Annotated in this window: 46 protein-coding genes and 1 pseudogene; 21 read left to right on the forward strand and 26 right to left on the reverse strand. The window is 67.6% G+C overall.

Features of this window, described 5'->3' with window-relative positions; translation table 11 throughout:
• Nucleotides 1-628: 628 nt before the first annotated feature.
• Nucleotides 629-1,117, forward strand: coding sequence for a molybdopterin-dependent oxidoreductase (locus tag O4G76_RS17410; RefSeq protein ID WP_269398516.1), 489 nt, complete (start codon nt 629-631; stop codon nt 1,115-1,117).
• Between the two features lie 11 nt (nt 1,118-1,128).
• Here O4G76_RS17410 and O4G76_RS17415 read toward each other — a convergent pair whose 3' ends face one another.
• Entirely contained in the window at nt 1,129-1,539 is a 411-nt protein-coding gene (locus tag O4G76_RS17415) for a hypothetical protein (RefSeq protein ID WP_269398517.1), read from the reverse strand.
• 253 nt (nt 1,540-1,792) lie between these two features.
• Here O4G76_RS17415 and O4G76_RS17420 point away from each other — a divergent pair, with 253 nt between their 5' ends.
• Nucleotides 1,793-2,182: a hypothetical protein gene (locus tag O4G76_RS17420; RefSeq protein WP_269398518.1), complete on the forward strand. Its 390-nt coding sequence runs from the start codon at nt 1,793-1,795 to the stop codon at nt 2,180-2,182.
• A gap of 6 nt (nt 2,183-2,188) precedes the next feature.
• On the opposite strand, the gene O4G76_RS17425 is transcribed toward O4G76_RS17420, so the two are convergent.
• A complete protein-coding gene (locus O4G76_RS17425) occupies nt 2,189-3,340 on the reverse strand; it encodes a class I SAM-dependent RNA methyltransferase (RefSeq protein WP_269398519.1) in 1,152 nt (383 codons plus the stop codon).
• 352 nt (nt 3,341-3,692) lie between these two features.
• Between O4G76_RS17425 and O4G76_RS17430 the strand changes: the two genes are divergently transcribed.
• The gene (locus O4G76_RS17430) at nt 3,693-4,064 is read left to right on the forward strand and encodes a rhodanese-like domain-containing protein (protein ID WP_269398520.1); all 372 of its coding nucleotides are present in this window, start codon (nt 3,693-3,695) and stop codon (nt 4,062-4,064) included.
• 56 nt (nt 4,065-4,120) lie between these two features.
• On the opposite strand, the gene O4G76_RS17435 is transcribed toward O4G76_RS17430, so the two are convergent.
• A complete protein-coding gene (locus tag O4G76_RS17435) occupies nt 4,121-4,915 on the reverse strand; it encodes an SDR family NAD(P)-dependent oxidoreductase (RefSeq protein ID WP_269398521.1) in 795 nt (264 codons plus the stop codon).
• A 152-nt stretch (nt 4,916-5,067) separates the two neighbouring features.
• On the opposite strand from O4G76_RS17435, the gene treZ reads away from it, so the two are divergent.
• The 3 genes from treZ to glgX all read left to right on the forward strand — a co-directional run bounded on the left by treZ (nt 5,068) and on the right by glgX (nt 11,573).
• Nucleotides 5,068-6,831, forward strand: coding sequence for a malto-oligosyltrehalose trehalohydrolase (gene treZ, locus O4G76_RS17440; protein ID WP_269398522.1), 1,764 nt, complete (start codon nt 5,068-5,070; stop codon nt 6,829-6,831).
• Complete coding sequence (treY, locus tag O4G76_RS17445) at nt 6,828-9,236, forward strand: malto-oligosyltrehalose synthase (protein WP_269398523.1); 2,409 nt, start codon at nt 6,828-6,830, stop codon at nt 9,234-9,236. The genes treZ and treY overlap by 4 nt, the downstream gene beginning before the upstream one ends.
• A 177-nt stretch (nt 9,237-9,413) precedes the next feature.
• Nucleotides 9,414-11,573 (forward strand): glycogen debranching protein GlgX, encoded by a 2,160-nt coding sequence (glgX, locus tag O4G76_RS17450; RefSeq protein ID WP_269398524.1) that lies wholly within the window; start codon nt 9,414-9,416, stop codon nt 11,571-11,573.
• A gap of 81 nt (nt 11,574-11,654) precedes the next feature.
• Here the strand turns inward: glgX and O4G76_RS17455 are convergent, their stop codons facing one another.
• A complete protein-coding gene (locus O4G76_RS17455; protein ID WP_269398525.1) occupies nt 11,655-12,959 on the reverse strand; it encodes an NAD(P)/FAD-dependent oxidoreductase in 1,305 nt (434 codons plus the stop codon).
• 190 nt (nt 12,960-13,149) lie between these two features.
• Here O4G76_RS17455 and O4G76_RS17460 point away from each other — a divergent pair, with 190 nt between their 5' ends.
• Nucleotides 13,150-14,004, forward strand: coding sequence for an SDR family oxidoreductase (locus O4G76_RS17460; protein ID WP_269398526.1), 855 nt, complete (start codon nt 13,150-13,152; stop codon nt 14,002-14,004).
• 45 nt (nt 14,005-14,049) lie between these two features.
• Here the strand turns inward: O4G76_RS17460 and O4G76_RS17465 are convergent, their stop codons facing one another.
• Both O4G76_RS17465 and O4G76_RS17470 read right to left on the reverse strand, forming a co-directional pair.
• Entirely contained in the window at nt 14,050-14,550 is a 501-nt protein-coding gene (locus O4G76_RS17465; protein WP_269398527.1) for a GNAT family N-acetyltransferase, read from the reverse strand.
• Complete coding sequence (locus O4G76_RS17470; RefSeq protein ID WP_269398528.1) at nt 14,550-15,359, reverse strand: division plane positioning ATPase MipZ; 810 nt, start codon at nt 15,357-15,359, stop codon at nt 14,550-14,552. Before O4G76_RS17470 ends, O4G76_RS17465 begins: the two co-directional genes overlap by 1 nt.
• Before the next feature lie 373 nt (nt 15,360-15,732).
• On the opposite strand from O4G76_RS17470, the gene O4G76_RS17475 reads away from it, so the two are divergent.
• Nucleotides 15,733-17,007 carry a DEAD/DEAH box helicase gene (locus tag O4G76_RS17475; RefSeq protein ID WP_269398554.1) on the forward strand — a complete coding sequence of 425 codons (1,275 nt, stop codon included), beginning with the start codon at nt 15,733-15,735 and terminating at the stop codon, nt 17,005-17,007.
• 59 nt (nt 17,008-17,066) lie between these two features.
• On the opposite strand, the gene O4G76_RS17480 is transcribed toward O4G76_RS17475, so the two are convergent.
• The 11 genes from O4G76_RS17480 to ffh all read right to left on the reverse strand — a co-directional run bounded on the left by O4G76_RS17480 (nt 17,067) and on the right by ffh (nt 23,580).
• Nucleotides 17,067-17,579, reverse strand: a complete 513-nt coding sequence (locus tag O4G76_RS17480; RefSeq protein ID WP_269398529.1) for a hypothetical protein — start codon at nt 17,577-17,579, stop codon at nt 17,067-17,069.
• 247 nt (nt 17,580-17,826) lie between these two features.
• A complete protein-coding gene (rpmE, locus tag O4G76_RS17485; protein ID WP_269398530.1) occupies nt 17,827-18,048 on the reverse strand; it encodes a 50S ribosomal protein L31 in 222 nt (73 codons plus the stop codon).
• 11 nt (nt 18,049-18,059) lie between these two features.
• Complete coding sequence (rplS, locus tag O4G76_RS17490; protein ID WP_183473305.1) at nt 18,060-18,452, reverse strand: 50S ribosomal protein L19; 393 nt, start codon at nt 18,450-18,452, stop codon at nt 18,060-18,062.
• Nucleotides 18,453-18,504: 52 nt separating this feature from the next.
• Nucleotides 18,505-19,335 (reverse strand): tRNA (guanosine(37)-N1)-methyltransferase TrmD, encoded by an 831-nt coding sequence (gene trmD / locus O4G76_RS17495; RefSeq protein ID WP_269398531.1) that lies wholly within the window; start codon nt 19,333-19,335, stop codon nt 18,505-18,507.
• Between the two features lie 66 nt (nt 19,336-19,401).
• Complete coding sequence (locus O4G76_RS17500) at nt 19,402-19,566, reverse strand: DUF1328 family protein (RefSeq protein ID WP_017929173.1); 165 nt, start codon at nt 19,564-19,566, stop codon at nt 19,402-19,404.
• 83 nt (nt 19,567-19,649) lie between these two features.
• Nucleotides 19,650-20,159, reverse strand: coding sequence for a ribosome maturation factor RimM (gene rimM, locus O4G76_RS17505; RefSeq protein ID WP_269398532.1), 510 nt, complete (start codon nt 20,157-20,159; stop codon nt 19,650-19,652).
• Between the two features lie 61 nt (nt 20,160-20,220).
• The gene (gene bluB / locus O4G76_RS17510) at nt 20,221-20,871 is read right to left on the reverse strand and encodes a 5,6-dimethylbenzimidazole synthase (RefSeq protein ID WP_269398555.1); all 651 of its coding nucleotides are present in this window, start codon (nt 20,869-20,871) and stop codon (nt 20,221-20,223) included.
• Nucleotides 20,871-21,233, reverse strand: a complete 363-nt coding sequence (gene rpsP / locus O4G76_RS17515; RefSeq protein ID WP_269398533.1) for a 30S ribosomal protein S16 — start codon at nt 21,231-21,233, stop codon at nt 20,871-20,873. Before rpsP ends, bluB begins: the two co-directional genes overlap by 1 nt.
• Nucleotides 21,234-21,275: 42 nt before the next feature.
• Nucleotides 21,276-21,572 carry a chorismate mutase gene (locus tag O4G76_RS17520; RefSeq protein ID WP_085896745.1) on the reverse strand — a complete coding sequence of 99 codons (297 nt, stop codon included), beginning with the start codon at nt 21,570-21,572 and terminating at the stop codon, nt 21,276-21,278.
• Nucleotides 21,569-22,087, reverse strand: coding sequence for a GNAT family N-acetyltransferase (locus O4G76_RS17525; protein ID WP_269398534.1), 519 nt, complete (start codon nt 22,085-22,087; stop codon nt 21,569-21,571). Before O4G76_RS17525 ends, O4G76_RS17520 begins: the two co-directional genes overlap by 4 nt.
• Nucleotides 22,084-23,580: a signal recognition particle protein gene (gene ffh / locus O4G76_RS17530; protein WP_269398535.1), complete on the reverse strand. Its 1,497-nt coding sequence runs from the start codon at nt 23,578-23,580 to the stop codon at nt 22,084-22,086. The genes O4G76_RS17525 and ffh overlap by 4 nt, the downstream gene beginning before the upstream one ends.
• Before the next feature lie 234 nt (nt 23,581-23,814).
• Between ffh and O4G76_RS17535 the strand changes: the two genes are divergently transcribed.
• Nucleotides 23,815-24,690 carry a LysR family transcriptional regulator gene (locus O4G76_RS17535; RefSeq protein WP_269398536.1) on the forward strand — a complete coding sequence of 292 codons (876 nt, stop codon included), beginning with the start codon at nt 23,815-23,817 and terminating at the stop codon, nt 24,688-24,690.
• 148 nt (nt 24,691-24,838) lie between these two features.
• On the opposite strand, the gene O4G76_RS17540 is transcribed toward O4G76_RS17535, so the two are convergent.
• Nucleotides 24,839-25,204 (reverse strand): metalloregulator ArsR/SmtB family transcription factor, encoded by a 366-nt coding sequence (locus O4G76_RS17540; RefSeq protein WP_269398537.1) that lies wholly within the window; start codon nt 25,202-25,204, stop codon nt 24,839-24,841.
• Between the two features lie 220 nt (nt 25,205-25,424).
• On the opposite strand from O4G76_RS17540, the gene O4G76_RS17545 reads away from it, so the two are divergent.
• The 5 genes from O4G76_RS17545 to O4G76_RS17565 all read left to right on the forward strand — a co-directional run bounded on the left by O4G76_RS17545 (nt 25,425) and on the right by O4G76_RS17565 (nt 28,043).
• A complete protein-coding gene (locus O4G76_RS17545) occupies nt 25,425-25,763 on the forward strand; it encodes an AtpZ/AtpI family protein (RefSeq protein ID WP_269398538.1) in 339 nt (112 codons plus the stop codon).
• Nucleotides 25,764-25,767: 4 nt separating this feature from the next.
• The gene (locus O4G76_RS17550) at nt 25,768-26,544 is read left to right on the forward strand and encodes a F0F1 ATP synthase subunit A (RefSeq protein ID WP_085896751.1); all 777 of its coding nucleotides are present in this window, start codon (nt 25,768-25,770) and stop codon (nt 26,542-26,544) included.
• Between the two features lie 71 nt (nt 26,545-26,615).
• On the forward strand, nt 26,616-26,852 hold the full coding sequence (locus O4G76_RS17555; RefSeq protein ID WP_085896752.1) for a F0F1 ATP synthase subunit C: 237 nt from the start codon (nt 26,616-26,618) through the stop codon (nt 26,850-26,852).
• A gap of 76 nt (nt 26,853-26,928) precedes the next feature.
• The gene (locus O4G76_RS17560; protein ID WP_269398539.1) at nt 26,929-27,486 is read left to right on the forward strand and encodes a F0F1 ATP synthase subunit B'; all 558 of its coding nucleotides are present in this window, start codon (nt 26,929-26,931) and stop codon (nt 27,484-27,486) included.
• Nucleotides 27,483-28,043, forward strand: coding sequence for a F0F1 ATP synthase subunit B (locus O4G76_RS17565; RefSeq protein WP_085896754.1), 561 nt, complete (start codon nt 27,483-27,485; stop codon nt 28,041-28,043). The genes O4G76_RS17560 and O4G76_RS17565 overlap by 4 nt, the downstream gene beginning before the upstream one ends.
• 74 nt (nt 28,044-28,117) lie before the next feature.
• Here the strand turns inward: O4G76_RS17565 and O4G76_RS17570 are convergent, their stop codons facing one another.
• From O4G76_RS17570 to O4G76_RS17585, 4 genes are all read right to left on the reverse strand, one after another.
• The gene (locus tag O4G76_RS17570) at nt 28,118-28,357 is read right to left on the reverse strand and encodes a hypothetical protein (protein WP_269398540.1); all 240 of its coding nucleotides are present in this window, start codon (nt 28,355-28,357) and stop codon (nt 28,118-28,120) included.
• Between the two features lie 60 nt (nt 28,358-28,417).
• Nucleotides 28,418-29,191, reverse strand: coding sequence for a FadR/GntR family transcriptional regulator (locus tag O4G76_RS17575; protein WP_269398541.1), 774 nt, complete (start codon nt 29,189-29,191; stop codon nt 28,418-28,420).
• A 111-nt stretch (nt 29,192-29,302) separates the two neighbouring features.
• Nucleotides 29,303-29,962: an OmpA family protein gene (locus O4G76_RS17580; protein WP_269398542.1), complete on the reverse strand. Its 660-nt coding sequence runs from the start codon at nt 29,960-29,962 to the stop codon at nt 29,303-29,305.
• A 152-nt stretch (nt 29,963-30,114) separates the two neighbouring features.
• Nucleotides 30,115-30,945, reverse strand: a complete 831-nt coding sequence (locus O4G76_RS17585) for a bifunctional helix-turn-helix domain-containing protein/methylated-DNA--[protein]-cysteine S-methyltransferase (protein WP_269398543.1) — start codon at nt 30,943-30,945, stop codon at nt 30,115-30,117.
• Nucleotides 30,946-31,166: 221 nt separating this feature from the next.
• Here O4G76_RS17585 and nth point away from each other — a divergent pair, with 221 nt between their 5' ends.
• Nucleotides 31,167-31,811 carry an endonuclease III gene (nth, locus tag O4G76_RS17590; protein WP_269398544.1) on the forward strand — a complete coding sequence of 215 codons (645 nt, stop codon included), beginning with the start codon at nt 31,167-31,169 and terminating at the stop codon, nt 31,809-31,811.
• Nucleotides 31,808-32,791 (forward strand): adenosine kinase, encoded by a 984-nt coding sequence (locus O4G76_RS17595; RefSeq protein WP_269398545.1) that lies wholly within the window; start codon nt 31,808-31,810, stop codon nt 32,789-32,791. Before nth ends, O4G76_RS17595 begins: the two co-directional genes overlap by 4 nt.
• Here the strand turns inward: O4G76_RS17595 and O4G76_RS17600 are convergent.
• Nucleotides 32,788-33,513 (reverse strand): phosphatase PAP2 family protein, encoded by a 726-nt coding sequence (locus O4G76_RS17600; protein WP_269398546.1) that lies wholly within the window; start codon nt 33,511-33,513, stop codon nt 32,788-32,790. The two genes, O4G76_RS17595 and O4G76_RS17600, sit on opposite strands and share 4 nt — an antisense overlap.
• A gap of 45 nt (nt 33,514-33,558) precedes the next feature.
• Nucleotides 33,559-34,377: a sulfotransferase family protein gene (locus tag O4G76_RS17605; RefSeq protein WP_269398547.1), complete on the reverse strand. Its 819-nt coding sequence runs from the start codon at nt 34,375-34,377 to the stop codon at nt 33,559-33,561.
• A 142-nt stretch (nt 34,378-34,519) separates the two neighbouring features.
• Between O4G76_RS17605 and O4G76_RS17610 the strand changes: the two genes are divergently transcribed.
• On the forward strand, nt 34,520-36,091 hold the full coding sequence (locus O4G76_RS17610; RefSeq protein ID WP_269398548.1) for a DUF5928 domain-containing protein: 1,572 nt from the start codon (nt 34,520-34,522) through the stop codon (nt 36,089-36,091).
• 10 nt (nt 36,092-36,101) lie between these two features.
• Nucleotides 36,102-36,467 (forward strand): HIT domain-containing protein, encoded by a 366-nt coding sequence (locus tag O4G76_RS17615; RefSeq protein WP_269398549.1) that lies wholly within the window; start codon nt 36,102-36,104, stop codon nt 36,465-36,467.
• Nucleotides 36,468-36,515: 48 nt separating this feature from the next.
• On the opposite strand, the gene O4G76_RS17620 is transcribed toward O4G76_RS17615, so the two are convergent.
• Both O4G76_RS17620 and O4G76_RS17625 read right to left on the reverse strand, forming a co-directional pair.
• Nucleotides 36,516-37,523 carry a mechanosensitive ion channel family protein gene (locus O4G76_RS17620; protein ID WP_269398550.1) on the reverse strand — a complete coding sequence of 336 codons (1,008 nt, stop codon included), beginning with the start codon at nt 37,521-37,523 and terminating at the stop codon, nt 36,516-36,518.
• Nucleotides 37,524-37,553: 30 nt separating this feature from the next.
• Nucleotides 37,554-38,504, reverse strand: a complete 951-nt coding sequence (locus O4G76_RS17625; RefSeq protein WP_269398551.1) for an ABC transporter ATP-binding protein — start codon at nt 38,502-38,504, stop codon at nt 37,554-37,556.
• Nucleotides 38,505-38,612: 108 nt separating this feature from the next.
• On the opposite strand from O4G76_RS17625, the pseudogene O4G76_RS17630 reads away from it, so the two are divergent.
• The 3 genes and pseudogenes from O4G76_RS17630 to O4G76_RS17640 form a co-directional block, all read left to right on the forward strand.
• Nucleotides 38,613-38,786, forward strand: a pseudogene (locus tag O4G76_RS17630) (zinc-finger domain-containing protein); the annotation flags it as partial.
• 167 nt (nt 38,787-38,953) lie between these two features.
• Nucleotides 38,954-41,749 (forward strand): DNA polymerase I, encoded by a 2,796-nt coding sequence (gene polA, locus O4G76_RS17635; protein WP_269398552.1) that lies wholly within the window; start codon nt 38,954-38,956, stop codon nt 41,747-41,749.
• A gap of 84 nt (nt 41,750-41,833) precedes the next feature.
• Entirely contained in the window at nt 41,834-42,325 is a 492-nt protein-coding gene (locus tag O4G76_RS17640) for a pyridoxamine 5'-phosphate oxidase family protein (RefSeq protein ID WP_269398553.1), read from the forward strand.
• The last annotated feature ends 139 nt before the right edge of the window (nt 42,326-42,464 follow it).

The raw sequence follows: 42,464 nt of genomic DNA on the forward strand, positions 1-42,464 counted from the left end.
CGCCGATCCTCCCATCCCCTATGGGAATTGAATCAGCCACGGGCACCCCGATCAAGATCGAGTTTTTCAACGGAATACGCCCATCCTGTCGAAGCCATATAGATCCGGCGCAAACACTGTGATGCCGTACCGGTTGGAGGGAAAGTACGCGTCGAGGACTTGGGTAACTGGAGGCATTTCAGTTCGTTTGTCCTGCAAGAGAGATTTCGGTGGCATCCTGCTCCCGCAACCAACTTCAGCGAACACGCCGCAGCCTTTCAGCTCGCGGCGTTTTTGCTGTCCGCAGCACTCAGCATCAAGATAAGCTTGCCCTGAAGCTCGACCGTGTGGCCGGCACTTGGAACTTGTTTGTCGAGGGTGACCTGCCAACTCGACGACTTCCCGGCATGCCTTGAGCCGCGACACTGCTAGCTGGGCAAGGCCGTTGGTAGCAGGCCGGAGAGTCCGGCGCAGCTGCGTGAGCCAACCATATGCCCTGCGGCAGCGGGCCCTGCCGACTGCACGCGTTGGGGTTGAGGCTCGGCTGACACGATCGGGATAAAACTGCGGGCCGAGGCGGCGAAAGTTTGGCGGCGTCTGGCGTCTGATGTTCAATCCGCTCAGAAAATTCCAACCTTGAAGGTTTCCCATGATCCGATCGCATCTGCTCACCGCGCTGTGCCTGTCGCTGGCGCTCGCGACCCCCGGCTTGGCTCAAGAAACACCCGAAGTCGCCGATGAGCTGGTATTGCAGGCCGAGGGTGGGGAACCCGCGACCTTCGATCTCGAGGCGCTCAAGGCGATGCCGGTGACCGAATTCGAGACCAGCACCGTCTGGACCGATGGTGTGATCCGCTTCACCGGCGTGGCACTCGCCGACCTGCTGGAGGATGCCGATGCCGAAGGCACGGTGATCCGCGCGATGGCCCGCGACGGCTATGCGGTCGAGATTCCCGTGACCGACGCCGTGCCGGGCGGCCCGATCGTCGCCTACCAGATGGATGGCGAGCCCTTGGACGTCGATATGATGGGGCCCTACTGGATCATCTATCCCTATGACAGCGACGAGGCCTACAAGGCCAAGGAGTTCGAGGATCGCAGCATCTGGCAGCTGAAATCCCTGACCCTAACCGACTGAACCCTCCAGGCTCAGTCTGGCGAAAGGCCGAGTTTCTCGACGAAGCGCATCTCGGCCGCGACGTCGGCCAGCGCATTTATCGCCATCATGGCCGCCATGAAGGCGGCCATGCAGACGGCATGGTTAACCCCGGTCTGGATCAGCCGCTTTCGACGTGTATCGGTGCGGGCAAAGATCGGGATTTCGGGGCGCAGCAGGAAGATCGAGGCAAGATAGGCGAAGAGAAGCGCCGACAGGGCCCAGTGCAGCGCCTTGAAACCCCATAGCCCGGTCTCCAGCGCGATCAGTCGCGCCAATCCGACGAGAAGCCCCCAGCGCAGCACGGTGAAGGTCTCGGTGGCGGCGGTCTCCAGTCGGTCGCCGACGAAACGGCGCCACCGGTCATCGGAGAGCCGGTCCAGCCAGTTTCGCAGGCGGCCCATCATCGCCTCCCTCGGAAAGGGGCGCTCTCATTGAACACCGTCAAAGGCCCGCTGCATAGGCTGCCGGCCCGCTTGGCTCGCGGGCATTAACCGAAACTCAACAAATGTAGGGACTGGATCTCCCTTGCGGGCGATCTGATCGTCCACGGGCCAAGCGAGCGGCCGCACGCAGCCAAGGGTTGTTGTCTGTACGGTTTTCTCTCTTTTCACGGTGCGCTTGCCCGCTATCTCCGCCCGCAGGGAGGCACATGTCATGACGGTGAACACGGGGAGTTTTCCTGCGGGGATCGAGATGCTCGACGCGGGCGAAGTGGCGGCGCGGCTCGGCCGGTGGGTTCCGCTCGGCGCAAGCCTAGCGCGGTCCTGGGCCGAAGCCGGGCGGATCGTCGGGGTGACGCAGGGCGCGAGGCGGCTCTACCCGGCCTGCCAGTTCGATGCGGTGGGTCTGCCTCTGCCGGTGATGCGCGAGTTGATCCTGGTGCTGCGCCCGGGCATGTCGGATGCGGATGTCCTGCGCTGGCTCGGCACGGCTTGCCCGGCATTGCAGGAGGCACGACCCGCCGAGCTGCTGCCGCTCCGGCCCGATGCGGTTTTGGAGGCGGCGCGTCTCATGGTGACAGGGCGGGCGCCCGCCGCCGCCTGATCGGCTTCAGGTGATCGGCGGCGCGGTGAAGAGCGTGATCTTCAACCCGCCATGCGGCACAGGCGGTCCCCACGGGGTCACCGAAAGGCCCGTGGCACGGGCGAGCCCGGCCTCGCTGGTGACGATGCCGACGCGCCAGCCTTTGAAATTGCGGCGCAGCGTTTCGCCCAGCGCGCCATGCAGCCCGTACAGCAGCTTCTTGTTGCCGATCCGCCCGCCATAGGGTGGGTTGACGATCACGAGGCCCGGCGGCCCCTCGGGCGGTGTGGCGTCGCTCACCGCCGCGTGGTGGAACGTGGCCAAATCGCCGAGCCCGGCCCGAGCGGCATTGGCATTGGCGCCCGCGACCGCGCCGGCGTCGCGGTCCGAACCAGCAAAGCGCAGCTCCGGCGTAGTGGAGCCGCCCGCGGCGTCGCGAAGGGCCTGCCAGCGCGTCGCATCGAAGCTTGCCAGCCGCTCGAAGGCGAAGCCGCGCGACAGGCCGGAGGCGCGCCCAGTGGCGATCGACGCCGCCTCGAGCACGAATGTGCCCGAGCCGCACATCGGGTCATAGACCGGCTCGCGGCCGTCATAGCCACAGGCGCGCAGGAACAGCGCTGCCAAGGTCTCGCGCATTGGCGCCTTGCCGACGAACTGCTTGGTGCCGCGCCGGTGCAGCGGTGCGCCGGAACTGTCGAGGCTGAAGATCACCTCGTTGTCCTCGATCCGCACCTTGAGCGTCAGCGCCTCGATCCCGGCCTCGGCGTCGCTCTCATCGTCCTGCACCGTGTCGCCGGCGATCCGCGCGCCGAAGGCTTCGAGCGCCGTTTCGATCCGCTGCTTCGCGGCCCCCGCGTGGTAGATCTTGGAGCGGCGGCAGCTCACATCGACGCGCACCCTCTCGCCGGGGCGCAGCAGTCCGGCCCAGGGAAACTTGCGTGCCCGCTTGTCGAGTTGCGCGAGGTGGAAGGCCATGAAGGAGCCGATCCGCACCAGCACCCGGCCCGCGCCGCGCAGTTCGAGATTGGCGCGCCAGACATCCTCCCAGCCGCCACGTGTCACCACGCCGCCGGGCACCGCCTCGGGCATGGCAAAGCCCTTTTCCCGCGCCTCTTCGGCAAGCAGCGGCTCCAGCCCGGGCGGAGCCTGCAGGAAGATTTCGAATGTATCATCGCTCATGCGGCTCCCATAGCCGCATCGCTGGGCTACCGCGATGGATTTCTCGTCCCTGCGGGATGGCGGGCGGAATTCCTTCCATGTCGGCACCGGCCCATCCGCCGCGAGGCGCAGGAAGCTCGAATGTCCCGCGCGATGCGGCGAACGGCACCGAGTGGCCGCGATCGCCGGGTGCCCGCCCGCCGCCTCGGCGACTGTCGTGGCCGGGCCTCCATGGTGACCGTGGAATGGAGGCCTCCGCCGCGAAGGGCAGGCGTGGTCTGCGCCACCGCCTCTTGAGCGCGCTCCACCCGAAGCTAGATGTCGCGGCGCGGCCTTGATCGAAGGCCGCGCCATTTCAGTTCAGGGGGCATCCATGAAGACCGCGAAGAACTATCTCGACGAGGCCAATGCGCAGGTCACGCGCATTCCGGCCAAGGACGCCATCGGCAAGCACGGCGGCGACGCGCTTTTCGTCGATGTGCGCGACTCGGCGGCGATCGCCAAGACCGGCACCATCCAGGGCGCGCTGCGGGCGCCGCGTGGCTTCATCGAGTTCATGGCCGACGAGAACAGCCAGTTCCACGAGCCGAAATTTCGCAAGGATGCCGACATCCATCTTGTCTGTGGTGCCGGCGGGCAGGCGGCGCTGGCGGGCAAGACGCTCAGGGAGATGGGCTTCGAGAAGGTCACCAATATCGGCGGCATCGGCGACTGGAAGGAAGCCGGCGGCCCGATGGAGGACTGAACCTCTTCTCGGTCGAGAGACAGGGGCCGCGCCGAATCCGCGGCCCCTTTTGCGCGTCAGATGTTCATCGTGCCGACGGAGCCGCCATCGACCCGATAGGCCGAACCCACGGTGAAGCTGGCACGATCCGAGCACAACAGCGCGATGACGGGGGCGACCTCCTCCACCTTGCCGCGCCGACCCAGCGTCAGGAACGGGCGCTCTTCCTTGAGGAAGCTCTCGATCGCCTCCTCCTTGGACACGCCCAACTCTTCGGCGCGCTTTTCCATCATGCCGTCGGTCATCGGCGTTTCGATGAAGGCGGGCGAGACGGTGTTGAACAGCACGCCCTTCGGTGCGTAGGGCATCGACACGCATTTGGTGAAGTTCAGAAGCGCCGCCTTGGCTGCGTTGTAGACCGCCTCGTCGGCATAGGGCTGCACCGCGTTCTCCGAGGTCACGAAGACGACCCGGCCCCAGCCCTTCTCGACCATGCCGGGCACCAGAGCGCGGCTGAGACGGACGGCGGACATGAAGTCGATCTCCCAGGCCTCCATCCAGTCATCATCGGTCATCTCGAGCGGATCGCCCTTGGCGCCGGTGACGCCGGCGGCATGGACGAGGATGTCGCAGCCACCCTGTTCCGCGAGCTTGTCCTTGAGCGCCGCGATCTGGGCGGTGTCGGTGAGGTCGGCGGCCATGTAGCCCGCGGTGCCGCCGATCTGCCTGTCCGCCTCGGCGAGCGCGTCCTCGCCGATATCGGTGAGGAAGGGATGCGCGCCTTCCTGTATCAGCAGCTTGGCCACCTCGATGCCCATGCCGCCGGAGCCGCCGGTGATGAGGGCGCGCTTGCCCCTGATGCCGAGATCCATGCCGTGTTCCGTTCATTGCTGGGATCGGGCCCATGGACCCGTTGCGGACCCAAGAGCCGCGAAACCCCGCTGGTTCCCCGACAGGATGTCGCGCTGCATGGAACCGGCGGGCACGCCGGCCTGTTCGCGCTACAGGGGCTAAGAGGACCATCATGACCAAGAACGACACGCCGCCGGCGGCAGGGGCGGCCGCATCTCGCAATCGCTGGGGCGCGCGGCCCGATGGAACGGGCCAGTGGCAATTCGGCCTCTGGGCCCCCGCGGCCAAGAAGGTCGCCCTTTGGCTCGACGGCTCCGAAACGCCCATGACCCAGGATGATGACGGCTTCTGGAGCCTCGCGGCCAAGGCCGAGCCGGGTCTCGAATACGCCTTCGTCATCGACGGCGAACGCCGTCCCGATCCGGCCGCGCGGCAGCAGGCGGGCGACGTGCATGGCCCCTCGCTGCTGGTCGATACCGCAGCCCGGGAGTGGCGCTCGGAATGGAGCGGACGCGCTTGGGACGAGGCGGTGATCTACGAGATGCATGTCGGCACCTTCACCAAGGAAGGTACCTTCGCCGCCGCCGCGAAACGGATGCAGGAGCTGGCCGATCTCGGCATCACCGCGATCGAGCTGATGCCGGTGGGCCAGTGGCAGGGCGCGCGCGGCTGGGGCTATGACGGCGTGCTGCCTTACGCGCCGCACCCGGCCTATGGCCGCCCCAAGGACATGCAGGAATTCGTCGAGGCGGCGCAGGCCGCGGGGATGATGGTGATCCTCGACGTGGTCTACAATCACTTTGGCCCCGACGGCGCCTATCTCCATGCCTATGCGCCCGAGTTCTTCGAAGAAGAGCGCCACACGCCTTGGGGCGCGGCGATCGACTTCACCGAACCGGCCGTGCGCGAATTCTTCATCGAGAACGCGATCTACTGGCTGCGCGACTATAGGCTCGACGGGCTCAGGCTCGACGCTGTGCACCAGATCATCGACCCCTCGCCGCATCATTTCCTCGTCGAACTGGGCGAACGGGTGCAGGCGCTCGATCTCGGGCGGCCGCTGCACCTGATCACCGAGGATGAGCGCAACGAGCCCGAGCTGCGCGACACCGGCTGCTACGTCGCGAGTTGGAACGACGACTACCATCACTCGGTGCACACCGCGCTCACCGGCGAGTCCGAGGGGTATTACGCCCCGTTTGCGCATGATCCGATCGGCGATCTGGTCCTGTCGCTGACCCGGGGCCATGTCGAGGAGGGCCAGCCCCGCCACGGCAAAGAAACCCGCCGCGGCCGTCCGGCATCGCATTTGCCGTGGACCGGTTTCGTCAATTCCAACCAGACCCATGATCAGGTCGGCAACCGGGCCCTGGGCGACCGGCTGATCTCGCTTGCCGATCCGCGCGGGGTCGAGGTGGCGCATGCGATGCTGCTGACCTCGCCCTTCATCCCGATGCTGTTCATGGGCGAAGAGGTGGGCGAGATCGCGCCCTTCCTGTTCTTTTGCGACCACGAGGGCGAGCTGGCGCGGCTTACCCGCGAGGGGCGGCAGAGGGAGTTCAAGGATTTCCTGAGCTTTGGCGAGGAAGTGCCGGACCCGAACGCCCCGGAGACCTTCGAACGCTCGCGCCCGTTCCAAGGCGATCCGGCGCATATGGAGCATTGGCGCGACCTCACGCGGCGCTTGCTGTCGCTGCGCGCCGAGCGCATCGTACCCTTGATGAAATCGGGCCGGGCCGGGCCCGCGCGCGTCACCCGCACCGGGCCGCGCGCGATCTCCGCCTGCTGGCCCTTCGCGGAGGGGCTCGTCGTGGCGCGCATCAATCTCGGTTCTCCACCCGACACCCCGCCCACGGCCGAGCCCGAGGATTTCACCATCGGCGATCCCGCCGCCGATCCCTTTGCCTTTTCCCTGATCGTGAGCCCGCATAAATGAACGCTGCCCCGCTTCCCCGCGCCACCTACCGTCTGCAGCTGCGCGAGGGCGTCGATTTCGATACCGCGCGGCGGCTCGTGCCCTACCTGGCCGGGCTCGGCATCAGCCATCTCTATCTCTCGCCGATCTTCACCGCGGCCTCGGGATCGACCCATGGCTACGACGTGACCAACCCGGCCGAGATCGACCCCTGCCTCGGAGGCCGCGCGGGCTTCGAGGCGCTGGCCGAGGCGGCCCGGGCGGCGGGGCTCGGGGTCATCCTCGACATCGTGCCCAACCACACCGCCTTCCACCTCGAGAACCCGTGGCTGCGCGACGTGCTGCGCCACGGGCAGGACAGCCGCTACGCGCGCCATTTCGACATCGACTGGGCTAAGGGGCGGCTGGTTCTGCCCTTCCTCGGCCAGCCCTTCGACGAGATGCTGGAAGCAGGCGCCTTCCGGCTCGAGGAAGGCGATGAGGGACCGCAGCTCGCCACCGAGCATTTCGCGGTGCCGATGTCGCAGGGCACGCTGCCCTCGGAGGAGATGCGCCGCGATCCAGAGGCGATCCGCGACGCCCATGCCGCCCAGCCGTGGCGGCTGACGCATTGGGAATACGAGCGCGACGGCGTCACGCATCGGCGCTTCTTCAACGTCACCGGGCTCATCGGCATGCGGGTCGAGGACGAGGCGGTGTTCGAGGAGATGCACGCGCTGCTGTTCGAACTGCTTGATAAGGACCTGGTGCAGGGCATCCGGCTCGATCACATCGACGGGCTCGCCGATCCGGCGGCCTATCTGCGCCGCCTGCGCGAGCGCGTCGGCGACACGCCGATCTGGATCGAGAAGATCCTCACCGGCGACGAGACCGTGCCGGCCTCATGGCCGATCCAGGGCACCACCGGCTACGAGGCGGCAAGGGCGATCTCGCGCATCCTCACCGATGCCGAGGGGCTGGCGCGGCTCGACGAGAGCTGGCGCCGCGAAACCGGGCGCGAGGGCAGCTTCCACGACGCGCTCAAGACCGCAAAGCACGAGGTGATCCGGCAGGAGCTGGCAGCCGAGCTGCACCAGTTGATTGACATGGCGCGCAGCGCCGTGGGGCCCGAGGATTCGCTGGAGACCGGCGATGAGGCGCTGCGCGAGGCGATCATCGCGCTGCTCGTGGCCTTTCCGCGCTACCGCACCTATTTCGCCGAAGGCGAAGCGCCCTCCGACGAAGAGCGCGCGCTGATGGACAGCGTCACGGCCGAGGCGGGCGAGGGTCTGCGCACGGACGCCACGGTCAAACGGATCGCGGGCTTCATCACCGATCCCGAAACCCCCGAGGAACGGGCCCTGCAGGTGCGTTTCCAGCAGGTGACCGGCGCGCTTCTGGCCAAGGCGCATGAGGACACGGCGGGTTTCCGTTGGAACCGCTACATTGCCGCCAACGAGGTCGGCGCCGATCCCGACGAGTCGACCATCACGCCTGAAGAGCTTTCCGGTTGGCTGCAGCGCCGCGCGCCCACCGAGATGACGCTGACCTCGACCCACGACACCAAGCGTTCCGAGGATGCGCGGATGCGGCTCGTGGCGATCAGCCATCTGCCCGAGGCGTTTCTGGCGCTTTGGGAGCACAGCGAGGATGTCGATGGCGCACATGACATCGATCCGAACCTGCGCTGGTACATCCTGCAGACGCTGCTGGCGATGTGGGAGGCAGGACGCGGCGACATCGCCGAGAGATTGGGCCAGCATGTCGAGAAGGCGATGCGCGAGGCCAAGGAAGTCACGACCTGGACGCATCAGAACCAGGAGGCCGAGGCTGATGCGCAGCGCTTTGCCAAGGCGCTGGCACAGAGTTGGGAGGGCGAGCTGCCCGCCGGGGCGGGCCAGCTGATGGCACGCGGCGAGGTGCTGTCGCTGGCGCAGACCGGGCTCAAGCTGGTCATGCCGGGCATCCCCGACATCTATCAGGGCACCGAGCTGGGGGCGTTCCAGCTGACCGACCCCGACAACCGCATGGCCGTGGATTTCCGCGCCGTCGCGGATCTCGCGATCCGGGGGGCGCCCGACTGCTTCGAGCGAGAGCTGTCGCTCGACGAGATCCCCGGCGCTGCCGCCACCGACGGGCCGGATCCCGAGCCCGCCCCCGATCTCGACAGCTTCGCGGGCCGCAAGGCGCGGCTGATCTGCCACGGGCTGGCGTTGCGCCGCCGGATGCCGGGCTTCTTCGAGCAGTCCGAGACCCGGTTCGAAACCTCCGGCGATGGCCATCTGGTGCTGACCCGGCAGAGCGGCGAGGGACGGCTGGAATTGCGCATCGACCGCCAAGGCCATGGCCTGCCTGAGGCGGCGCGCGAGGCCGAGCGGATCTGGCCGCGCCACGAGGCCGATCTCGACGCACCGGTCTGCCTCGACTGGGTCGCGGCGGCGGGCTGATCCTCGGACCAAGGAACCGGGCTGCCGTTGCCGCGTTGCTGCGGCAGCCTCCAATCCGTGCGGGGGCCGTTTGCGCGTGCCCCGCATCTCCAAGTTCCACCCCCTCCGGCGCATGCCCTCGCGCCGGTCAGCCGCGCCGCTCGTTTTCGAGCGCCGCCACGGAGTTCAGACATCCCGATGGCCAAGGACATCCAACCGAACCTGCCCAGCTTCGATCTCGCAGCCTCGCGCTCGGACGAGCTGGGCGCGAATTACGACGGCTACGGCACCAATTTCGCGCTCTGGTCCGAGAATGCGACCCGGGTGCAGCTCTGCCTCTTCGACGACGAGGGCAAGGAGCAGATCGCCTGCCTCGACATGCCGCGCATGGAAGGCGGGATCTGGCATGGCTACCTGCCCGATATCGGACCGGGCCAGGTCTATGGCTACCGGGTGCACGGCCCGTGGGCGCCGGAAGAGGGGCACCGCTTCAACCCCAACAAGCTGCTGCTTGACCCCTATGCCTGCGAGCTGATCGGCGAGATCAAGTGGGACCCGGCGCTGTTCGGCTACACCCAACCGGGCGACGACCTTCAGGGCCCGGACCCGCGCGATTCCGCGCCCTTCATGCCCAAGGGCGTGGTCGTCGACACCGATTTCGACTGGGAGGCCGACAGCGCGCTGCGCCGCCGCTGGCAGAACGGGCTGATCTACGAAACCCACGTCAAGGGCGCGACGATGCGCCACCCGGACGTGCCCGAGGAGGATCGCGGCACCTTCGCGGGTCTCGCCTCCGACGCCTTCATCGACCACCTGACCCGGATCGGCGCCAGCGCGGTCGAGCTGCTGCCGATCCACGCCTTCGCCAATGACGGTCATCTCGTCGACAAGGGGCTGTCGAACTACTGGGGCTACAATACCCTGTCCTTCTTCGCGCCGCACAAGCCCTACTTGAAATCGGGCTTCTACCGCGAGGTGAAGCAGGCGGTGAAGAAGTTCCACGCCGCCGGTCTCGAGGTGATCCTCGACGTGGTCTACAACCACACCTGCGAGGGCAACGAGATGGGGCCGACCCTGTCGTTCCGCGGCATCGACAACGCCTCGTACTACCTGCTGTCGCCCGAGAACCCGCGCCACAGCTTCGACACCACCGGCACCGGCAACACGCTCAACGTGGCGCATCCGATGGTGCTGCGCATGGTGCTCGACAGCCTGCGCTACTGGGTGCAGGTGATGCATGTCGACGGCTTCCGCTTCGATCTCGCCTCGACGCTGGGCCGCGAGGCGCAGGGTTTCGAGCGCGAGGGCTCGTTCTTCGCGGCGATCCGGCAGGACCCGGTGCTTTCCAAGGTCAAGCTGATCGCAGAGCCGTGGGACATCGGCGATGGCGGCTACCAGGTCGGTGGCTTTCCCTGGCCGTTCCGCGAATGGAACGACAAGGCCCGCGACGACATTCGCGCCTTCTGGCGCCGCGACAAAGGGTTGATCCCGGCGATGGCGGAGCGGCTCTTGGGCTCCCCGGTGCAGTTCAACCACTCGCACCGGCCCGCCACCTCGTCGATCAACTTCATCGCCGCGCATGACGGCTTCACGCTGTGGGACACAGTGTCCTACAACGAGAAGCACAACGAGGCGAATGGCGAGGACGGCAAGGACGGCCATTCCAACAACCTCTCCGACAACATGGGTGTCGAGGGCGCGACAGACGACGAGACCGTCAACGACAGCCGGGTGCGCCGGGTCAAGGCGATGCTGGCGACGCTGCTGATGAGCCAGGGCGTGCCGATGATCCTTGCCGGCGACGATTTCGGCCAGACCCAGAACGGCAACAACAACGCCTATTGCCAGGACAACGAGACCACCTGGCTCGACTGGGAGAACCGGCGCGACGAGATCACCAGCGCCGTGGCTGAGTTGATGGCATTCCGAAAGGGGGAGGGCGGTCTGGCGCGGCTGCGCTTCGCCCGCGCGCCCGAGGATGCCCCCGATGGCGGCCCGACCGTCACCTGGCGCCACCCCGAGGGGCGCCGGATGGAGCCGGGCGATTGGGAAAACCCCGAGCTGAGCTGCTTCGGCATGCGGCTGGTGCCGCATAGCGAGGGGCGCGAGGTGATGGTGGTGCTGAACTCGGGCGACAATTGCGAGTTCAAGCTGCCCAAGGGCGGCTGGCGCCGCGCCATCGACACCACGCTCGACCCGGTGAGCTGCGACACGCCCGAACAGGGTGTGGTCGGCGTCGGCTGGCAATCGGTGGTGGTCTGGGTGCCGGACCCCGAGGCGGAGATCGAAGCCGAGGACGAGGTCGCCGAGGCTGATGCCGCCGGCGAGAGCGAGGCCGCCAGCGCCGAAAAGGGCTGATCCCCAGACGAAACCCCGAAAAGGAACGCCCCCGCGTCGCGAGAGGCGGGGGCGCTTTCTTGATGAACCTGTGAGGGGGCTTCAGCCCATGGCTTCCTCGGAGGTCGATGGGTGCACGCCCAGCGCCCGGCGCATCGTTGCGCGGTCGGGGCGGTGCAGCAACATCAGCGCGGCCCAGCCGATCGCCTCGTGCGCGCCCTCGGCCACGAGCGAGACCGACGTGACCTCCGCCTCGGAGCCGCCCAGCCCCCAATAGTCCTGCGCGGCATCCGAGCGTAGCGCCGCCGATAACGGAGACAGCGTGTTCTCTTCGAAGATCTCCTCCTTCGAGGGTTGCCCGACCTCGCCCACTGGCGGCAGCACATAGGCGGATGTGGCGACGTGGCGCAGATCGACCGGCGGGCGGTAATCCCCGAAGAGCTGCAGCGCCAGCGTCTCGCCATCGCTCGAGGCGACCGGCGTCAGCGGCAACCGGTCGGCACAGTCGCCCACCGCATGCAGGCCGGGGAGCGAGGTCTCGAACCGCTCGTCGATCCGGATCACCCCCTTTTCGGTAAGCGAAACGCGCGCCCTCAAATCGCCCAGCGCCTCGAGGTTCGGCGCCCGCCCGGTGGCGGCCACGACCTTGTCGACCGACAGCACGGTATCGGCATCAAGCATGAGCTCCAGCCCGTCATCGCCGCGCCGCACCGCCTCGGGCGTGCAGGAGGTGACGATCCGGATCCCCTGCGCCTGCATGTTGGCCTGACCGACCAGAGCGGCATTCTCAGAGAACTCGGTCAGCACGCGCTCGGTATCCGTCACCAGCGTCACGCGCACCCCCATGGCGGCATGGATCGCCGCCATCTCGCAGCCGATATAGCCGCCGCCGATGATCGCCATGGCGCGCGGCAGCTCGGTCCAGTTCAGCACCTCGTCGCTGTCGCAGGCCAACTCGGCGCCGGGCATGTCGGGCTTGACCGGGTGGCCACCGGAGGCCAGCACGATGCGCGGCGCCCGCAGGCGCTGGCCCTGGATCGTGACTTCGCCCGGCGCGGTCAGCTCGGCCGTCTCTTCGATCAGCGTGACACCCGCCTCGTGCAGCTTGTCGCGGTAGCTCTGACGGATGCCTTCGAGCTTGGCGGCACGCGCGGCGCAGAGCCGCGGCATGTCGACCTGCGGGGTCGGACCGAGAAGCCCGGCACGGGTCAGCCCGGTGCCCCGATGCAGGGCGTCGGCCACGGTCCAGAGCATCTTCTTCGGCACGCAGCCGCGATTGACGCAGGTGCCGCCCAACTTGTCGCGCTCGATCAGCGCGATCTTGCGCCCGAGCCCCGCCGCGTGGCGCGCAAAGGACAGCCCGGCGGAGCCGCCTCCGATGACGATCGCGTCGTAGTCCGTATCCATGGGCGCTCCTTCAGCAGGTCAGGTGGGCAACCGAAGGGCAGGGGCGCGGGTTCCGGATCGGACGGGGCGGCGGATCGCCGCGCGGCAGTCCCGAGGACGCATCCCGCCCGGGAACCCCGTCTTCCCGCTGCCGTTGTCGAGAGGAATACCCCACACCCCGAAAACGACACTCCGAACCGGGAGATCGATCATGACCGAACCCAAGGACATGCCCGCGCAGAGCCAGGATCACATGCCGGGCAACGAGCACGAGATGCATCCCGCCCCCGACTACCGCCCGCGCCATCCCGGCGTCGGCAAGCTCAAGGGCAAGGTCGCCCTCGTGACCGGTGGCGACAGCGGTATCGGCCGCGCCGTCTCGGTGCTCTTCGCGCGCGAGGGCGCGAAGCTCGCCATCGCCTATCTCGAAGAGGACCGGGACGCCGAGGAAACCAGGCGGCTGGTCGAGGAAGAAGGCTCCGAGGCGCTGCTGATCCGTGGCGATCTGGGCCAGAAGGAGCATTGCGAAAGCGCCGTCGCCAAGACCATGGAGCGATACGGCCAACTTGACGTGCTGATCGTCAATGCCGCGCAGCAATGGCTCGATGACGGGCTCGAGGACATCTCGGGAGAGCGGCTGCGCCGCACCATCGACAGCAACATCATGCACCCGATGTTCATCACCCAGGCCGCGCTGCCGCATCTGAAGGAGGGCGACGCGGTGGTCTACACCACTTCCGTCAACGCCTTCAAAGGCAATGCCGGTCTCGTCACCTATTCGACCACGCGCGGCGCGACGCTGGCCCTGTCGCGCTCGATGTCCTCGGCGCTGGCCGAGAAGGGCATCCGCGTGAACGCCGTGGCACCGGGGCCGATCTGGACCCCCTTCATCCCGGGCTCGATGCCGCCCGACAAGGTCGAGGGCTTCGGCAAGAACACGCCCCTGGGCCGGCCCGGGCAGCCTTGGGAGGTGGCGACTTCCTACCTGTTCCTCGCCTCGTCCGACGGCAACTACTTCACCGGCCAGACGCTGCACCCCAATGGCGGCAAGATCGTCGGGGCCTGAGGAGCGATGATCGACACGGACAGGGGCGCCGACGGGTGCCCCTGTTCAGATCAGGTCGTAGCGCTTGCGGATCCTGTCCACTGGCGTGCCGTCCGAGAGCGGCACGGCCCGCAGCAGGTCCCAGTCGTCGAAGCCCATCGCCGAATAGTAGCGCAGACCAGCCGGGTTGTCGGCGCGGATCGTGGCATCCATTGCGACGACCCCGGCAGCCTTCGCCGCCGCACGGGTCCTCTCGAACATTGCCCGTCCGATACCGCGACCGGTCAATCCCCGCTGCACGAAGCTGGCGATCACCGTCCAGCCCTCCGGGAGCGGGTCCTCGGGATCGCCCGCCCATATGAGCGACTGGAACCCCACCACATCCCCGTCGCGTTCGGCGACCACGCAGCTGACCAGTTCGTCGGGGGCGAGATAGTGCTGCCGCATCCGCGCCGCGTCGAAAGGCCGGCGATGCGCGGTGCTGCCACCCGCCGCGATCAGCGGGTTGAGGATGGCACACATGGCGTCCGCATCATCGCGCCGCGCCGGGCGGATCGATGGCGCCATCAGAACTCCACCTCGACACCGGGCAGCTCGAGCGCGCGCATCAGGTCGCGCAGTTCCTGGCGCGCCGCGACGTTGGAGATGTTGAGATTGCTCACCCCGACATCGCGCAGGTCCAGAAGCGTCAGACCGCGCGGGAACAGTTCACGGAAGATCACCCGCTCGTTGAAGCCCGGGGCCGAGCGGAAGCCGATCCGCTCCGACAGCCGCGACAGCGCGCTTTCCATCTTCTGCTTGTTGACCATCTGCTGCGCGCCGAGCCGGTTGCGCAGCACCACCCAGTCGATCGGGTCGAGACCGGCCTGTGCACGCAGCTGCCGCGCGCTCCAGACCATTTCGGAATAGACCGAAGGCCCGAGGATCGTCTCCCCGTCATTGTCGATCTTGGCCAGCAGGTCGAAGTCGATGAAGCTGTCATTGAGCGGGGTGAGCAGCGTATCGGCCAGCGAATGCGCCACCTGGCTGAGACGGGTATGGCTGCCGGGGCAGTCGATCAGGATGAAATCGCTGTCGTCCTCGAGCTGCGCCACCGCCGCCGAGAGCCGGTGATCCGAGGCGTTCTCGCCCGGCTGCAAGGCCGAGGCGTCGATCTCGGGCAGTTCGACATGGGCGGGCGAGGGCAGCTCCAGCCCCGCGCGTTCGCAGTAGCGGCGGCGGTTCTCGATATAGCGCCCGAGAGATTTCTGCCGCAGATCGAGGTCGAGCGTGCCGATCTTGTGGCCCATCCGCGCGAGCGCGGTCGCGACATGCATCGCCACGGTGGATTTTCCGGCTCCGCCCTTCTCATTGCCGACGACGATGATATGCGCCACGTGTTCCGTCCCCTCCGGCCGCAAGGGGCCGTTCCCGCACTGCTTTCCGGGGTAGGGGATGGCGCCTTACCGCGCAAGTCCCACGCGGTGCACGACGGCCCTGCCCATTGACTTGTGCGGCTTTCGGGTCCATCTGCCCCTCAAGACCGAAGCGCTTGGCCCGCGTGAGCAGCCGCGCCGCCCCCGCAGGACCTGCGCTGGCGCCCGCACCGCTTCGGATCTCAGGTTCCCATTTCACGCAAGGGGCCGCGTCCTGTCGGCGCGTGGGCATTCGGCCCCGCGTGAGCGCAAGGGCGCAACCCGACCGTCGACCCGCATGCCGCGGGTCTGCGCCCATGCCGCGGTGCGTTTCGTGCCGCTTACAAGGATGCACATGGATTTCGACATGCTGGGGCTGGCGCCCCGTCTCGTTTCCGCCCTCGCCGAGCAGGGCATCACCGATCCGACCCCGATCCAGACCCAGGCGATCCCGCACGCCATGAACGGCCGCGACGTGATGGGCCTGGCCCAGACCGGCACCGGCAAGACCGCGGCCTTCGGCCTGCCGATGATCGACCGGCTGATGAAGTCGGGCGGCAAGCCCGCCCCGAAATCGGCCCGCGCGCTGGTGCTGGCGCCGACGCGCGAGTTGGCCAAGCAGATCGCCGACAACCTCACCGCCTATACCCAAGGCAGCCACCTCAAGACCGTGCTGGTCGTCGGCGGCGCCGGGATCAACGGCCAGATCAAGCGCATGGAAGGTGGCTGCTCGTTGCTCGTCGCCACGCCGGGCCGGCTGATCGACCTGCTCGACCGTCGTGCGGTCGACCTGTCGAAGACCGAGTTCCTGGTGCTCGACGAGGCCGATCAGATGCTCGACATGGGCTTCATCCACGCGCTGCGCCGGATCGCGCCCCTGTTGCCGAAGGAGCGTCAGACGATGCTGTTCTCGGCCACCATGCCCAAGCAGATGGAAGAGCTGGCCTCGGCCTATCTCACCGACGCGGTGCGGGTGCAGGTGAACCCGCCGGGCAAGGCCGCCGACAAGATCGACCAGTCGATCCACTTCGTCGCCAAGGCTGCCAAGACCGAGCTTCTGACCGAGCTGCTCGACCAGCACCGCGACGAGCTGGCGCTGGTCTTCGGACGTACCAAGCACGGCATGGAGAAGCTTTCCAAGCAGCTCGCCGCCGCCGGCTTCGCCGCCGCCGCGATCCATGGCAACAAGAGCCAGGGTCAGCGCGAACGGGCGCTCCGCGACTTTCGCGAGGGCAAGGTCCGGGTGCTGGTCGCCACCGATGTCGCCGCACGCGGCATCGACATCCCGGGTGTGCGCCACGTCTACAACTACGAGCTGCCGAACGTGGCCGAGAACTACGTGCACCGGATCGGTCGCACCGCGCGTGCCGGTGCCGATGGCCGCGCCGTGGCGCTCTGCGCGCCCGACGAGATGGGTGAGCTGAAGGATATCGAAAAGGCGATGAAGGCGGCGATCCCGGTGGCCTCCGGCACCCGCTGGGACCCGGTCGAGCCCGAGAAAAAGGGCCGTCGCGGTGGCGGCGGCGGTGGCGGTCGCCGGTTCGGAGGCGGCGCGCCCAAGCCCGAGGGCGCGGCCAAGCCGGGCGGCCGCCCGGCCCGGCGTCGCAGGCCCGCCCGCAAGGCCGCCTGAAGACGAAAACGCCGCCCCTCGGGGCGGCGTTTTTCATTTCCGAAAGCTGTCGGAAGCGATCAGACGTCGAGATCGACGCGCGCCCGTGGTTGGGTCGCGCCGAGGAGCCGCGCCCGAAGCGTGGCGCACTGCTCGGCGGTGACGATGTCGAAGCCGCCCGAGGCTGCCCGCGCGCGGTGTTTCTCGGCCAGCGCGCCATGCGGCCGGGCGGCGTGCGCCGCGCCGAATGCGGCCGCGATCTCCGACCATGGCGCGATGCGGCTCAGCTCGTCCCACTGCGCCACCAGCGCGGGGCCGCGCCCTTGGGCAAGCGCGTCGGAGACCAGCCGGGCATTGGGCACCAGCATCCAGACCTCGCGGCGGGTTTGGCGGATCGGGCTCGCCTCGTCCCACCGCATGGCACGGGGGCGCGCGGCGGCCTTGTGCATGCCATAGGCGGCCCGGCCCATCGTGGCTTTTTCGTGGCGCCCGCGCGGCTCGATCGGGGGCACCCGGCCCAGGATACGCATCATTTCATGATGATCGATCAGGTGGGCCTTGTCGGCGAAGGAACGGGCGCCGGAATGTTGCATCGAAAAAGCCCCTGAAATGACATATTTGTCATGGTCTAGCAGGGTCGAACGCATTGCGACACAATTAGGTGCCGATTGTTGCCCGCAAAACGCCATATTTCGACATCGCCCTGCCATTGTTGTGCGATGTAGGGGCAAATCGGGCGGATTTTCGGGGCAGGGTGGGCGCCGCGTCGCCGCAATTGCGCCACAAATGCAAAACGCCGCCCCGAAGGGCGGCGTTTCCGATTCGCCGAGGCTGGGGCTATCAGAAGCCGAGGCCGGCGTACTTGTTCTTGAACTTCGAGACGCGGCCGCCGGCATCCATCAGGCGCGAGGAGCCGCCGGTCCAGGCCGGGTGCACGGAGGGGTCGATGTCGAGCGACAGCTGGTCGCCTTCCTTGCCCCAGGTCGACTTCATCTTGACCACGGTGCCGTCGGTCATCTTGACGTCGATGATGTGGTAGTCGGGGTGGATGTCCGCTTTCATGTCGGCGCTCCTCAGGCCTGGGCCGCGGCCGTGTCGGCCTTGGGCTTGTAGTTGCTGACTTCGGCGATACGGGCCGACTTGCCGCGACGCGAACGCAGGTAGTAGAGCTTCGCGCGGCGCACGCGGCCACGACGCACCACCTCAATCGAATCGATGTTGGTCGAGTAGAGCGGGAAGACGCGCTCGACGCCCTCGCCGAACGAGATCTTGCGCACGGTGAACGAGCCGGCGATGCCGGAGCCGTTCTTGCGGCTGATGCAGACGCCTTCGTACATCTGGACGCGGGTCCGGGTGCCCTCGGTCACCTTGTAGCCGACGCGCACGGTGTCACCGGCCTTGAAGTCGGGAATGGTCTTTCCCAGCGAAGCGATCTGCTCCGCTTCGAGCTGTGCGATCAGGTCCATGCCTGTCACTCCTTGATTGCTCGCGGTTATCTCCGCGAAGTTGCTCGCAACCTCAGAGCTCTCGGTCTTCATCCGGGTCCATACCGCGCGCCGCGCAATATGCCCGCCAGAGATCAGGTCGCCGTTCTTTCGTCAGCCTCTCGGCCATCTCCCGGCGCCAGTCGGTGATCTTCGCGTGATGGCCCGAGAGAAGAACCTCGGGGATCGCACGACCCTTCCAGAGCGCGGGCTTGGTGTACTGCGGGTGTTCGAGGAGACCGTGGGAGAAGGATTCCTCCTCCGTGGACGCCTGATTCCCGAGCACGCGGGGTATAAGGCGGACCGTCGCGTCGATCAAGGCCTGCGCCGCGATCTCGCCGCCGGTCAACACGAAATCTCCGAGCGAAACCTCGAGGATGCCGTGCTCCTCGATCACCCGCTCGTCCACCCCCTCGAAGCGGCCGCAAAGCAGGATCACCCCGTCCGCCTGCGCCAGTTCCCGCGCCAGCGCCTGATCGAAGCGGCGACCGCGCGGCGAAAGGTAGATCACCGGGGTCACGCCCTTGGCGCGCGCCTTGGCGTCGTCGATGGCGCGACCGACGATGTCGGGGCGCAGGACCATGCCGGCACCGCCGCCCGCGGGCGTGTCGTCGACATTGCGGTGCTTGCCCTCGCCGTAGGGGCGCAGGTCGATCGGCTGTAGCTGCCACCGCCCGTCCTTCAGCGCCTTGCCGGTCAGGCTCTCGCCCAGCACGCCGGGGAAGGCCTGTGGAAACAGGGTGACGACCTGCGCGGTCCAGGCCCCGGCGAGGTCCGGAGTGTCGGTCATCAGCTCGCGCGGCTGCGCCGAGGGGCGGGCGCTCAGCCGACCTGCGGCGCGGGGGGGGGGAGGGGTGTCGCTCATGGCGACGGCTCTAGCGGATCACGGGCCGCCGGGAAAGATCCCGGCGGCCCGGAGCTTGCTGCGCGATCAGGCCGCGAGGCCGATGATCCCGAACAGCACCAGCAGGAACAGCACCAGCGCGATGATGGCGAGCCACTTGGCCCCGGTAAGCGCGGCGCCGGAAATCCGGCCCATGCCCAGAAGACCGGCGACGGCAGCGATGGCGAGGAGGATCAGAATCCATTCGATCATGTCATAGCCTTTCGGTCTGCGCCCGGAAAAACTCCGGCGCTTCAAGGGCTCAACACGGATGGGTAAGGCGGGTTCCGGGGCGTTCAACCCTCGAACAGGCCCTCCGGCGGATCGGCGACGATGCGCCCCGCCGCGAGATCGACGGTCGGCACGGCAGCGAGCGTGAAGGGCAGTAGAACCGTGGCCTGACCCTGCGGCGGCAGCACCTCCAGCAGGTCTCCGGCCCCGTGGTTGAGCACCGCGCGCACCGTGCCCAAGAGCGCGCCGCCGGTATCGTGCACCGCGAGGCCGATCAGGTCGGCGTGGTAGTATTCGTCGTCGGGCAGGGCTGGCAGCCGGTCGCGCGGCGCGAAGAGATCGGCGCCCTTGAGCGCGTCGGCCTCCTCCTTGCTGGTGATGCCGTCGACCCGGGCGGTATAGGCGCCCGAGCCCTGACCGGTCAGCACGATCTGCCGGAATTCGCGGCCATCGGCGGTGCTGAGCGGCACGTAGTCGACGATCGCCTCGGGATCGGCGCAGAAGCTCTTGAGCCGCACCTCGCCGCGCACCCCGAAGGCGCCCGCCAGCCGCCCCACGCAGATCATGTCGCCCATGTCATGTCCTCCAAGCCTGTTCTCGCGCGTTGGAACAACAGCCCGGCCCCGAAGGCAAGGCTCAGCGCGTCTCGATCGGCAGGTGGCCGCGCCGGACCTCCCAGCCTTCGGCCTCGAGCTCGGGCACCCGGTCGAGCGCGCGGGCGTAACCGACGCAGAGATAGCCCACCAGCGCCCAGCCGGGCGGGACGTCCAGATCCCGCGCCAGCCGCTCGGGGTCGAGGATCGAAACCCAGCCGGTGCCTAGGCCCTCGGCGCGCGCGGTGAGCCAGAACTGGGTGATCGCGGCGACGACCGAGTAGCGCCGCATCTCGGGCATGGTGGCCGCGCCGAGGCCGTGCCCCTTGCCGGTGGTCTCGTCGCAATAGACGGCAAGCTGCACCGGCGCGTCGCGCATGCCCGACAGCTTGAGCCGCGCATAGAGCGTGGCGCGGTCGCGCGGCTGCCCCGCAAGGGCCTCGGCATTGGCCGCCTCGAAATTGGCGAGCGCCGCGGCGCGGGCTCTCTCGCTTTCGACCCGGATCACCCGCCACGGCTCCGACAGCCCCACCGATGGTGCGGTCAGAAACGAATCGAAGCAGCGCGTCAGCGCTGCCTCGTCCACCGGATCGGTGCGGAACCGGCGCACGTCGCGCCGGCGGTCCATCAGCCGGGCCAGCTCGGCCCGGAACTCCGGCGCGAAGGCGCCGGGGCGTTCCGGGCCACCGCCGATCACTCGGCGCTCTCTTCGGCCGGGGCGGCCTCGCGGGCGGCGCGCTTCTCGGCGCGCTCCTTGGCGGCCTTGCCCGGCTCGCCCTTCTTGGGGTTGGAGCGGGTCTTCTTCTCGGCGACGCCGGCGGCTTCGAGCATGCGCGCGACGCGGTCGGTCGGCTGGGCGCCCTTGGCGATCCATTCCTGGATGCGCTCGATGTCCATCTTCACGCGGTCCTCGCTGTCCTTGGGGAGCAGCGGGTTGTAGGTGCCGAGCTTCTCGAGGAAGCGGCCGTCACGCGGCATGCGCGAGTCGGTGGCGACGATCGAGTAGTGGGGGCGCTTCTTGGAACCGCCGCGGGCGAGCCGGATCTTCATGGCCATGGGAGTATCTCCTTGGGTATGGCTGGTGACGGGAACGTCCCGTCAGGATTGATGTTTTTCGTGGTGCTTGATGACTTCCTGGATGATGAAGGCCAGGAATTTCTTGGCGAATTCGGGGTCGAGATCGGCCTCCTTCGCAAGATCGGTGAGCCGGGCGATCTGCGCTTCCTCGCGGATCGGATCGGCCGGGGGCAGGTCGTGCTCGGCCTTGAGCCGGCCGACCGCCTGAGTGTGCTTGAACCGCTCGCCCAGCGTGTAGACGAGGATCGCGTCGAGCCGGTCGATGCTCTCGCGGTGCTCGCGCAGAAGCTGCGCGGCACGGTTGCTGGCCTCGGTCATGGGCGCTCTCCCGTCAGGTCGTGGCGCCAGATCTCGACGGCGGGGCCGTCGGGGTCGGCGCGGAATTCGCGGCCCGTGTTCTCGGCGCCTAGCCGCCGCGCCACCGATTGGCTGGCGGCGTTCTCGGGGTCGATCATCGAGGCCAGCTCGCGCATCCCCAGACGGTCGCGCGCGAAATCGAGAACGGCACGGCCGGCCTCGGTGGCATAGCCCTTGCCTTCGGCCCCCTCGTAGAGGTGGTAGCCCAACTCCGGCATCGGCCAGGGTTCGGGGCCCCAGAGACCGACGAGCCCGACCGGCGCGCCGCTATCGCGCTCGATCGCGGCCCACATGCCGTAGCCGAGGATCTGCCAGTGCCCCAGATGCAGCGCGATCACCCGCCACGCCTTGTGCCGGGGTGCCGGGCCGCCGACGAAGCTCGACCGCTCGGAGGCGAAGAATTCGCGCTCCGCCGGCAGCACCGACAGCGAAGGCGGCACGAGGTGCAGCCGGTCCGTGGCGAGCGACGGGATCATTTCTTCTTGCCGAAGCCGGAGAGGCCCGAGGGCAGGCCCATGCCGCCGCCCATGCCGGGCATCTTGCCCATGCCCGGCGGCAGCTGCTTGCCGAGCATCTTGGCGGCCTTTTCCATCGCGGCGGGGTCGTTCATGTCGGGCATCTCGCCGCCCTTGCCGAACATGCCCTTCATGGCCTGTTTCAGCATGCCGCCCTTGCCCATCTTCTTCATGACATCGGCCATCTGCTTTTGCTGCTTGAGCAGCTTGTTCAGCTCCGACACCTCGAGCCCCGCGCCCTTGGCGATGCGCTTCTTGCGGCTGGCCTGCAGGATGTCGGGGTTGGCCCGCTCCTTCTTGGTCATGGAGTTGATCAGCGCGATCTGGCGCTTGAGCATCCGGTCGTCGAAGCCCGCCGACTGCGCCTGCTTGGCCATCTTGCCCATGCCGGGCAGCATGCCCATCAGGCTCTCCATGCCGCCCATCTTGAGCATCTGCTCGAGCTGCATCTTCAGGTCGTTCATGTTGAAGCGGCCCTTCTGGAACCGTTTCATCATCCGCTCGGCCTGTTCGGCCTCGATCGTCTGCTGCGCCTTTTCCACGAGGGCGACGATGTCGCCCATGCCGAGGATCCGGCCCGCGATGCGCTCGGCCTCGAAGGTCTCGATCGCGTCCATCTTCTCGCCGAGGCCGACGAAGCGAATGGGCTTGCCGGTCACCTTGCGCATCGACAGCGCCGCACCGCCGCGCCCGTCGCCGTCCATCCGGGTCAGGACGACGCCCGAGACGCCGATCTTGTCGTCGAACTCGGTGGCGACGTTGACCGCGTCCTGACCGGTCAGGCCGTCGACCACCAAGAGCGTCTCGCGCGGGGTGACCGCGTCGCGCACCGCCGCCGCCTGGGCGATCAGCTCCTGATCGATATGCAGGCGTCCGGCGGTATCGAGCATGTAGACATCGTAGCCGCCCAGGCTGGCCTGCGTCTTGGCGCGCTTGGCAATGGCGACCGGGTCCTCGCCCTTGACGATCGGCAGCGTGTCGACGCCGATCTGGCGGCCGAGGATCTCCAGCTGCTCCATCGCGGCGGGGCGGTTGACGTCGAGCGAGGCCATCAGCACCCGCTTGCCCTCGCGCTCGGTAAGGCGCTTGGCGAGCTTGGCGGTGGTGGTGGTCTTGCCCGAGCCCTGCAGGCCGACCATCAGGATCGGCGCGGGCGGGCTGTCGATCTTGAGCTTGCCCGGGTCGCTGTCACCGGTGAGCACCGAGACCAGCTCGTCATGCACGATCTTCACGACCTGCTGGCCCGGCGTGATCGACTTGGTCACCGCCTGGCCGGTGGCCTTTTCCTGCACGGCGGCGACGAAATCGCGCGCCACGCTGAGCGACACGTCGGCCTCCAGCAGCGCCACGCGCACTTCGCGCAGCGCGGTACGCACGTCCTCGTCGGAGAGGGCGCCCTGCTTGGTGAGCCTGTCGAAGACGCCTGAGAGGCGGTCTGAGAGCGATTCGAACATGGCGGTCCTTTCCGACCGTTGCGTCAGTCCCGGTTGCCCCATGCGGTTGCGCGCCCGTGGGCGCAACGCGCTGACGGACGGCGATCCCCGCAATGGCCGGGGACCGGAAAGCCTGAGCTTCCGGGTTTGGGGCTCGCAATTACGGCGGATCGCGCTTCCGGTCAAGAGGCGGGAGTCGCTTGGAGGCGGCGGAAATGCATCCTAGAAGAGGGTCCCACCCCCGAGGAGAGCCGCATGGACAACTGGGACGAAATCCGCACCGCCTTTCACGTGGCCCGCATGGGCACGGTCTCGGGTGCCGCCGACGTGCTGGGCGTGCATCATGCGACGGTGATCCGCCATGTCGACGCGCTCGAGACGCGGCTCGGCGTGAAGCTGTTCCAGCGCCACCCGCGCGGCTACACCGCGACCGAGGCAGGGCGCGACCTCTTGCAGGTGGCGCAGGCCACGGACGACCAGTTCGCGCAGCTGGTCAGTCGTCTCAAGGGGCAGGGCGACGGCGTCGAGGGCGAGTTGGCAGTGACCACGCTCGATACCCTGGCCGATCTGGTGACGCCGCTGCTGATCGACTTCCAGGCCGAGTACCCGTCCGTGATCGTGCGGCTGCTCACCGGCACCCGGCTGTTCCGGCTCGAATATGGCGAGGCGCATGTCGCGATCCGCGCCGGCGCCGCGCCGGACCAGCCCGACAACGTGGTGCAGCCGCTGCTGCGGATGCAGGTCGTGCTGGTGGCCTCGCGCAGCTACATCGCGCGCCATGGCCTGCCGCGCGGGGTTGAGGATCTGGCCGAGCACCGTTTCGTGTGCTCCGACGACCTCGAAAGCCGCGCCCCCTTCTATCGCTGGCTGCGCGAGACAGTGCCGCTCGACCGGATCGCCTTTCGCGCCTTCGGCGAGCGCAACCAGCGCGACGCGGTGCTGGCCGGGGCGGGCCTGGGCTTCGTGCCGCTGCACGAGGCGCAGACGCGCGACGATCTGGAAATTATTCATGGGCCGCTGCCGGAATGGGAGGTGCCGATCTGGGTCGTCACCCATGTGGACCTGCACCGGACGCCCAAGGTGCAGGCCTTTCTCAAGGCTTTGAAGGACCGCGCGAAAAGCTGGAGCTAGGTCGAGGAACGATTTCGTGAGCGCGGCGTTGGCCCGACAGCTTCTTACTCAATTCATCCTGAAGGGCAGCCATGCGCAACATCATTTACATCATCGGTCTCGTCGTCGTCGTCATCGCCGTTCTCTCGCTGATCGGCCTGGTCTGAGATCAACCCTCCGCCGCGGCCGGGTCTTCGGAACCCGGCGCGGCGGACGCCCCCAGTTCCCGTGCGAGGAACCTCTCGAAGGCGTCGAGATCGATGCCTTCCATCTGCCCGAACCCCTGCATCCAGACCGAGGCCTCGCGCAGCCCGTCCGGCTCCAGCTGGCACCAGGTCACGCGGCCCCGGCGATCGCGCGAGATCAGCCCCGCCTCAGCCAGAACCCCCAGATGCTTGGAGATCGCCGCGAGCGACATCTCGAACGGCTCCGCCACGTCGGTCACCGCCATGTCATCCTCGAGCAGCAGCGCGAGGATCGCGCGCCGCGTCGGGTCGGCAAGAGCGGAAAAGACGAGATCGAGAGATGCGGCCATGGCGCGACCTGACCCCGCGCCGGGGCAAACGTCAACCGCGCGGTTGAATGTCGCAACCACTGCTCCCATGGCGCTGGCGCCTCGTCCCGCGCGGCAAGTTTCCGAGAATATCCAGCAAAAACAGGGCATAGCTTCGCTATCCCTCGTGGATTTCGCCTGCTTGACCAAACCGGCCCCGCGCTATAGCACCCTCCTCGACCGATGAGGGGGCCGACCCGGAGTGTCCGACAGCCAAGACGACGACGATCACGAAGCGCGGTTGCGCGCGCTGGAAGAGCGTCTCGCGAAGCTGAAGGGCAAGCCAGAGGAAGCCGCTCATCAGGAGAGCCATTACAGCCAGGCACAGGTCGCCTGGCGGATGGTGATCGAGCTTGTGGCCGGTCTCGGGATCGGCTTCGGGATCGGGTACGGCTTGGACACCCTTTTCGGGACCATGCCGATCTTCCTGATCCCGTTCATATTCCTGGGCCTCGCGGCGGGCGTGAAGACGATGCTGCGCACGGCCAAGGAACTGCAGGTTAAACAGCAGGCCGATCAGGCCGGCGACGACGAGGGCTGAGAGAATGGCGACAGAAGCGGTGGCGTTGGTCGAGGGTGAAGAGCCGGGCGGTCTGGTGTTCCACCCGTTCGACCAGTTCGAGATCAAGCCGCTCTTCGGCGAGATCGGCGACCCGGTGTCCTGGTACACGATCTCCAACGCCACCTTCTGGATGGCGATGGCCGCGCTTTGCGTGATCGGGCTGCTGGTGATCGGCACCCGCGGTCGCGCCGTGATCCCGAGCCGGGTCCAGTCGGCCGCCGAGCTGGTCTATGGCTTCGTCTACAAGATGGTCGAGGACGTCACCGGCAAGGAAGGCCTCAAGTATTTCCCCTGGATCATGACGCTGTTCCTGTTCATCCTGTTCTCGAACTATCTCGGGCTGCTGCCGCTGGCCTTCACGCCCACCTCGCACATCGCCGTCACCGCGGTGCTGGCGCTCGGCGTGTTCATCACCGTCACCGTGATCGGCTTCGTGAAGAACGGCATGGCTTTCCTCGGGCTGTTCTGGATGAAGGAAGCGCCGCTCTTCCTGCGCCCGGTCATCGCGATCATCGAGGTGATCTCGTATTTCGTGCGCCCGGTCAGCCACTCCATCCGTCTCGCCGGCAACCTCGTCGCCGGTCACGCGATGATCAAGGTGTTCGCGGGCTTTGCCGCCATCGCCGCGCTGTCGCCGCTCTCGGTCGTGGCGATCACCGCGATCTATGGGCTCGAAGTGCTCGTGGCCGGCATTCAGGCCTACGTGTTCACCATCCTCACCTGCATCTACCTCAAGGACGCGCTGCACCCGTCGCACTGAGACGGGGCGCGATCCGCCGAGGTCGGTTCACCCTTCACCAAACACGCAATTCCAAATCAGGAGATACCCCCATGGAAGGCGATATCGCACAATTCGGTCAGTTCATCGGCGCCGGCCTCGCGGCCATCGGCTCGGGCCTCGCGGCCATCGGTGTGGGCTCGGTCGCGGCGAACTACCTGGGCGGCGCGCTGCGCAACCCCTCGGCTGCTGCCTCGCAGACCGCCACGCTGTTCATCGGCCTGGCCTTCGCCGAAGCGCTCGGGATCTTCTCGTTCCTCGTCGCCCTGCTGCTGATGTTCGCGGTCTGATCCAGACCTCGATCTCCTGACCGGCGGCGCGGGAATTCCCGCGCCGCCATTTCCTTAGGGCTCGATGGAGGACGCCGTGGCGACCGAAACCATTACCGCCGAAGAAGCACTGGCGGTGCACGGAGCCGAAGCCGCTGGGCCGGGCATGCCCCAGCTCGACGTCTCCAGCTTCCCGAACCAGATTTTCTGGCTCCTGGTCACGCTCGGCGTGATCTATTTCGTCCTGTCCCGCTTCGCCCTGCCGCGCATCGGCGCGGTGCTGGCCGAGCGCGCGGGCACGATCACCAACGACATCGCCGCCGCCGAGGAGCTGCGGCATCGCGCCCGCGAGGCCGAGACCGCCTATGACAAGGCGCTGGCCGATGCGCGGGCCGAGGCCAACCGGATCGTCGCCGAGACCAAGGCGCAGATCCAGGCCGATCTCGACGCCGAGATCGAAAAGGCCGATGCGCAGATCGCCGCGAAGACCGCCGAAAGCCAGGCGGCGATCGACGAGATCCGCGAAAGCGCCGCGCGCAACGTGAGCGAGGTCGCCCGCGACGTCGCCCGCGAGATCGTCGCCGCCTTCGGCGCCGATGCCGATGCCGCGAAGGTCGATGCCGCGGTCGACGCCAAGCTGGGAGAGCGCGCATGAAACTCGTTCTCGCAACCCTGGCCCTGAGCCTGACCGCCGCCCCGGCGATGGCCGCGACGGGGCCGTTCTTCTCGCTCCGCAACACCGACTTCATCGTGCTGCTGGCGTTCCTGCTCTTCGTCGGCGTGCTCCTTTACTTCCGCGTTCCGCGCGAAGTGGGCAAGCTGCTCGACAAGCGGGCCGACGGCATCCGCGCCGAACTCGACGAGGCCCGCGGGCTTCGCGAGGAAGCGCAGTCGCTGCTGGCCTCCTACGAGCGCAAGCAGAAGGACGTGCAGACCCAGGCCGACCGCATCGTGTCGAACGCGCGCGAAGAGGCCAACCGCTCGGCCGAGCAGGCCAAGGTCGATATCGCGAAGTCGATCCAGCGCCGCCTGACCGCCGCCGAGGAGCAGATCCAGTCGGCTCAGGACAAGGCCGTCAAGGAGGTCCGCGACCAAGCCGTGGCCGTGGCCGTGGCTGCCGCGCGCCAAGTCATCGCCGAGCAGATGACCGCCCAGCGCGCCGACAAGATGATCGACGAGTCGATCCAGACGGTGGGCGCCAAGCTGCACTGACCGGACCGTCGAGACGACACCGAAAGGCCCGGCCGCGACAGCGACCGGGCCTTTCCGCTTTCGGATTGTTCGCCTCAGCGCGGGGTGCTCGCGGCCTCGCTCGGCAGCGCGCCGTCCAGCAGCGCCAGAAGATCGATTGAGGGGGCGGGGGGCTCGACGGGGGAGGTCGAGGCCATCTCGCTGCTTTCGGGGAGGGAGCGGTCCTGCGCGGCATCGGCGGTGACATTGTGCCGATCGCCGCAGCCGCCGGGCCCGGCCATCGCCGTGGAGGCCGTCAGGAACGCGGCGCAGGCCGCGGCCAGAAGTCGTGTCATCGCGTATCCTCCTGTGGTGCGATACGCGATCCTAGCACGGATCGGGTCTTGCGTCGCGCCTCAGCGGCCGGTCTCGCGGCTGAGCCGCCGCCGCGCGATCTCCTCGTGACGATCGGCCTGCCGCTGATCGCTCAGGGCGCCCTGCACGTAGTCGAGATGCGCCGCGACGGCGGCGCGGGCGGCGGCGGGATCGCGCGCCTGCAGCGCCTCGTTGATCGCGCGGTGCTGTTCCAGCACCGAGGCCCGGGTGATGCGCTGGCGGAACATGACTTGGCGGTTGTAGAACACGCCTTCGCGCAGCAGGTCGTAGATCGAGCGCATCATGTGCAGCATGACGACGTTGTGGCTCGCCTCGACGATGGCGAGGTGGAACTCGGCGTCGAGCGCGGCCTCTGCCTCGGCATCGGCGGTGGGCTTGGACTGCGCCGCTTCCATCCGCGCGAAGACCGCGCCGATCACCGCGAGATCGCTGTCGGAGCCGAGCTTGGCCGCGCGCTCCGCCGCCAGCCCCTCGATGTCGCGCCGGAACGCGACCATGTCCGATACCGCCTCCTCATGGGTGGCGAAGAGCCGCACGAGGGCGGGAGAAAAGGCCGAGCCGATGACGTTCGAGACATAGACGCCGGCACCGGCCCGGGTCTCCACCAAGCCGCGTGTCTGCAACTCGGCCAGCGCCTCGCGCAGGCTCGGCCGCGATACGCCCAGCCGCTCGGCCAGTTCGCGCTCGGGCGGCAGCCTGTCGCCGGGGCGCAATATGCCGCGCAGCACCAACTCCTCGATCTGGCGCACCACGCCATGCGAAAGCTTTTCGGGCTGGATCGGCTTGAAAGGCATGGTTTGCTCCGCGATTGGTAAATTTCTATTACCGCGTGCGGCGCGGCTCAACCGAAAATAAAAAGGGGCCGCCCCCGAAGGGCGGCCCGATCCTGTCCGGTGTGATGCGGATCAGCTGTTCGGGGTGATGATGATCTCGACCCGGCGGTTCTGGCGACGGCCCTCGGGGCTCAGGTTCGAGGCGATGGGCTGGTCCTCGCCGCGGCCGATGGCGCGGACGCGCGACGGCGAGACGCCGGCCGAGGTCAGCACCGAGGCGACGGCCTGAGCGCGGCGCTCGGAGAGCTGCTGGTTGTACGCGGCCGAACCGGTGTTGTCGGCATGGCCCACCACGTTGACCGTGGTGTTGGGATAGTTGTTGAGCGACCCCGCGATGGCGCGCAGGTCGGATTGCAGCGATCCGGTCAGCTGGGCGCTGTCGGTGGCGAACAGGATGTCCTGCGGCAGGGTCACGACCAGCTGCTCGCCGGTGTTGACGATGCCCACATTCGAGCCGAGCTGGTTGCGCAGTTCGGCTTCCTGACGGTCGAGCAGGGCACCGGTACCGGCACCGGCGGCACCGCCGAGGGCCGCACCGACGGCGGCGCGGCGCAGCCGCTCGTCGCTGTCATCGGCGGTCAGCGCGCCCACGGCCGCGCCGAGACCGGCACCGACGAGGGCACCGCGGCGGGTGTTGGCGTTCGGGTCGGGGTTGTTCGGAGTGACGGGCTGGCAAGCGGCCACGGCAAGGGCCGACACGGTGACGAGCGCGAGGGGAAGCTTGGTGATCATCGGTTTATCCAATTCTTGCGAGTCGCGCGGGAAGTGATGCCCGCGCCTGTCCCGGTTTGATAGAGGCCGCGTGCGGCTGCTATGCAATAACGTAGCCTTGATAGGTGGGTTCCAGCCTTTTCGGGAACCAAACCGGTTGTTGCGGGCGGGCATCATGCCTCGCCCCGCGCGGCCTCCCATGCCAGCATCGCCCGCTTCACGGGCAAACCCCAGTGATAGCCCCCCAGCTCGCCCGATTTGCGCAGCGCCCGGTGGCAGGGGATGAGCCACGAGACCGGGTTGCGCCCGACCGCCGTGGCGGCAGCGCGGATGGCGCGGGGCGCGCCGATCCGCGCGGCGATATCGGAATAGGTGGTGACATGGCCCGAAGGCACCTCGAGCAGCGCCTGCCAGACCTTGATCGCGAAGGGGGCGCCGATAAGCGCGACCCGCGCCTCGCCTCGGCCCGCGAAGGCCGCCTCGACCCAAGGCGCGATGGCATGCGGCGCCTCCGAGAACCGCGCGGCGGGCCAGCGATCGCACAGGTCCCTGAGCGCCGCCTCCGTCCCGGTCTCGGCGGCGAAGCCGAGGCCGCAAAGGCCGCGCTCCGTCCCCATGGCGACGACCGGCCCGAACGGGCTGTCGAAGTTGCCATAACGAATGTCGAGGCCGGCGCCGCCGGCGCCGTAATCGCCCGGGCTCATCGCTTCCCAGCGCAGGAACAGGTCGTGCAGCCGGCCCGTGCCGGACAGCCCCACCTCCTGCGCCGTCTCCAGCGTCGTGCGCCGCGCCCGCAGCAGCGCCTTGGCGTGTCCGAGCGCCAGATATTGCTGGTATCGCTTGGGCGAGACGCCGACCCAGGCGGAAAACACCCGCTGGAAATGGGCAGGCGACATCTCCATCCGCGCCGCGAGATCCTCGAGCGCGAGCGGGGCGGGCGCGGCGTCGATCGCCTCGATCGCGCGGCGCATGACGCCGTAATGATATGAATGGGTCTGGTCCATGGTCCGAGAATAGGCCGCCGCCGACGGCCGCGCGACCCGGAAGCTGCGCATCCGGTCGAACCACGCGTGTGACCAAAGCGGCAGGCCCTGCGTTTTTAGCGAAAGTTGAAGGGGGCGGCGCGCGTCCCTGATTCATCTTTCTGCAAATACGCATGGCGCCCGTGATCGACCCTCAAGGCGGCGGCCTTGTGAGCGCGTCTTTGGCCGGGCATAGAGGCTTGATGACCCGACAGCTCGACTATCACGAGATCGACGCGATCTTCGCCCGCCTGCATGCCGCCGAGCCCGAGCCCAAGGGCGAGCTCGAGCATGTCAACGCCTACACGCTGCTCGTCGCCGTCGCGCTTTCGGCGCAGGCCACCGATGTGGGGGTGAACAAGGCCACCCGGAAGCTCTTCGAAATCGCCGATACGCCGCAGAAGATGCTCGATCTCGGCGAGGAAGGGCTTATCGAGCACATCAAGACGATCGGCCTTTACCGCAACAAGGCCAAGAACGTGATCCGGATGAGCGAGATCCTCGTCGAGCGGTTTGGCGGCGAGGTGCCCTCGTCGCGGGCTGCGCTGGTGTCGTTGCCGGGCGTCGGCCGCAAGACTGCCAATGTCGTGCTCAACATGTGGTGGAAGCATCCGGTGCAGGCGGTCGACACGCATATCTTCCGCGTCTGCAACCGCACCGGCATCGCGCCCGGCAAGGATGTCGACGCGGTCGAGCGCGGCATCGAGGACCACGTGCCCGCGCGCTGGCAGGGCCATGCGCATCACTGGCTGATCCTGCACGGGCGCTACATCTGCGTGGCGCGCAAGCCCAAATGCCCGGCCTGCCCGATCCGCGAATACTGTCTCTTCGAGGAGAAGACCGCATGAGCATTCCCCGCATCCTCGGCATCGGCAACGCCATCGTCGACGTCTTCGCGCAGGCCGATGACAGCTTTCTCGACCTGATGGGCATCGAGAAGGGCATCATGCAACTGGTCGAGCGCGAGCGCGGCGAAATGCTCTACGGCGCCATGGAGGAGCGGCGGCAGGCGCCAGGGGGCTCCGTCGCCAACACGCTGGCGGGCTTGGGCAATCTCGGGCTCGAGACGAGCTTCATCGGACGGGTGCGCGACGATGCTCTGGGCCGCTTCTATGCCGCGAGCATGGAGGAGGGGGGCACCCGCTTTCCCAATCCGCCGGTTTCGGGCGGCGAGCTGCCGACCTCGCGCTCGATGATCTTCGTGAGCCCGGATGGCGAGCGTTCGATGAACACCTATCTCGGCATCTCCGCCGAGCTCGGGCCCGACGACGTCTCCGATACGGTGGCGGGCCAAGCGGGGCTGCTTTATCTCGAGGGGTATCTCTACGACAAGCCCAAGGGCAAGCAGGCCTTCGAACGCGCGGCGCGGCTGGCCCAGCAGGGCGGTGGCATGGCCGGGATCGCGCTGTCGGACCCATTCTGTGCCGACCGGCACCGGGCCGATTTCCAGAAGCTGGTGCGCGAGCTCGATTTCGTCATCGGCAACGAGCATGAATGGGAAAGCCTCTACGAATGCCGCCTTGACGAGGCGCTGACCCGCGCCGCGGCCGAGTGCCGGCTCGTGGTCTGCACCCGATCCGGTGCGGACGTGGTGCTGATCCGGGGCGAGGAACGCGTCGTGGTCCCGGTGCGCAAGGTGACGCCGGTCGATGCCACCGGGGCGGGGGACCTGTTCGCTGCCGGATTCCTCTACGGTATCGCCACGGACCGGGATCTGGAGACGGCGGGACGCATGGGCTGCGTCGCCGCGGCCGAGGTGATCTCGCATTTCGGAGCGCGACCCGAGACGGATCTCAAGGCGCTCTTCGCGCAGGCCGGGCTGCTCTAGTCCTTGGCGTCTTCCGCGGGCTCGATCTGGCCCCGGCGCTGCAGCCATTGCGCGATCAGAAGGCACAGCACGGCCCAGCCCGCGCCGGCGGTCCAGCCGGCGATCACGTCGGTGGGCCAATGCACCCCGAGATAGACCCGGCTGGCACCGACGAGCCCGGTCAGGATGATCGCGCAGGTCATGATGTAGACCTTGATGATGCGGCGCGGCTCGAGCCGCGACAGCATCACCGCGAGCGTCAGATAGGTCACCGCCGAAAGCATGGTGTGCCCTGAGGGAAAACTCGCCGTGTAGACGTAGGAGCCATGCGGCACGAGGTCGGGGCGGGCACGCTCGAAGAAGATCTTGGCGGTACGGCTCAGCAGCGTGCCGCTGCCGATCGCGATCAGCAGAAACCACATGGTGCGGGTATGGCGCGACAGCGCGAGATACCCCGCCACGCCGGCCGTCAGCAGGCTCAGCCAGGCCACGCCACCCAGCGCCGTCATGTCGCGCGCCATCTCCTCGACCCAGTGCGAGCCGATCGGATCGCTCAGATCGGCTGGGTTGCGCAGCGCCAGCAGGATGGCCTCGTCGAATGCCGCCGTATCGCCCTCGACCACCTCCCCGGCGAGCAGGAAGAAGCCCAGCGCGGCCAGCGACACGAGAAACAGCAGCACCATCCACAATTCGGGACGGCGCCGCAGCCGGGCGGGGATGTCTGTGGCAGCGGGATCAGGCATGTCGTTCCCTCAACAACGGGGCCGGGGCAGGGTTCCGGAGCCGCCTCATGCGCCGAGCTTCGCATGCACCGCGTCGAGATCGATCTCGCGCCGCGGCGCAGGCCGGGACGGGTCGTCGATGTCATAGCCGAACAGCTCGAAATCGCGGCCATAGACTTCCTGCACGAGATGCATCGACAGGTCGTCGAAGAACGCCTCGACCGGGTGAGCGCGCCTGGGCCCATGCCCTTCGCTTTCGTTGAAACGCGGCATCGCGCCGAGATCCACCGGATGGCGCAGCGGCGCGCGTGCCAGAACCCCGGCCATGCCGGCCTCGAAATCCTCGACATGCAGGATCACGTCGTAACGCCCGCCCCCCTTGATCAGGGTCGAGACATGGCCCGACATCGCCGACCAGTGGATGTCGGGGTCCATCGGCCTGTTGAAGCGGATCGTGTCGCGCACGAAGAGCAGGAACCGGCGAAAGCTGCGGATCTGGTCGAACTCGAAGCCGGTGTCGGGATCGCCCACCTCGACCCCGTATGTCTCCATCAGCTTCGGGACGAGATTGCCGCGATAGCGTCGCCCGTTGCGCTGGATGCCGCAGATCTTGTCGAAGAAGGAGGAGAGGATGCGCTCATAGGGGTTGCGAACGCAGCTGAAGACGAGGCTCTTATGCGCGGTGACGTTGTCGGAAATCGGGCCCCGGCTGTGGTCGAGGCCCCATTTGTGCAGCCCCTCCTGCGCGTCGTGGATGTCGCCGTCGAAGAACCGGCCGTGATCCGAGCGGTACATGATCTGGCCGATGGTCGAGCAGGCGCATTTCGGCACCACCCGATAGACCATGCTTTCGCTCTCGGTCATCCAGGTGCCCGGAAACCCCATGCGCGCTCTCCCATGCCTGCGATGGCGCGCCTGCGCCACAAGGGACGGCGAAATCCCCGCAGCCCTGTTTAGGGGAGGGTCGGACGGGCTATCAAGGCGCAAACCGCCGCCAGTTCCGGCGCGTGGCGCAGCGGAAACGGACATGACGCGCATCGCCTTCATCCTGTTGGTTCACAAGGACCCCGAGGCGGTCGTTCGACAGGCGCGCGGGCTCGCCGCCTCGGGCGACGCGGTGGTGGTGCATCTCGACGCCCGCGCCCCGGCCGAGGCCTGGCGGATCCTGCAGGACGGGTTGCGCGCCGAACCCGGCGTGGCGCTGGTCGAACGGCGCCGACGCTGCGGCTGGGGCGGCTGGAGCCTCGTCGCCGCCACCATCTCGGCGCTGCGTCTCGCGCTCGTGCGGTTTCCCGACGCCACGCATTTCTACCTGCTCTCGGGCGATTGCATGGCGATCAAGTCCGCGGTCCATGCGCATGAGCTGTTGGCGCGCGACGACGTCGACTGGATCGAGAGCGTCGACTTCTTCGATGGCGGCTGGATCAAGACCGGCATGCAGGAGGAGCGGCTGACGCGCTGGCATCTTTTCAACGAGCGCGAACGCAAGGGGTTGTTCTATGCTAGCCTCGACCTGCAGCGGCGGCTGGGGCTGCGCCGCCGGCTGCCTGCCGACGTCCGGCCGATGATCGGCTCGCAATGGTGGTGCCTGCGCCGGGCCACGGTGGAGAGAGTGCTGCGTCTGCTGGACGAGCGGCCCGATCTGCGGCGGCTGTTCCGCTGGAGCTGGATCCCCGACGAGACGCTGTTCCAGACGCTGGTGCGCCACCTCGTGCCCCGCGAAGAGATCCGCTCGCGCAGCCCGACCTTTCTCGCCTTCACCGATTACGGCATGCCCGCGAGCTTCCACGACGAGCATCACGACATGCTGCTGGCCCAGAACGCGCTCTTTGCACGCAAGATCAGCCCTGGCGCGACGCGGCTGCGGGCGCGGCTTTCGGATCTGTGGGCGTCGCAGCGGCGCGATTATCCACGCGGCGGCGACGGGCGGCGGCTGCATGACTACCTGACCGGGCGCGGCCGGATCGGGGAAAGATACGGGCCACGGGCGTGGGAGGTCGGCGGCAGGGTCGGGGCCGGGCGCGAGCTTTTGCTGATCGTCGCGCATAAGCGGCACGTGGCCAAGCGGCTGGTGGGCATGATCAGGCAGCAGGGCGATCCCGCCGTGTTCGACTACGTCTTCGACGAGGAGGCGGCGGCGCTGCCTCCACTGGGCGGCTTCGAGCGCGGCCTTGTCAAGCGGTCGCGGCATCCCCGGGCGATGCTGCGGGTGCTGTTCGAGGCGCAGGACCTGGCGCGGCTGGCGTTCTGTATCGATCCCTGCCGTCTCGACCTGATCCAAGACCTCATAGAAGACCGCACCGATCTACGCATTCTCGAGATCGCGACGCGGATCGACGACGCCTATTTGCGCCTGCACGCGCAGCGCCTGAAGCTGGCGGATACCGACGCGGCGGGGCTCGATCTGCTGATGCCGACGCTCCGCCGGCAGTTCGATGGCGAGAGCCGCGCCTTGGGCGAGGCGGGCATCGCGCGGCATTACCGGCTTGTCGAGGGCGCGCCCGCAGAGGACAACGCGAAGGCGTTGCAGGCGTTTCTCGACATCCCGGCGGATACTGCGCTGGATATCGTGCGGACGCCGCACTTGTTCGACGACTGAGGAGGAAGCGATGCGCTTCGACTATGACGACCAGAACATCTTCGCGAAGATCCTGCGCGGCGAGATTCCCAACAAGACCGTGCTCGAAACCGAGCACACGCTTGCCTTCGAGGACATCGCGCCGCAGGCGCCGGTGCATGTGCTGGTGATCCCGAAGGGGGCCTATGTCAGCTACGACCACTTCGCGCGCGACGCCTCGGACGCGGAGATCCTCGACTTCACCCGTGCGGTGGCACGGATCTGCGAGGAGGCGGATGTCGAGGCCGGCTTCCGCGCGATCTCCAACGCCCGTGCCCATGGCGTGCAGGAGGTGCCGCATTTCCACGTGCACATCCTCGGCGGTCGGCCATTGGGCCGGATGCTGGAGCGCGGCTAAGGCCGGGCAGGGCGTCGCCGCGCCGAGTTCGGGAAGGCGCGATGGGGCTCAGGCCTTTTGCGAGGCGGCGGCGCGGATCGCATCGGCGATGCGGCGCGGCTCGGGGCTGTCGCCCCTGGCGGGCCAGCCCTCGCGCTGGGCGGTGCGGTCGCCGTCGGTCGCCTCGGTCTGGTCGTGGAACAGGACCATCCGGGTCGGGTAGGGCAGATCGACGCCCTTCTCGTTCAGCGCGTTGTAGGTGTCGCGGATCACCCGACCCCAGACATGCACCACGTCGGCGCGCGCCGGCTGGGTCCACCAGCGCAGGCGGATCGTGTTGCCGTCGGCATCCATGCCCCACGGGATCGCCTCGGGCGCGGGATCGGCGAGCACGCCGTCGCAGTTCCCCGCAGCCTCGAGCATGATCCTGCAGGCCTCGTCGATATCGTCCGAGCAGCCGATCAGCACGTCGTATTGCGACCGGCGCTTGTCGAAGGCGGTGTTGACCACCACCGCGTCGGTGTAGATGTCCGAGTTCGGGATCACCACGCGGCGGCCGTCATAGGTCTTGATCAGGGTGGCGCGGGTCTCGATCCGCTCGACCGTACCTTCGTGACCGCCCGAGACGATCTGGTCGCCCACCTCGAAGGGCTGGCGGATCAGGATCAGGATGCCCGCCAGCATGTTCTGCAGGATGTCCTTGAAGGCGAAGCCGATCGCGACCGAGCCGATCCCGAGGCCCGCGAAGAGATCGCCCGGCGAGATCGACGGCGCGACGATGGTGACGGCGAGCATGATTCCGAGAATCGTCACCAGCCAGCGCAGCAGGCTTGCGCCGACATCGCCGAGGTTGTCGCGGCCACGCTTCCTGCCAGAGCGACGCACCAGCGCCGCCACGCCGCGGGCGAGAAACCAGAAGACGACCAGAAGCACCAGCGCCACGGCGATGTTCGGCAGCAGCCGGAAGAAGCCGTCTGCCCAGGCGTCGATCTTCTCGAATATGTTGCCGGTGTCGGCATCGACACCGGCGAAGCTGTCGATATCCTCGCGCGGGGCGGTCTGCGTCTCTTCTTCCATGCGGTCCCTCCTGTCGGCGGAGGGGCAACCTCAGGCGGCGGAGACGGGTTCCTTGGCCTTGGAGGTGAGTTGCAGGAACACGTCCTCCAGATCCGCCTCCTCGGTTTTCACGTCGGAAAGCCGCATGCCGCCCGCGCGGATCGCGTCGAGCACCGTGCCCGCGCTCATCAGGCGCGCGTCGTAGCTGAAGGCCAGCGCCCCGCCCGGCCGCTCGGTGACGCTGACGCCGTCGGGCAGGGCGGGGATCACAGCGGGGCCCTCGGGGGTCACCACCAGCGTCTTGCCGCTGACACGGCCGACCAGATTGGCGGTGGTGTCGCGGGTGATGACGCGGCCTTGGTCGATGATCGCGATCTCGTCGCACATCTCTTGCGCCTCTTCGAGGTAATGGGTCGTCAGGATGATCGTCGTGCCCTGCTCGTTCAGCTTGCGGACGTTGCGCCAGAGCATGTTGCGCAGCTCGATGTCGACGCCCGCCGTCGGCTCGTCGAGCACCAGCACGCGGGGGGAGTGCACCAGCGCCTTTGCAAGCAGCAGCCGCCGCCGCATGCCGCCCGAGAGCGAACGGGCATAGGCGTCGGCCTTGTCGGCGAGGCCGACGAGATCGAGAAGCTCCATGGTGCGACGCTGGGATTTCGGCACGCCCCAGAGCCCCGCCTGCACGTCGAGCGCGCCGCGCGGGGTGAAGAACGGGTCGAGGACGAGTTCCTGCGGCATCACGCCGATCGCCGCGCGTGACTGGCGGGGGTTCACGTCCTGATCGAAGCCCCAGATCTTCACCCGCCCTTCGGATTTGAGCACCAAGCCAGCCATGATGTTGATCATCGTCGACTTGCCCGCCCCGTTGGGGCCCAGGAGGCCGAAGATCGAGCCCGCCGGAATCGACAGGTCGACACCGTCGAGCGCCAGCTTGGCGGGGGATCTGGCGCTGGGCGCATAGGTCTTCTTCAGGCCGGTGATCTCGATGGCGGCGTCGGTCATGGCTCGAGTCCTTTCGCGTCTTGTCCCTGCGGGCGGGGCGGCTAGAATGTAGCGCGATCAGGGCCGGGTCCATGCCCGGCCGCTCCCGTTTGCAAGGCAAGGCCCCTCATGACACTTCCCGCGCCCGAGACCAAGATCGTCGACACATGGCGCATCGCCTGCGACGGCGGCAGCGCAGGGCTCGGCCATCCGCGCGTCTGGCTGATGATCCCGCACGATACCGGCTGGGTCGACTGCTCCTATTGCGACGCGCGCTATGTTCACCGCGATTTCGCCGAGAAGGGCGCGGAGGGGCTGGACGACATCACCCGCGGGCAGGATCGCTCGGGCCAGGAGAACGAGACCCGCTGAGGCGGGCGCTCCGGTCCCAATTTCCTTGCAAAGGAAATTGCCCGAATTCTTGCAAGAATTCGGTTTGAATTGACACGACATCGCGAAAGAGGGCGGGCATGACGCAATTCGGCAAGGGGTGCCACCTGCACCTGATCGACGGCTCGGCCTTCATCTTCCGCGCCTATCACGCACTGCCACCGCTGACCCGCAAATCGGACGGTTTGCCGGTTGGCGCGGTGTCGGGCTTCGTCAACATGCTGCAGCGCTATATCGACGGCAATACCGGCCCCGACGCCGCCACCCATGTCGCGGTGATCTTCGACAAGGGCTCGCATACCTTCCGCAACGATCTCTACGACCTCTACAAGGCCAATCGCGAGGCGATGCCCGAGGATCTGCGGCCGCAGATTCCGCTGACGCGTCGCGCCACCGAGGCGTTCAACATCGCCTGCAAGGAGAAGGAAGGCTTCGAGGCCGACGACATCATCGCGGCGCTCTCCTGCCAAGCTCGGGACGCCGGCGGCCGCGTCACCATCATCTCCTCCGACAAGGACCTGATGCAGCTCGTCGGCGACGGGGTCGAAATGCTCGACCCGATGAAGAACCGCCGCATCGACCGCGACGGCGTGTTCGAGAAATTCGGCGTCTGGCCCGACCGTGTCGTCGATGTACAGGCGCTCGCGGGCGATTCGGTCGATAACGTTCCCGGCGCGCCCGGCATCGGCATCAAGACGGCGGCGCTCCTGATCAACGAGTTCGGCGATCTGGAGACGCTTCTGGAGCGCGCCGGCGAAATCAAGCAGCCCAAGCGACGCCAGACCCTGATCGAGCACGAAAAACAGATCCGGTTGTCGAAGCAGTTGGTGGCGCTCGATTGCGACTGCCCGCTCGACTTCACGCTCGACGATCTCGAGATCCGCGAGCCGGACCCCGAGGTGCTGCTGGGCTTCCTCGCCGAGATGGAGTTCCGCACCATCACCCGCCGAGTTGCCGAGAAACTGGGGCAGGAGGCGCCGGTGGTGCCCGAGGTGGCCGCGACCGAGGCGGTCGAGCCCGAGCCCGAGGCCCCCTTCGATCATGCCGGTTATCAAAAGGTGACGACGGCCGAGGAGCTGCAGGTCTGGATCGACGCGATCCGCGAGCTGGGCCATGTCGCGGTCGACACCGAGACCACGAGCCTCGACGAGATGCGTGCCGAGCTCGTCGGCATCTCGCTGGCGCTGACGCCGGGCCATGCCTGCTACATACCCCTGTGCCACAGCGAGGGTGGCGACGATCTGTTCGGGGGTGCCCAGCTCTGCGCGGGACAGATGCCGATGGAGGAGGCGCTGGCGATGCTGAAGCCGGTGTTGGAGGATGCCTCGATCCTCAAAATCGGTCAGAACATGAAATACGACCTGAAGATTTTCGCCGGTCTTGGGATCGACGTGGCGCCCTTCGACGACACGATGCTCCTGAGCTACGCGATGCATGCGGGGCTGCATGGGCACGGCATGGACACGCTCAGCGAGCGCTATCTCGGCCATCTGCCGATCCCGATCAAGCAGGTGATCGGCACCGGCAAATCGGCGGTGACATTCGATCGGGTCGGCATCGACGAGGCGGTGAAATACGCGGCCGAGGACGCCGACATCACGCTGCGCCTGTGGAAGCGGTTCAAGCCGGAACTGCACCGCAACCGAGTCACCACCGTCTACGAGACGCTGGAGCGCCCGCTGGTGCCGGTGCTGGCGCGGATGGAGCGGGCGGGCGTCGAGGTCGACCGCGAGGTGCTGTCGCGCATGTCCAATGCCTTCGCGCAGAAGATGGCGGGGCTGGAGGCCGAGATCCACGAGAAGGCCGGACGGCCCTTCAATGTCGGGAGCCCCAAGCAACTCGGCGAGATCCTGTTCGACGATCTCGGCCTGCCCGGCGGAAAGAAGGGCAAGACCGGGGCCTATGCGACGGGGGCCGACATCCTCGAAGACCTCGCCACCGAACACGAGCTACCGCGCCTCGTGCTGGATTGGCGGCAGATCTCGAAGCTGAAATCGACCTATACCGACAGCCTGCAGGAGCACATCCACCCCGACACCGGGCGGGTACACACGTCCTATTCGATCGCGGGCGCCAACACCGGCCGCCTCGCCTCGACCGACCCGAACCTGCAGAACATCCCGATCCGCACCGAGGAGGGCCGCCGCATCCGCGAGGCCTTCGTCGCGCCCAAGGGGCGCACCCTCGTCTCGCTCGACTACAGCCAGATTGAGCTGCGCATCCTCGCCCACATGGCGGGGATCGAGGAGTTGAAGCAGGCGTTCCGCGAGGGGCAGGACATCCACGCCGCCACCGCGTCCGAGATGTTCAACGTGCCTCTGGACGAAATGACACCCGAGATTCGGCGCCAGGCCAAGGCGATCAACTTCGGCGTGATCTATGGCATCTCGGGCTTCGGCCTCGCTCGCAACCTGCGGATTCCGCGCGAGCAGGCGCAGGGCTTCATCGACCGCTACTTCGAGCGTTTCCCGGGCATCCGCACCTACATGGACGAGACCACCGCCTTCGCGAAGGCCAATGGCTATGTCCAGACGCTGTTCGGGCGGCGCATCAACACGCCCGAGATCAACGCCAAGGGGCCGGGGGCGGGGTTCGCCAAGCGCGCCGCGATCAACGCGCCGATCCAGGGCACGGCGGCCGACATCATCCGCCGGGCGATGATCCGCATGGACGATGCCATCGCCGCCGTGCCCTCGGCGCGGATGCTGCTGCAGGTGCATGACGAACTGCTGTTCGAGGTCGACGAGGCCGAGGCCGAGGCGCTGATCCCCATCGCCCGCGAGGTGATGGAGAACGCGGCGCGGCCCGCGGTGCATCTCGACGTGCAGCTGCTGGCCGAGGGCGGGCAGGGTCGGACCTGGGCCGAGGCGCACTGAACGGAACCGCGCCCCTCGCGCATCGTTGCCTTGCCGAAGCGGGCGGCGGCAACGTGGCCGCCCGTCCAGCACGAGGATTCAATGATGGGCGAGCACAGCCAAGAGAAGCGCGTGGAAATGTTCTGGAAGCGGATCGATGGTCTGCATGCCGGGCTGATCGGGCTCAAGGGCACCGATCGGCTGATTCCGATGGCGCATTACACCGACCCCGAAGCGGGCTGCCTGTGGTTCATCGGCCATGACGGCACCGAACTGGCGGAGCGCGCCGAGGTCGGTCCGCAGGACGCGGTCTTCGCGGTGACCAGCGACGAGCATGGCATCTATACCCATGTCCACGGCACGCTGACGCTGAGCCATGACGAGCAGAAGCTCGACGAGCTGTGGTCGAAGGTGGCCGCGAGCTGGTTCGAGGATGGCCGCCGCGATCCCGACATCCGGCTGTTGTGCTTGACGCTGCGATCGGCCGAGGTCTGGACCTCGACCACCTCCGCCGCGCGGTTCCTCTACGAGACCGCCAAGGGCAACCTGTCGGAGAGCAAGCCCGACGTGGGCGATAATTACTCGCTTACGTTCTGAAACAAGGCGTCCTCGACGCGGGAAGGGCGGCCCCCGGGGCGCCCCTGACCGTTAAGGCGGGCCGAAAGATAACAATCACGGAAATGGTAACCGCCGAAAAAAAACCCGGGGCCGTACCGGACCACCCCCCCCCGCCGGG

This window comes from Limimaricola sp. G21655-S1 (genome assembly GCF_027213785.1).
In the GTDB taxonomy this organism is placed as follows: domain Bacteria; phylum Pseudomonadota; class Alphaproteobacteria; order Rhodobacterales; family Rhodobacteraceae; genus Limimaricola.

Coding starts and splice junctions, on each gene's coding strand:
- nth (WP_269398544.1), top strand. CDS start 31,167: ATGACCCGACAGCTCGACTATCACGAGATCGACGCGATCTTCGCCCGC.
- O4G76_RS17420 (WP_269398518.1), top strand. CDS start 1,793: ATGACGGTGAACACGGGGAGTTTTCCTGCGGGGATCGAGATGCTCGAC.
- O4G76_RS17480 (WP_269398529.1), bottom strand. CDS start 17,579: ATGCAACATTCCGGCGCCCGTTCCTTCGCCGACAAGGCCCACCTGATC.
- O4G76_RS17625 (WP_269398551.1), bottom strand. CDS start 38,504: ATGACCGACGCCGCCATCGAGATCACCGGCCTGAAGAAGACCTATGCG.
- O4G76_RS17610 (WP_269398548.1), top strand. CDS start 34,520: ATGACGCGCATCGCCTTCATCCTGTTGGTTCACAAGGACCCCGAGGCG.
- O4G76_RS17500 (WP_017929173.1), bottom strand. CDS start 19,566: ATGATCGAATGGATTCTGATCCTCCTCGCCATCGCTGCCGTCGCCGGT.
- glgX (WP_269398524.1), top strand. CDS start 9,414: ATGGCCAAGGACATCCAACCGAACCTGCCCAGCTTCGATCTCGCAGCC.
- O4G76_RS17570 (WP_269398540.1), bottom strand. CDS start 28,357: ATGACACGACTTCTGGCCGCGGCCTGCGCCGCGTTCCTGACGGCCTCC.
- O4G76_RS17575 (WP_269398541.1), bottom strand. CDS start 29,191: ATGCCTTTCAAGCCGATCCAGCCCGAAAAGCTTTCGCATGGCGTGGTG.
- polA (WP_269398552.1), top strand. CDS start 38,954: ATGACGCAATTCGGCAAGGGGTGCCACCTGCACCTGATCGACGGCTCG.
- O4G76_RS17615 (WP_269398549.1), top strand. CDS start 36,102: ATGCGCTTCGACTATGACGACCAGAACATCTTCGCGAAGATCCTGCGC.
- O4G76_RS17460 (WP_269398526.1), top strand. CDS start 13,150: ATGACCGAACCCAAGGACATGCCCGCGCAGAGCCAGGATCACATGCCG.
- trmD (WP_269398531.1), bottom strand. CDS start 19,335: ATGAGCGACACCCCTCCCCCCCCCCGCGCCGCAGGTCGGCTGAGCGCC.
- rpsP (WP_269398533.1), bottom strand. CDS start 21,233: ATGGCCATGAAGATCCGGCTCGCCCGCGGCGGTTCCAAGAAGCGCCCC.
- rpmE (WP_269398530.1), bottom strand. CDS start 18,048: ATGAAAGCGGACATCCACCCCGACTACCACATCATCGACGTCAAGATG.
- O4G76_RS17595 (WP_269398545.1), top strand. CDS start 31,808: ATGAGCATTCCCCGCATCCTCGGCATCGGCAACGCCATCGTCGACGTC.
- O4G76_RS17410 (WP_269398516.1), top strand. CDS start 629: ATGATCCGATCGCATCTGCTCACCGCGCTGTGCCTGTCGCTGGCGCTC.
- rplS (WP_183473305.1), bottom strand. CDS start 18,452: ATGGACCTGATCGCACAGCTCGAAGCGGAGCAGATCGCTTCGCTGGGA.
- O4G76_RS17585 (WP_269398543.1), bottom strand. CDS start 30,945: ATGGACCAGACCCATTCATATCATTACGGCGTCATGCGCCGCGCGATC.
- O4G76_RS17475 (WP_269398554.1), top strand. CDS start 15,733: ATGGATTTCGACATGCTGGGGCTGGCGCCCCGTCTCGTTTCCGCCCTC.
- treY (WP_269398523.1), top strand. CDS start 6,828: ATGAACGCTGCCCCGCTTCCCCGCGCCACCTACCGTCTGCAGCTGCGC.
- O4G76_RS17540 (WP_269398537.1), bottom strand. CDS start 25,204: ATGGCCGCATCTCTCGATCTCGTCTTTTCCGCTCTTGCCGACCCGACG.
- treZ (WP_269398522.1), top strand. CDS start 5,068: ATGACCAAGAACGACACGCCGCCGGCGGCAGGGGCGGCCGCATCTCGC.
- rimM (WP_269398532.1), bottom strand. CDS start 20,159: ATGGGCGACATGATCTGCGTGGGGCGGCTGGCGGGCGCCTTCGGGGTG.
- O4G76_RS17550 (WP_085896751.1), top strand. CDS start 25,768: ATGGCGACAGAAGCGGTGGCGTTGGTCGAGGGTGAAGAGCCGGGCGGT.
- O4G76_RS17525 (WP_269398534.1), bottom strand. CDS start 22,087: ATGATCCCGTCGCTCGCCACGGACCGGCTGCACCTCGTGCCGCCTTCG.
- O4G76_RS17535 (WP_269398536.1), top strand. CDS start 23,815: ATGGACAACTGGGACGAAATCCGCACCGCCTTTCACGTGGCCCGCATG.
- O4G76_RS17435 (WP_269398521.1), bottom strand. CDS start 4,915: ATGGATCTCGGCATCAGGGGCAAGCGCGCCCTCATCACCGGCGGCTCC.
- ffh (WP_269398535.1), bottom strand. CDS start 23,580: ATGTTCGAATCGCTCTCAGACCGCCTCTCAGGCGTCTTCGACAGGCTC.
- O4G76_RS17640 (WP_269398553.1), top strand. CDS start 41,834: ATGGGCGAGCACAGCCAAGAGAAGCGCGTGGAAATGTTCTGGAAGCGG.
- O4G76_RS17565 (WP_085896754.1), top strand. CDS start 27,483: ATGAAACTCGTTCTCGCAACCCTGGCCCTGAGCCTGACCGCCGCCCCG.
- O4G76_RS17600 (WP_269398546.1), bottom strand. CDS start 33,513: ATGCCTGATCCCGCTGCCACAGACATCCCCGCCCGGCTGCGGCGCCGT.
- O4G76_RS17465 (WP_269398527.1), bottom strand. CDS start 14,550: ATGGCGCCATCGATCCGCCCGGCGCGGCGCGATGATGCGGACGCCATG.
- O4G76_RS17430 (WP_269398520.1), top strand. CDS start 3,693: ATGAAGACCGCGAAGAACTATCTCGACGAGGCCAATGCGCAGGTCACG.
- O4G76_RS17555 (WP_085896752.1), top strand. CDS start 26,616: ATGGAAGGCGATATCGCACAATTCGGTCAGTTCATCGGCGCCGGCCTC.
- O4G76_RS17455 (WP_269398525.1), bottom strand. CDS start 12,959: ATGGATACGGACTACGACGCGATCGTCATCGGAGGCGGCTCCGCCGGG.
- O4G76_RS17620 (WP_269398550.1), bottom strand. CDS start 37,523: ATGGAAGAAGAGACGCAGACCGCCCCGCGCGAGGATATCGACAGCTTC.
- O4G76_RS17520 (WP_085896745.1), bottom strand. CDS start 21,572: ATGACCGAGGCCAGCAACCGTGCCGCGCAGCTTCTGCGCGAGCACCGC.
- O4G76_RS17605 (WP_269398547.1), bottom strand. CDS start 34,377: ATGGGGTTTCCGGGCACCTGGATGACCGAGAGCGAAAGCATGGTCTAT.
- O4G76_RS17580 (WP_269398542.1), bottom strand. CDS start 29,962: ATGATCACCAAGCTTCCCCTCGCGCTCGTCACCGTGTCGGCCCTTGCC.
- O4G76_RS17425 (WP_269398519.1), bottom strand. CDS start 3,340: ATGAGCGATGATACATTCGAAATCTTCCTGCAGGCTCCGCCCGGGCTG.
- O4G76_RS17415 (WP_269398517.1), bottom strand. CDS start 1,539: ATGGGCCGCCTGCGAAACTGGCTGGACCGGCTCTCCGATGACCGGTGG.